This is a genomic window from Nocardia sp. NPDC051929, from assembly GCF_044548645.1.
Classification (GTDB): domain Bacteria; phylum Actinomycetota; class Actinomycetes; order Mycobacteriales; family Mycobacteriaceae; genus Nocardia; species Nocardia sichangensis.
This window is the reverse complement of record NZ_JBIUCG010000037.1, coordinates 1-51,107: the sequence shown is the minus strand read 5'-3', so window position 1 is coordinate 51,107 and position 51,107 is coordinate 1. Positions and strand designations below refer to the sequence as shown.

The 51,107-nt window shown below is 64.2% G+C and carries 42 protein-coding genes and 8 pseudogenes; 27 read left to right on the top strand and 23 right to left on the bottom strand.

Annotation, left to right across the window (positions count from 1 at the left end; genetic code table 11):
* From ACIHAX_RS35790 to ACIHAX_RS35780, 3 genes are all read left to right on the top strand, one after another.
* The coding region (locus tag ACIHAX_RS35790; protein ID WP_364439745.1) for a thioester reductase domain-containing protein at positions 1-1,457 on the top strand (1,457 nt) is incomplete at its 5' end.
* Positions 1,458-1,501: 44 nt separating this feature from the next.
* Positions 1,502-1,741: a hypothetical protein gene (locus ACIHAX_RS35785; protein ID WP_397282065.1), complete on the top strand. Its 240-nt coding sequence runs from the start codon at positions 1,502-1,504 to the stop codon at positions 1,739-1,741.
* Between the two features lie 9 nt (positions 1,742-1,750).
* The gene (locus tag ACIHAX_RS35780) at positions 1,751-1,939 is read left to right on the top strand and encodes an AMP-binding protein (protein ID WP_364439754.1); all 189 of its coding nucleotides are present in this window, start codon (positions 1,751-1,753) and stop codon (positions 1,937-1,939) included.
* Here the strand turns inward: ACIHAX_RS35780 and ACIHAX_RS35775 are convergent.
* From ACIHAX_RS35775 to ACIHAX_RS35760, 4 genes and pseudogenes are all read right to left on the bottom strand, one after another.
* Positions 1,937-2,041: pseudogene (locus ACIHAX_RS35775) on the bottom strand (hypothetical protein); the annotation flags it as partial. The gene ACIHAX_RS35780 and the pseudogene ACIHAX_RS35775 overlap by 3 nt on opposite strands.
* Positions 2,032-2,364: an IS3 family transposase gene (locus tag ACIHAX_RS35770; protein WP_364439751.1), complete on the bottom strand. Its 333-nt coding sequence runs from the start codon at positions 2,362-2,364 to the stop codon at positions 2,032-2,034. The pseudogene ACIHAX_RS35775 and the gene ACIHAX_RS35770, both read right to left, overlap by 10 nt.
* 68 nt (positions 2,365-2,432) lie before the next feature.
* The gene (locus ACIHAX_RS35765; protein WP_364439742.1) at positions 2,433-2,720 is read right to left on the bottom strand and encodes a transposase; all 288 of its coding nucleotides are present in this window, start codon (positions 2,718-2,720) and stop codon (positions 2,433-2,435) included.
* A gap of 383 nt (positions 2,721-3,103) precedes the next feature.
* Positions 3,104-4,243, bottom strand: a complete 1,140-nt coding sequence (locus ACIHAX_RS35760) for a DUF1152 domain-containing protein (RefSeq protein WP_397282050.1) — start codon at positions 4,241-4,243, stop codon at positions 3,104-3,106.
* Between the two features lie 1,571 nt (positions 4,244-5,814).
* On the opposite strand from ACIHAX_RS35760, the gene ACIHAX_RS35755 reads away from it, so the two are divergent.
* Positions 5,815-6,144, top strand: a complete 330-nt coding sequence (locus tag ACIHAX_RS35755; protein WP_364439736.1) for a hypothetical protein — start codon at positions 5,815-5,817, stop codon at positions 6,142-6,144.
* 167 nt (positions 6,145-6,311) lie between these two features.
* Here ACIHAX_RS35755 and ACIHAX_RS35750 read toward each other — a convergent pair whose 3' ends face one another.
* From ACIHAX_RS35750 to ACIHAX_RS35740, 3 genes are all read right to left on the bottom strand, one after another.
* Complete coding sequence (locus tag ACIHAX_RS35750; RefSeq protein WP_364439748.1) at positions 6,312-7,361, bottom strand: MlaD family protein; 1,050 nt, start codon at positions 7,359-7,361, stop codon at positions 6,312-6,314.
* 1,450 nt (positions 7,362-8,811) lie between these two features.
* Complete coding sequence (locus ACIHAX_RS35745; RefSeq protein WP_397282048.1) at positions 8,812-9,015, bottom strand: hypothetical protein; 204 nt, start codon at positions 9,013-9,015, stop codon at positions 8,812-8,814.
* A complete protein-coding gene (locus tag ACIHAX_RS35740; RefSeq protein ID WP_397080575.1) occupies positions 9,005-9,163 on the bottom strand; it encodes a hypothetical protein in 159 nt (52 codons plus the stop codon). The genes ACIHAX_RS35745 and ACIHAX_RS35740 overlap by 11 nt, the downstream gene beginning before the upstream one ends.
* Before the next feature lie 503 nt (positions 9,164-9,666).
* Here ACIHAX_RS35740 and ACIHAX_RS35735 point away from each other — a divergent pair.
* Entirely contained in the window at positions 9,667-10,311 is a 645-nt protein-coding gene (locus ACIHAX_RS35735; protein ID WP_397282046.1) for a TetR/AcrR family transcriptional regulator, read from the top strand.
* 92 nt (positions 10,312-10,403) lie between these two features.
* On the opposite strand, the pseudogene ACIHAX_RS35730 reads toward ACIHAX_RS35735, so the two are convergent.
* A pseudogene (locus ACIHAX_RS35730) lies at positions 10,404-10,526 on the bottom strand (IS110 family transposase); the annotation flags it as partial.
* A gap of 237 nt (positions 10,527-10,763) precedes the next feature.
* Between ACIHAX_RS35730 and ACIHAX_RS35725 the strand changes: the two are divergent.
* Positions 10,764-11,117 (top strand): transposase, encoded by a 354-nt coding sequence (locus ACIHAX_RS35725; protein ID WP_397282044.1) that lies wholly within the window; start codon positions 10,764-10,766, stop codon positions 11,115-11,117.
* A gap of 580 nt (positions 11,118-11,697) precedes the next feature.
* On the top strand, positions 11,698-13,521 hold the full coding sequence (gene ltrA, locus ACIHAX_RS35720) for a group II intron reverse transcriptase/maturase (RefSeq protein ID WP_397282042.1): 1,824 nt from the start codon (positions 11,698-11,700) through the stop codon (positions 13,519-13,521).
* A gap of 683 nt (positions 13,522-14,204) precedes the next feature.
* Here the strand turns inward: ltrA and ACIHAX_RS35715 are convergent.
* Both ACIHAX_RS35715 and ACIHAX_RS35710 read right to left on the bottom strand, forming a co-directional pair.
* Complete coding sequence (locus tag ACIHAX_RS35715) at positions 14,205-14,993, bottom strand: hypothetical protein (protein ID WP_397282040.1); 789 nt, start codon at positions 14,991-14,993, stop codon at positions 14,205-14,207.
* A gap of 417 nt (positions 14,994-15,410) precedes the next feature.
* A complete protein-coding gene (locus ACIHAX_RS35710; RefSeq protein WP_364438636.1) occupies positions 15,411-16,151 on the bottom strand; it encodes a hypothetical protein in 741 nt (246 codons plus the stop codon).
* A 336-nt stretch (positions 16,152-16,487) separates the two neighbouring features.
* Between ACIHAX_RS35710 and ACIHAX_RS35705 the strand changes: the two genes are divergently transcribed.
* The 3 genes from ACIHAX_RS35705 to ACIHAX_RS35695 all read left to right on the top strand — a co-directional run bounded on the left by ACIHAX_RS35705 (position 16,488) and on the right by ACIHAX_RS35695 (position 23,353).
* Positions 16,488-16,865, top strand: a complete 378-nt coding sequence (locus tag ACIHAX_RS35705; RefSeq protein WP_364438639.1) for a nuclear transport factor 2 family protein — start codon at positions 16,488-16,490, stop codon at positions 16,863-16,865.
* 356 nt (positions 16,866-17,221) lie between these two features.
* A complete protein-coding gene (locus ACIHAX_RS35700) occupies positions 17,222-18,364 on the top strand; it encodes a 3-oxoacyl-[acyl-carrier-protein] synthase III C-terminal domain-containing protein (RefSeq protein ID WP_364438642.1) in 1,143 nt (380 codons plus the stop codon).
* Positions 18,365-18,406: 42 nt separating this feature from the next.
* Entirely contained in the window at positions 18,407-23,353 is a 4,947-nt protein-coding gene (locus ACIHAX_RS35695) for a beta-ketoacyl synthase N-terminal-like domain-containing protein (RefSeq protein ID WP_397282038.1), read from the top strand.
* On the opposite strand, the pseudogene ACIHAX_RS35690 reads toward ACIHAX_RS35695, so the two are convergent.
* Positions 23,341-23,442, bottom strand: a pseudogene (locus tag ACIHAX_RS35690) (maturase); the annotation flags it as partial. The gene ACIHAX_RS35695 and the pseudogene ACIHAX_RS35690 overlap by 13 nt on opposite strands.
* A gap of 117 nt (positions 23,443-23,559) precedes the next feature.
* On the opposite strand from ACIHAX_RS35690, the gene ACIHAX_RS35685 reads away from it, so the two are divergent.
* Complete coding sequence (locus ACIHAX_RS35685; protein WP_397282061.1) at positions 23,560-24,750, top strand: IS701 family transposase; 1,191 nt, start codon at positions 23,560-23,562, stop codon at positions 24,748-24,750.
* Positions 24,751-24,892: 142 nt separating this feature from the next.
* Here ACIHAX_RS35685 and ACIHAX_RS35680 read toward each other — a convergent pair whose 3' ends face one another.
* Both ACIHAX_RS35680 and ACIHAX_RS35675 read right to left on the bottom strand, forming a co-directional pair.
* Entirely contained in the window at positions 24,893-25,486 is a 594-nt protein-coding gene (locus tag ACIHAX_RS35680; RefSeq protein WP_397282059.1) for an IS630 family transposase, read from the bottom strand.
* Complete coding sequence (locus tag ACIHAX_RS35675) at positions 25,444-26,043, bottom strand: helix-turn-helix domain-containing protein (RefSeq protein ID WP_397282057.1); 600 nt, start codon at positions 26,041-26,043, stop codon at positions 25,444-25,446. Before ACIHAX_RS35675 ends, ACIHAX_RS35680 begins: the two co-directional genes overlap by 43 nt.
* 90 nt (positions 26,044-26,133) lie before the next feature.
* Between ACIHAX_RS35675 and ACIHAX_RS35670 the strand changes: the two are divergent.
* Positions 26,134-26,871: pseudogene (locus ACIHAX_RS35670) on the top strand (IS701 family transposase); the annotation flags it as partial.
* A gap of 21 nt (positions 26,872-26,892) precedes the next feature.
* Positions 26,893-27,180: pseudogene (locus ACIHAX_RS35665) on the top strand (ATP-binding protein); the annotation flags it as partial.
* Positions 27,181-27,244: 64 nt separating this feature from the next.
* Here ACIHAX_RS35665 and ACIHAX_RS35660 read toward each other — a convergent pair.
* Entirely contained in the window at positions 27,245-28,438 is a 1,194-nt protein-coding gene (locus tag ACIHAX_RS35660; RefSeq protein ID WP_274753104.1) for an IS110 family transposase, read from the bottom strand.
* A gap of 361 nt (positions 28,439-28,799) precedes the next feature.
* Between ACIHAX_RS35660 and ACIHAX_RS35655 the strand changes: the two genes are divergently transcribed.
* From ACIHAX_RS35655 to ACIHAX_RS35645, 3 genes are all read left to right on the top strand, one after another.
* Positions 28,800-29,057 (top strand): transposase family protein, encoded by a 258-nt coding sequence (locus ACIHAX_RS35655; RefSeq protein WP_397282055.1) that lies wholly within the window; start codon positions 28,800-28,802, stop codon positions 29,055-29,057.
* A 40-nt stretch (positions 29,058-29,097) separates the two neighbouring features.
* Positions 29,098-29,352, top strand: coding sequence for a transposase (locus tag ACIHAX_RS35650; protein ID WP_397282035.1), 255 nt, complete (start codon positions 29,098-29,100; stop codon positions 29,350-29,352).
* 87 nt (positions 29,353-29,439) lie between these two features.
* Positions 29,440-29,883 carry a transposase gene (locus ACIHAX_RS35645; protein ID WP_397282033.1) on the top strand — a complete coding sequence of 148 codons (444 nt, stop codon included), beginning with the start codon at positions 29,440-29,442 and terminating at the stop codon, positions 29,881-29,883.
* Positions 29,884-30,296: 413 nt separating this feature from the next.
* Here ACIHAX_RS35645 and ACIHAX_RS35640 read toward each other — a convergent pair whose 3' ends face one another.
* Complete coding sequence (locus ACIHAX_RS35640; protein WP_364438663.1) at positions 30,297-32,252, bottom strand: MFS transporter; 1,956 nt, start codon at positions 32,250-32,252, stop codon at positions 30,297-30,299.
* 1,124 nt (positions 32,253-33,376) lie between these two features.
* On the opposite strand from ACIHAX_RS35640, the gene ACIHAX_RS35635 reads away from it, so the two are divergent.
* The 3 genes from ACIHAX_RS35635 (at position 33,377) to ACIHAX_RS35625 (ending at position 37,380) form a co-directional block, all read left to right on the top strand.
* A complete protein-coding gene (locus ACIHAX_RS35635; RefSeq protein WP_397282031.1) occupies positions 33,377-33,583 on the top strand; it encodes a transposase in 207 nt (68 codons plus the stop codon).
* Positions 33,584-34,324: 741 nt separating this feature from the next.
* The gene (locus ACIHAX_RS35630) at positions 34,325-35,872 is read left to right on the top strand and encodes a DUF4158 domain-containing protein (RefSeq protein ID WP_397282028.1); all 1,548 of its coding nucleotides are present in this window, start codon (positions 34,325-34,327) and stop codon (positions 35,870-35,872) included.
* A gap of 173 nt (positions 35,873-36,045) precedes the next feature.
* Positions 36,046-37,380 carry a transposase gene (locus ACIHAX_RS35625; protein ID WP_397282026.1) on the top strand — a complete coding sequence of 445 codons (1,335 nt, stop codon included), beginning with the start codon at positions 36,046-36,048 and terminating at the stop codon, positions 37,378-37,380.
* Between the two features lie 73 nt (positions 37,381-37,453).
* On the opposite strand, the gene ACIHAX_RS35620 is transcribed toward ACIHAX_RS35625, so the two are convergent.
* From ACIHAX_RS35620 to ACIHAX_RS35610, 3 genes are all read right to left on the bottom strand, one after another.
* On the bottom strand, positions 37,454-38,059 hold the full coding sequence (locus ACIHAX_RS35620; protein ID WP_397282024.1) for a recombinase family protein: 606 nt from the start codon (positions 38,057-38,059) through the stop codon (positions 37,454-37,456).
* A 441-nt stretch (positions 38,060-38,500) separates the two neighbouring features.
* Positions 38,501-39,418: a LysR family transcriptional regulator gene (locus ACIHAX_RS35615; protein WP_364438678.1), complete on the bottom strand. Its 918-nt coding sequence runs from the start codon at positions 39,416-39,418 to the stop codon at positions 38,501-38,503.
* Positions 39,415-40,110, bottom strand: coding sequence for a CTP synthase (locus ACIHAX_RS35610; RefSeq protein WP_364438681.1), 696 nt, complete (start codon positions 40,108-40,110; stop codon positions 39,415-39,417). The genes ACIHAX_RS35615 and ACIHAX_RS35610 overlap by 4 nt, the downstream gene beginning before the upstream one ends.
* 777 nt (positions 40,111-40,887) lie before the next feature.
* Here ACIHAX_RS35610 and ACIHAX_RS35605 point away from each other — a divergent pair.
* The 7 genes from ACIHAX_RS35605 (at position 40,888) to ACIHAX_RS35575 (ending at position 45,785) form a co-directional block, all read left to right on the top strand.
* A complete protein-coding gene (locus ACIHAX_RS35605) occupies positions 40,888-41,088 on the top strand; it encodes a hypothetical protein (protein WP_397282021.1) in 201 nt (66 codons plus the stop codon).
* Between the two features lie 504 nt (positions 41,089-41,592).
* Positions 41,593-41,784, top strand: a complete 192-nt coding sequence (locus ACIHAX_RS35600; protein ID WP_364438687.1) for an SDR family NAD(P)-dependent oxidoreductase — start codon at positions 41,593-41,595, stop codon at positions 41,782-41,784.
* Positions 41,757-41,909 (top strand): hypothetical protein, encoded by a 153-nt coding sequence (locus ACIHAX_RS35595; protein ID WP_364438713.1) that lies wholly within the window; start codon positions 41,757-41,759, stop codon positions 41,907-41,909. The genes ACIHAX_RS35600 and ACIHAX_RS35595 overlap by 28 nt, the downstream gene beginning before the upstream one ends.
* Positions 41,910-42,008: 99 nt before the next feature.
* Positions 42,009-44,354 (top strand): nitrate- and nitrite sensing domain-containing protein, encoded by a 2,346-nt coding sequence (locus tag ACIHAX_RS35590; RefSeq protein ID WP_364438690.1) that lies wholly within the window; start codon positions 42,009-42,011, stop codon positions 44,352-44,354.
* Positions 44,355-44,396: 42 nt separating this feature from the next.
* Positions 44,397-44,813, top strand: a complete 417-nt coding sequence (locus tag ACIHAX_RS35585) for a roadblock/LC7 domain-containing protein (RefSeq protein ID WP_364438693.1) — start codon at positions 44,397-44,399, stop codon at positions 44,811-44,813.
* A complete protein-coding gene (locus tag ACIHAX_RS35580; protein ID WP_364438695.1) occupies positions 44,810-45,181 on the top strand; it encodes a DUF742 domain-containing protein in 372 nt (123 codons plus the stop codon). Before ACIHAX_RS35585 ends, ACIHAX_RS35580 begins: the two co-directional genes overlap by 4 nt.
* Positions 45,162-45,785 (top strand): ATP/GTP-binding protein, encoded by a 624-nt coding sequence (locus tag ACIHAX_RS35575; protein ID WP_364438698.1) that lies wholly within the window; start codon positions 45,162-45,164, stop codon positions 45,783-45,785. Before ACIHAX_RS35580 ends, ACIHAX_RS35575 begins: the two co-directional genes overlap by 20 nt.
* Positions 45,786-46,017: 232 nt before the next feature.
* On the opposite strand, the pseudogene ACIHAX_RS35570 reads toward ACIHAX_RS35575, so the two are convergent.
* Positions 46,018-46,233, bottom strand: a pseudogene (locus ACIHAX_RS35570) (IS30 family transposase); the annotation flags it as partial.
* A gap of 538 nt (positions 46,234-46,771) precedes the next feature.
* Here ACIHAX_RS35570 and ACIHAX_RS35565 point away from each other — a divergent pair.
* Entirely contained in the window at positions 46,772-47,614 is an 843-nt protein-coding gene (locus tag ACIHAX_RS35565; RefSeq protein WP_364438707.1) for a transposase, read from the top strand.
* Between the two features lie 1,228 nt (positions 47,615-48,842).
* On the opposite strand, the gene ACIHAX_RS35560 is transcribed toward ACIHAX_RS35565, so the two are convergent.
* The 4 genes and pseudogenes from ACIHAX_RS35560 to ACIHAX_RS35545 form a co-directional block, all read right to left on the bottom strand.
* Positions 48,843-48,983 carry a hypothetical protein gene (locus ACIHAX_RS35560; protein ID WP_364438701.1) on the bottom strand — a complete coding sequence of 47 codons (141 nt, stop codon included), beginning with the start codon at positions 48,981-48,983 and terminating at the stop codon, positions 48,843-48,845.
* Between the two features lie 700 nt (positions 48,984-49,683).
* Positions 49,684-49,969 (bottom strand): annotated as a pseudogene (locus ACIHAX_RS35555) (transposase); the annotation flags it as partial.
* Positions 49,970-50,426: 457 nt separating this feature from the next.
* On the bottom strand, positions 50,427-50,720 hold the full coding sequence (locus ACIHAX_RS35550; RefSeq protein ID WP_397282053.1) for a putative quinol monooxygenase: 294 nt from the start codon (positions 50,718-50,720) through the stop codon (positions 50,427-50,429).
* Between the two features lie 171 nt (positions 50,721-50,891).
* A pseudogene (locus ACIHAX_RS35545) lies at positions 50,892-51,107 on the bottom strand (IS630 family transposase); the annotation flags it as partial.

Sequence of the window (51,107 nt, the reverse complement as noted above, 5' to 3'; positions counted from 1 at the left end):
TGCAGGAGATCGTGGCCGAGACCTTCGCCGAGGTGCTCGGCGTGGAGCGGGTCGGCCTGGACGACGACTTCTTCGAGCTGGGCGGTAACTCGCTGATGGCCTTCACACTGCAGCGCGCGCTAGCCGCCCGGCTCGGCATCGACTTGCCGATGACGGCCTTGTTCACCGCACCGACGGTGCGCGGCCTGGCCACCCGCATCGACCATCCGGACGAACCCGCGGCGCTGTTCACTTCCGACGACGGCGCCACGATCGACACCGATGTCGTTCTCGGACCAGAGATCAGTACCGAAGGTGTCGCACCCATGTTCACCGCAGCCCCTCGGGATGTCCTGCTCACTGGTGCGACCGGATTCGTCGGCGCACACCTGCTGCGAGAGTTGCTGGCCAGCAGACCGGTACGCGTCTGGTGCCTGGTGCGTGGCGATGATGACGAGCGGGCACACAAGCGGATCCGCGACGCCCTGCAGAAGTACCGGATCTGGAACGACTCCTACCAAACCCGAATCGTCGCTGTTGCAGGCGATCTGGCCGCGCCCCGCCTCGGGCTCGACCATGCCGATTATACGCGGCTGGCCCAACGGATCGATACGATTTACCACAATGGAGCTCGCGTGAACCACATCGAGCCCTATACAAGGCTGCGCGCGGCGAACGTCTCGGGTACCCGCGAGGTGCTCGGCCTTGCGACCACCGGCCGGATCAAGTCCGTGCATTTCGTCTCCACCGTCAATGCCGTGATACCGGCCGCCACCACACCGGATTTCATCGGCGGGGAGAATGCGGAATTGAGCCTCGGCGAGGTGTCCGAGAACGGATACGTGGCCAGCAAATGGGTTGCCGAGCAACTGGTTCGGCAGGCGGGCGCACGCGGAGTGCCAGTGAGCATCTACCGTCCCGGCATCGTGTGCGGCGACCCGCGGCTCGGTGTGAACAGCGTCGACGACTCGTTCTGGAATATGATCCGGGCGGCCGCCATCCTCGGGCACGCCCCCGAGACAGCCGACGCCGCGATGTCGCTGGTACCTGTGAATTACGTGGTGTCCGCCATCGTAGCGCTGGCCGACCGGCCCGCGATCGGTGCGGCGTACCACCTGGTGAATACGCGGCCGGTGCCAATTCGCGATGTCTTCGCAGCTCTCCGCAGACAGGGGATTCCGATTGCAATCACCTCAGACCAAGAGACCGCGACGATGCTGGCCGAACAAGCCGCGGCGCGTAATGCGGCGGGCGACGACTCCTTGGTGCGCGCCGCGTTGGTAAGCGGCAACTACGGAGCGGTTACGGCCCCGATCGACGACACCCATACTCGTGCCGAGCTCGCTAAACAGCACATCCACTGCCCACCTATCGATGCTGCCGTACTTGACGCCTACGTCAGATCCTTCATCGACTCGGGCTTCTTCCCGGTCCGGAGCGATGACGGTCCACCGGAGGACCTCGTCGAGTCCCGATGAGGCAATGTGCCGAAGCACCGGACGTTTCTTTCCGAGAGGAAAACATGAACAGTGTTTCGCAGCGCTGGGTGCCGTCCGGATTGGATGGTGATCCGCAGCGATTCAGCGCAGCCGGTACCACGCTGGTCAATCTGTTCGAGCAGGCGGTGGCCGCGCATCCGGACAGCTCCGCAGCCAAGTTCGATATCGAATCGCTGACCTGCGCCGAATTGGATCGGCGCGCGAACGTGCTGGCGCGCCGGCTGATCGCCGGCGGCGTCGTACGGAACCACCAGTCGCGGTGATCCTGCTCGCTGGACCTGGTAGTCGCGCTGCTCGTGGTGCTGAAGACCGGTGCGGGCTATGTGCCGGTGGATCTTACCTACTTGGCCGACCGCATCGCTTATGCGCTCGAGGATTCGCGTCCGACCGGCGTGATCGTCGGGCGGTCTGCGCCGCCAGCGGGCCATGTCCACCGCGTCGCAGACCAGTTCGGCGCGTAGATGGTCTGCGATCGACCAACTGGGGATGCGCCGGGAGAACGCATCGAGCACGGCCGCGCAGTACACCCAGCCCTCGCTGGTGCGGTGCGCAGTCACGTCCATGCACCACAGCCGGTCCGGGCCCTCGGCGGTGAAGCGGCGGTTGACCAGGTCCGGGTGCGGACTGGCCTGCGGATCTCGCGTGGTGCAGCCTCGGCGACGGCGGAAATTCCGTCCAGCCCAGCGCTGCGCATCAGCCGGGCCACACGTTTGCGACCCACTCGGATCCGCCGACCGAGCCGCAGTTCGGCATGCACCCGCGCAGCACCGTAGATACCACGCGACGCGATGTGGACGTCGGTGATCGTGGCGGTGAGTTCACGATCAGCGCGAGCACGCGCAGACTCCCCCCGCTGCTTCCACTCGTAATACCCGGAGGTCGACACCCGCAGCACACGGCACGCCACCGTGACCGGGATGCCGGTTTTGGCCAGTTGCGCGACCACCGGGAACACTATTTTAGGAGGACGTTCTCCCGGGCGAAGTAGGCCGCCGCCTTACGCAGCACCTCGTTCTCCAGTTCGAGTTGCCGAGTCTTGCGCCGCAACTCGGCGAGTTCCTTGCGTTCAGCGCTGGTCACGCCCTCCCGGGCGCCCTCATCGATATCGGCACGCCGCAGCCAGTTCCGCAGGCACGATTCCGAGATCCCTAAACCCTTCGCGACCTGACCGATCGGCCGGTCGCTGCTGCGTGCCAACTCGATCGCGCGCTGACGGAACTCCGGCGGGTGTGCTGGTGGCATCCAGACTCCTTCTGGAGGCGAGTATCTCGCCTCACCATTGATGTCCGGAAGACGGCAACCGTATGTATCGATAACAAAACGGTGGGTATGTGTCCGACGACAGCGTCTGCCGCGTCGGCACCAGCGCCTGGAGCCTTTGCTCGCAACCACTTCCACCTGCTGGCGGCCGAAGGATCGGTCCGCGAGCAGTCTTTGATGTCCGGTATCGCGGCGGCGACGCGGTTGGAGTCGGTTGCCGCCTGCGGGCGGCGGCGGGGTCGCCGGGCATCTGTTTTCGGAAGTAGTTCACGCCCTGCTTGCCGCAGCTGATCGACCACGCCTCACCCTCGTCATCCCAGGCGTACCGGCCACCGCCGCGAGACGATACCTCGGCACGGCGGCCTTCAATTCCTGGCTCCTGATGACAAGGCGGCATCATCGGGCAGAGCGGGGCCCTTCGCCGGCTGCACCATGTAGAGGGGCGGCAGGAAGTTGCCGGGTCGGCTGCGGGCGAGGTGTTCGCGCAGCGCCGCTGTCGCCGCCGGATGAGTCGCGGCGGTGAGTTCGATGACGCGCCGTACTGTGAGAGCATCAACGCCTCGCGCGTCAGCGTGGGCACAATAGCCGTCGATGATGGCGAGCGTTTTCGCATCAGGCATCCGCGGTGGGGAGCGGTGTACCAACCGATTGCGCTCGACATCGATGTCGCTGTATCCGCGGCGCTCACGCAGCAAGTGTTCGATCTCTTCGAGAGTCGATGTCCGCGTGAGGAGGGCTGCCAGCGACGACTCGGCAAGGGCAGCGGCGGCGGCGATTCTGTACACCCGCGTAGTGGCCTCGGTGACGTCTACGACAGCACCGCGTTGGGTTTCGACACAGCCACGCCAGCCGGAGGCAGCCACTGCCAGCAGCGCATTGGCCTCCGATGGATGCCACGACCAGATGTTGGCGATTTCTTCTGCATCCTCAGGTATCAGGTTGACGAATTCCTCGGCATCCAGGGCGATCAACCGAGCTTCGAGCTCCGCAGGGGACAGTTCGCCGTCAACGCCGATACCTGCCACGAGTACCTGAGTCGGCAGCCCGGTGGAAATCGCGGCGGCCAAGGCGACGGAATCGGCGAGTGGACTCCGTAGATTTGACTCAGTTCCTGTGGCGAGGATGTCACCACCGGTGTCGATCACCACGAGCTCATCGGCTCCGAAAAGTGCTGCCGCGCAGCGAATCTGGTGCGCGAGTCCCGTCACCCCAGCCTCGATGTCCATCAGGAGCAGCGGCCGCCCGATATGCTTGGCAAGACGCGGAAGTGTCGATTCGCCGTCGGCGCGTAGAACCGCCGTGGATGGTACCTCGGAGACTCCGTCCCGATCGATCAACCCGTCGAAGTCGGCCCGGTTTCTGGGACCGGGGGCGGGGTCGATCATCAGCCGGTCCCACGAGAAACTCATGATGGCGGCGACCCGCAGAGTTGTCATCTTGTCGGCGAGCAGCGCCGCCGTAACTGCGTCGCCGCCTCCGCCAGCTGCGATTGCTACTGTCGTCATCGTCGTGCGCCAATCAATCCGACTCCTATATTGGCCAGTGGTGTATAATGTTCGGCGCGAAGCGCCCGCAGATCGCAGAAATTTTGCGGGACCATATCATTCGTGGTGACCCGCCGCCCAGTGCAGACGTTCCTTCCGAGCATGCGCTGCCTCCCAATCGGCTTGGCCCGGCCCTCTGAGAGCCGAAGCGGTAAACGCCTTCGCCGAACTCGCGCCACGGACCGGATCGCCGAGTTGGCTGCGCTGTTGGATCTCCGGCCTCGGCCCAGTGGCCTTCTTCGACTACGCGGGTTTCGGCTTCCCCGATGACCAGGGCGGCGCATCCGCGCACCCGGGGGTCGGTGAGGATCGGTGTCGGCATCGCCTTGGCTTGGTGGCCGCCGAGCATGAGGAGTATATCGGATCCAGCCCTGCGGTGATGGTCGCGGACATCGAGTAGGTCGGCGCGAGTAAGTTGAACCCGACTCAGCGCGGCCGCGCAATTGTTCCTCCGACGTGGTGGGCGGCGTAGGTGGCGATGTAGCCCCCATGACGAGCACGGGCAGGGTGCAGCTCAGCGCGGCGTTCTCCGCGCCCATTCTGCGCGCGGCCGCCCGCGCTTACCTCACGCACGGACAGCAGTAGAACACGCCGTTGGCGGCCGATCTGGTCAACGCGCTGCAGGCCATCGACCGCGTCGGGGCATCCACAGCGCAGATTCGCGGTCGCCGACTACACCAATGACTCTCCCTATATACAACTACTCCCACATCGCCGATAAAGCCGCCGCGCGGCGGCTCAATCCCGACCGGCAGTGGCCGGGGAAACGCGCCTTCAAGGCCGCATGGGAGGACATGGTCGGAGACCGGGGGGCAGTGCATGGGCACTCCTCCACGCCGGGCTCGGCGAACGGTCCACAGAAACGGACCGGTAGCAACACCAGGACCGCGTTACGGCCGACTCAACCAGGACTGTCTCAATTCAGCGGCCAGTCGCTCGCCGACCGAAAGGATGAACTGTCGACTAATTCAATGGCAGCGCGCAGCAGCACCCTCGAGGCTTTCGCTGCGGTGAGAGGTCTCTGACCCGTCGACGGTTCATATCGCGTCGAGGTCGCCGATCGGGCAGGGTTGTCGATGAGGACGAGCCGGGGCACGGGCATAGCCGAGCCTCCACCGGTCCGGCGCCCAGCAGCCGCCGCAGCCCAGTGCCTATCGCTTCACCACGACTGAGCCTGCGGCGTGTCGACCGGTGTCGGAACCTCACGCTCGCAGGAACCCACCTCGACCCAGCACACTGCCACGCCGATGTGTATGTCGAGCGGCGGTGAAGGAGCTCCGTCCACGCGGAGGATGATCGGCCCTACCTACTACGTAGGTACTGTCCGGAAGAAATTCGTTGTTTGCTGATGTGGATTGTCCACCCGTACGACGACGATAAGGAGTATCGGCGGGCGCAGGTGCCGGCGTGGAGCGTTTTACCGTGCGGTTGATGTCTGTCAGCGACGAGGGCCACCCCTACTGTGCACAACGACATGGAGCCGATTCGGGCAACGACGCTCAGTGGGCCGCGGTCATCAACTGGATTCGTAGATGACTGCACTACTACCTCTTGCCTACGGGTACTTGCGCGATGGCCTGATCGAGGTTGCTGATGGCGAAGGTGATTTGGGTGAAAACACATTGCGGGCCGCTGACCGCTCGCTCGGCTACGAGTTGGGTACCGTGTTCCATGAACCGCCACCGGACACCGGATTGCTTCGACCAGCGTTCGTCGATCTGATCCAGGAATGCCGCCGCGCCGCAGCGCACGCGGTGATCACACTGTCCGGGCATCTGTCGAACATGTCGGTGTCCCGGATGGTCCTGCGGGCGGCCCTGCAAGTGCGCGCCGACGCGGTCGTCCACGAAATCGGGTATTGAGTCTCCGGGCCAGTCGCCTTGAGACTCAATCGCGGGGCGCCTGGACGCGGTTCGATATACAAGCCTACAAACAATTATCCGTAGCCTCACGGTTGCCACAGGCAAGGAACCGCGATCGGGTTGCACCGCGACGAGCCAACCCTGTGCTACGGAGACGAGATCTCATGCTATTTCGTCAGTCCGAGCAGCGCGGCGGTTAGGCCGTAGTCGGGGCCGAAGTCGTGCATGTTTCCGGTGCGGCAACCGTCGGCCTTCATCTGTACCCGCTCGCAGAACAGACTGACAATCTCACCGTTGAGGGCGGTAGGGATGATGACATGAACTCGCGCCCAGCTATTTTCGCGATCGATGAGGTTGTCGATGTTCCCGAACACCAGGGCTGCGAGGTCGGCGACTTCGGTGAGACCGGAGGCGTTGTCGCGAAGCTGGCGGGTGACGTTCGTGAGTCCGGTCAACGTCCCCGCGAGCTGGTCCTGGTACTGCCCGAGGGTGCTGGAGGTATTGGCGAGGAAGGTAGTGAGCTGGTCGAGTGTCGCCTGCAGACCGGGGGATTGCTCGGCGAACAGGCCGGACATCTGGGTCATGCGGTTGCTGAAATCATGGACTGCTTGGTCGTTCTCGGTGAGAATGGCGGTGAGTTCGTTGAGCCTGAGGATGATGTTCGAGATCGCGTCCTTGTTGTCGACCCCGACTTTCAGCGCGGCCGACAGCGCTTCGAGGGTGTCGCGGATCTTCGCGCCGTTGCCCTCGAGCATGGGGTAGAGCACCCGGCCCGACATCGGGCCGTGCCCCTGGGCGTCTTCCTGCGTTTTCAGCGCCGCCGCGAACTGATCGATGGTCTTGATCATGGTGTCGAGTTCGACGGGGGTCTTGGTCCGCGACTTCGGTAGGTGTGCGCCGTCTGAGAGGGTCTCGCCCTGTGTGTAGGCTGGGGTGAGTTCGATGTGACGATCGGTGACGATGGACGGCGAGATAAGCGCCGCCACCGCGTCTTTCGGAATCTTCACGCGAGACTCGATCGACAGGTGGACCTCGATGAGCGTGTCTTTCGGTGTAACCTTCTCGACCTTGCCGACCTCGAGTCCGAGGACGGTGACGGGGTTGCCTTCGTAGATACCGGCGATGTTGTCGAAATCAGCGGTGATCCGCGTGGTATCCCTCAACGCGTCGTTCGCCGCGTTCGGCAACAGCGAGCAGCCGCCCACCGTAAGTGCCATCGTGCTGATCGCGAGTGCCTTGACCCGCCTGAACTTGTTCGCCGAACTGAACTTCAGCACGGAGATGCCTCACTGTCTTGCCTGACACTTCATCCCTCCGGGAGGAAGATACTGGATGGAAGGGGTCAATTACGGAGCTCTTGCGTGATCCCGCTGGGGCAATCAGCGATGCGGATCCAGGACTGTGGCGCGGTGCCAAGAATCCCGCCAGCGGTGACAGTGGGTGATCGACCGTCGGGCGACGATTTCTTGCGCCTTCATTCTATTGAGCGCGCTGACTAGCGGATCTCTGTAAACCCCCGCCCATCGGGGCGCCGATCATGCCGCCGTGGACAGTTGGTGCGACGTCAACTTCAGTGGCCTCGGCTTGGACTCCGAGGAAAGAGATTTTAGCACCAGCTTGTCGCTGGCTCTGATCGTCCCGCCCATGGTGATCGGCGTTCTCGAATGTCCGGTCGATGGATCATCGGCACGTTCATGACGCTGACGCGTCTACACTGCGAGAAAAGTCCTTTCGGCCTCTCGCTGGACACATCGCTCCAATCGCAACCAATGTCCGGTACGGCGAGCACCATATCGCCGACCGTCGCGCCATCGGCGTTTAGTATGCGAGTGCCTGCGGAAGTCGACCGCCTCGCCATGCCAGTCCGCGGCGCGGAGTTCCGCCCAATCCGAAGTTTCTGCTCACCCACCCTTTCCTTTCATCCAGCCTGTCATCAAAGCGTCCCGCGAAACCGCCCACCCGAGCACTTGCATGCGGCGGTTTCAGTGAGTACAGATCTGTGCAAGTCGGCGTGACTTGAATCTGATTCGCATCACCGAAGCGCCGACAGACGGGGTCAGTCCGGTTCCGAGTATTGGCGGCATGTATGACCGGGCATCTCGCCTCTCTATACCTACCGAATTCATTCAATATCATGCGCAGGTAGGACAGTGCTGCGCATCCGTCCACCTGGCACAGATACGTACGTGGAGCAAACTTGAGGTAGCGCAGGTCAGGATCTACCGCCGCACCAAATCATCTATGCGCGTCGAAGTCGGTCAATCGATGGCGTCGCTTCGGTGAGGTCGGACTTGAGGACCGGTCCTCGGTACCCCACCGGCAGCCGGGCGCGACCGAGGTAGCGGTCGTCGCCCGGATCGAGCGGTCGCGCCGGGACAACAAGAGGTCGGTACGGCGGATCGCGTTCGAACTCCAAGCCGCCGGGGTCGACATCGCGGTGCGAACGGTGACCAGGCAGTCAGCGCGGGCTCCGAGCAGGCCGAGACCGTCGCCCGCGCCAAGGTGTGCGCGCCTCGCACGGGCTATGTCTTCCTACATTCCGCAGTCGATGGCTTATCCCTGGCTGGCGTATACCGAAGCTTGGGCGTTTCGTGTTTCGGGCGTGAGCGTCCTTCGCGGTCACGGCATCGACCACCTTTACAGTATCGTCACCGACAACCGAGCCTGCTACAAGGCCTGTGACTTCGCGAAAGTTCTCCACGGGACCGCCACCAGCGGATACATCCCTACACACCCCGCCGACGTGAACGGCAAGAGCGAGGCCTGGGAGACCGTCGCGGCCCAGTCCGACGGTCGGGAACGGCGGACCCCGCCGATCGCCTTGGCCAGCAGCTCGTCGGTCAACTGCTCGACCCCGCCGTCACGGTCCACCGCGCAGGATTGGCCCATCTCCACATACCGGGCGCACGGTCTTGCGGTCGGTGCCCGACAACCGGGCCACCTCCCGCAGCCCACGACCCTGCAGCCACAGCCGCAGCATCTCCCTGATCTCGATCACCGAAACCTCCCGGTAGCTCATCCGCTAATGCAGCGGCCGAGCGACCGAGAACCCCCAGCTGCCACGCCGGGGTGGTCCCATAACTGGCAAAACCTGCCGGTCAAGTGGTCCCATCACTAGCTAACAGGACGGTCCCATGCTGCTGGCTAAACCAGCTCCGATGTGGTCCCTTCCTCCTGGCAGCCGACAGCTGGGGCAGCCGCGCGACGCGATGTCGCACGTTGCGAGTGGTCGCGTTTGATTGGAGGTCGTTTGGCGAGGACGCGATTCGGTCCAGTGTCTCTGGGACCGTCCCCATCCTGGCGTGCGTCGTGAGTGACTGCGGGGTGCGAAGCCTGGGGTGATAGCAGAAGCGTCCCTGTCCACCCAGGGGCGACGGGCGAGGGGAAGGTCGCACGGCTGAACGGAAGGAATCTTCGTATGCCTCGTTATCAGCAGCTCTGGCGGTGGCGATCTCAATGTCTGCAAAAGTTGACTATTGTCGATGAACTTCGACAGTAGTTAGTTTATGTTATCATCTTTGAGTGCCATCGGTCCAACAGAACGAGTACAAGATTCGGCGTCGATATGAGCGCGTTCCTCGTCGTGGCGAGGAAAGACGAACCGCGTTATTGAAAGCGCTTGAACAACTCCTGGAAAAAGAAGCTCTCGCGCAGATTGGCATTGCAGACATCGCGAAAGCCGCTGGCGTGACTCGGTCGGCCTTCTACTTCTACTTCCCCACAAAGGCCGCAGCTGTCGCCGCGCTTCTTGAGGGGATTTATGAGGAGTTGCTGGAAGGTTCGGGTACGTGGCATATGGTTGATGGGTCCGCCCGCCATGCCCTCCGGGCGGGGTTCGAAGCAGTCATTTCGTATTGCGAGCAAAATATCAATCTCATGGCGGCAACCTGGGATGCTGTCGGCAGCGATCGGGAAGTTCGCGAACTCTGGGAGGGATGGATGGAGGAGTTGGTCAAGCGGGTTGGAGCCAAGATCTCCGACGAACGAACTGCCGGCCGCGCTCCTGCTGGTACAGATGCCAACGTGATAGCTGAGGCCCTCGTCTTCATGAACGAACGCATTTTGGAGCGCGAGGTTCGAGCACGCGCGGGCGGCGGTGAGCCAACTCCGGGGCTTAGTGACGCGATATTCGAAATATGGGATCGGACAATCTATGGCATTGAATGAGCGCGGCACAAACGGCCTTTAGTCTCAATGCCAGTGATTCAAAGATGGGTGAGCTGGTCTTTGTCCTGACTTGGGTGTCCCTATGGTTTTCGTCAAGCGATGATGGACTCGGGGATTCGGTCGAGCTGTTTGGTTTTGAGCGTGGCGTAGAGGACGTCGCAGCGGCGGCGGGGCGGGCAGATGACGGCCGCGTTGTGTTTCTTTCCTTCGTCGCGGTGGGGTCGGCCCGGAGCACCCTGCCGATGTCCATCGGTGGGTTTCTAAAAAACCTCATCTGTCACGCTCGGCGCAAGGCAACTCGGCCGGACATCAAATCCGGTGCTGCTGATCGTCCCTGCGATCCTGAGGACGTCGTTGACCAGGCACAGCTGCGCCAACCTTGCTCGTTGAGGTTCCCCCGCTTCCTTGGAGGGCTCTGAGCATGGTCCGATAGGACCGGCAAGGAGCCCCGCGTGGCAGCACCGAAGAAATACCCGGACGAGTTGAAGGCTCGAGCGGTCCGCTTGTATCTGGAATCGGACCCGAAGCCGACGATCCGCAAGCTCGCCCAGCAGTTGGGGGTCCATCACGAGGCCTTGCGGAACTGGATCCGACAAGCCGACACCGGTCAGCGACCGGAGCCGGAGGCGTCCGATTTGGCCGAGGAGAACAAGCGGCTGCGTAAGCAGGTCGCCGAGTTGGAGCGGGTCAACGACATTCTGCGGTCTGCGAGTGCGTATTTCGCCTCGGAGCTGTGCGCCACGAGGCGCTGGGATAGTCGAGAGGTGGTGAGAGACCGTCTCCCTCGGGTCGTCGCAGCGACCTGAGCGAAGCCTGGGGGCAGCCTGGTCTGGAGGAACACCGGTATCGGGTGGCAAGCGGCCCCGACGAGGGCGGGTCGTGCCGGAACTGCCAGACGGTGCGGGCCTGTTGGGCGAGGTCAGAAGGTGCAGCGTGAGCGAACCAGTGGTCGAAGCTCCGTAACAGCGAAGCCGGCTCCAACCTGGTGGATGTGGGCCGGTATGCAGCGATCGAAATTCTCTAGTTCCAAGGGTTTCGGCTCCGAAGCCGCATATCTCGAGCGGTGAGGTGGCCATGGTGAAGGTCTGCGGCGTAACCGTGGCGATGCTGCCGGAGTAGAGCTGGGTGCCTCCCTGACCGATCGATTACCTGGTGAACGTGGGAACCACCATGCGGGACCGTGAATTTCGGGTCGGGCAGCCAGCCCGGACGGGATCGGGAGATCTGTTCCGATCGAGGACCTGTGTCGGTGGGGCGGAGGCCCCGTAGTAGTCGCGGGAGTGACGACCCGCCAATGGGGGTCGCGAGAGGCGGCCGCAGGGCGAAGGGGGTCAGCGAGACAAGCGGTTTCATGGACTGGAAGGTCAGGAGGAACTTGTGTCGCCGGTGAATACCGACGATCCGGACGCGGTGCTGTTCGAGGCGCGCCGACGGGTACTGAAGATCCAGACGAAACTGCACCGTTGGGCCCGCGACGATCCTCGTCGCCGGTTCGATGATCTGTTCAACCTCGTGTGTGATCCTGCGTTCTTGTTGGTGGCGTGGGATCGGGTGAGCGGGAACAAGGGTGCCCGAACTGCCGGGGTGGACGGGCGAACAGCCTGGTCCGTCAGGGTGTTCGACCGGGTCGGGGACTTCCTCGACCAGCTGCGCTCGCGGGTGAAGGACCGCAGCTTCCGCCCGATGCCGGTGCGCGAGCGGATGATCCCGAAAGCCGGTGGCAGGTTGCGCCGGTTGGGGATCCCGACCGGGGCCGACCGGGTGGTCCAGGCATCACTGAAGCTGGTGCTGGAACCGATTTTCGAGGCAGATTTCCTGCCGTGTTCGTATGGTTTCCGGCCCAACCGTCGGGCCTGGGACGCTGTTGCCGAGGTGCTTTATCTGACGACCCGGCCCCGGAATTACCACTGGGTCGTCGAAGGCGACATCAAGGCGTGCTTCGACGAGATCGACCACCCTGCTCTGATGAGGCGGGTGTGTCGACGCATCGGAGATAAACACGTCCTGGCGTTGGTGAAAGCGTTTCTGAAGGCGGGCATCCTCGCCGAGGATGGCCAGCTCGAAGACACCAGCGGTGGTGTCCCGCAAGGCGGTATCCTCTCGCCGCTGCTGGCGAATATCGCGCTGTCGGTGCTGGACGAACATATCGCCAACGCGCCCGGCGGCCCGGCCTCCAGCAAGGTCGATCGGGCCAGGCGCCGTCGTCATGGGCTGCCGAATTTTCGGCTGGTCCGCTATGCCGACGACTGGTGTTTGATGGTGTCGGGCACTCGCGCCGACGCCGAAGCCCTGCGTGAGGAGATCGCTGGGGTCTTGGCGACGATGGGTTTGCGCCTGTCACCGGAGAAGACCCTGATCACCCATATCGACGAGGGATTGGATTTCCTCGGGTGGCGCATCCAGCGTCACCGGAAACGAGGCACCCGCCAGTTTCACGTCTATACGTATCCGTCGGAAAAGGCCGTGCTGGCCGTGAAGCGGAAACTGAAGACGATCCGGCGGGCGGTCGAACCGCGGGTGCATGCGATGCTGGCCCGGCGCGGCATCTCCGTCGGCCGCAAACGGGTGGAGCGGGTGATGAGTGGCGCCGGGTTGCAGGGCGCGTTCCTACGGAAACGGTGGCGCATCGCCTCGACACGAACCGATCCACGGGCGGCGCCGGCACCGGATCTGGTCGAGCGGGTCTTCACCGCGGACCGGCCGAACCGGTTGTGGGTGGCCGACGCGATCAGGATCCCGTGCGGTCAGGGTGCGTTCTGGCTGGCAGCGGTGCGGGATGCGTTCTCCAACCGGATCGTGGGCTGGAAAACCTCGGACCGCTGCGACACCGAGCTTGTGCTCGGAGCGCTGGAGTTCGCGGTTTGGAGTCGTGACATCCGCGACGGTGAGCTGATACACCACAGCGATAGGGGCTCGACCTACACGGCGATTCGGTTCGCTAATCGGCTGGCCGACAACGGGATCGCGCAATCGATGGGCTCGGTCGGAGATTCTTACGATAACGCGTTGATGGAGAATTTCTTCTCCACGTTGAAGACCGAGTTGGTTTATCGCCGGGCCTGGCGGACCCGGGACGAGGCCGAGAACGCCCTGTTCGCCTATATCGATGGCTGGTACAACGGCCAGCGCATTCAGAAGAAGCTGGGCTGGCGATCACCCGCCGAGTTCGAAGCCAGCTACCATCACCCGGTTCCGGCTGGAACCCGATAGTCCGTCCTCCAACAATGCGGGGGAACCTCACGTCATGGCGCACCGATAGTCATGCCAGGCCGATCGTTGGACGTTCTCTCGCCGACATCGCCGCCACCATTCACAAGTACTGTCCTGCACAGCGGTCATGACTGATGGCATCGGGTTCCGGCCGGGCCCGGGGGCGGGGCGAGTTCGGCCACAGCAGGCGATGGTCCCGCCCAGGTTGTGGAGGTGGAAGCTACTTTCCAGGCATCCCATGCCGACCGGCAGCCGAATGCTCAGATACGCTCTTACTGGTCGGAACCGTAGTCGCCAGCACGACGGTGCAGTCGGTGACGAAATCGATGAACTCCTCACGGGTAAATTCCAAGGTCACCACGAAGGCTGCATTAGCTGTGCTGCCCCCTCAGCGACGAGTGTGCCGATCGCGTGGACGAAGATGTCGTCATCGGCGTTTCCACGGCGGAACGCGCCCGCCCGCAATGCCGTCTTCACACCGAGCGCTCGGAGGGTGGGCGGTTCCCCCCGATGTGTGGGCGACAGAACCATCGTGCGCCCGGCAACCGCAGCGGCGGCCAACCGGCGTCGGTAGCGGGAATGCACACGTCCAGACACCGTTCCGCATCCAGAGCACCGGGCCATCGGCGTGGCAACCACAGCCTCCACGACCATCCTATCGCCGTCGCTCCAGACATCGCCGATCACCACGAGGCCGGGTGGTTGTCGGCATCGACGCTGGTCATCCATTGTTCGAGTTCCCGGCCGCGACGCTCGGTCATGATCGTGGCGAACGCGCGGACATGGGCGGCGAGCGATTCAAGTGCGGGACTGGTCTTCAGGATCGCGTCGAGCTGACGCTGATCGCTGGGGTCGATGTTGGCTGGGTGGGTTATGATCCAGGCGGTGACCTTGCGGACTGTCGGCGGTTTCGGTGGCGGTGGCGGGATGTGCGCCGTGGTCCGGAAGCGCTGCAGGCAAGCACGGACCATGCTGGCTCGACCTCGGTAGCCTCGTGATCGGATCTCTTCGAACAGCCTGGCGGCGTTGGTGCAGCCCTGGTTCCAGCGTTGATGCAGGTAGGGCTTGAACTCGTCGAGCAGGCTGGTTCGGTATCCGGTGCGGTTGTTGACCAGTAGCTCCTCTGGCGACTCGGCGCGGGCGATCCGTCGAACCGTGCCGCGGGCCGGCCCGAGTCGGATGCCGATGCCGCGGATGGTCTGGCCTTTGGCCAGCAATCCGTGGATGTCGGCGTAGCGCTTCGCGCCGTTGGTGGAGGTCCATTTCGAGACGCGGCGGATCTGGATGAAGAAGGCGTTGGCCGAGGGCGCCCGGCCGAGCGGTTCGGCAACAGCGCCCCAGGCCCGGCGGTTGAGCCGGAAACCAGACGAACACGGCAAGAAATCCGCCTCGAGAATCGGCTCCAGCACCAGCTTCAACGATGCCTGGATCACTCGGTCGGCCACGGTCGGGACGGGTAACGCTTCGACCATTATGGGAACCATCTTCCGCTAGGAAGAAGTGGTCCCCCAACTCGTGACGATTCAACAAGATACATGGTCATTGAGGAACACAGCACTAGCGTTACAGTTATATTTGTGCGTGCTGGAAGCAGGGCCTCCGCCAGGAAACATTGCTTCGCAATGACTTCGGTGCAGTCTTGCGAAATGGCGATCAGCTGAGGGAGGCTGCGGGGAATTGCGCCAAGTGCGCCCCGGCTGTCGCTTCGGATCGATGTCCGGCCTATCCGGGCGGCCTGTTGCTTCATCATCGCCGTCTGCCGCTCCACCCGAGCAGCTGACTGTCATATGGAGGGCGCGGACCATCGGACACCGCAACATCATCCACCAGCTAGCGAAAACTTGAGCCTCCGCACAGCCGCGCCCCCGACCGGTTACCTGCGATCTCAATCATGTCGGGATCCTTTGTGGATCCACATGTTCGATGGGCGGGTGGTAGCCGCCGCGGATAAGCTCCAGCCGGCGCGGCCAGGGGCTGAATGGGACCGAGTCAGAGGCGAAGTAGAAAGTCGAACAGCCGCCGCCCTCGTGGTTCGGGTTGTAGCCGCCCCCGTCCGGGCGCATTGCGCCGGGGCCGGTGAGGAACCGCCACAGCATCGCGAACGCCTCGTCGTCACCGTCGACCCGGAAGGCGAAATGGGCCTCCCGATTGTGCTTACGCTCGTCGGCTCGCATCATGCGCCCGATGGCCGATGGGGTGCTGTCGTGGCTGGGGAAGAATATCTCGGTTCGCATCGGCCGTTGCGCGCCCGATGCCGGTCGGGTGAAATGGTGGATGTGGATTCGTAGGTCGGCTGGTCTAATTCCGTATCGATCGCATACCCGGCGTTGCACGATTGTGCTGGCCATGGTGTCTTCCAATTCGAAACCGTTCCGTATCAGGGTTTTCGGCATCTCGCTGATATCGGTTGGAAAGAGGAGGATTCCGACGTGGTCAAAGCTACAGTGTCGCAACAGGAATCGGGATGCCTCCGCCGCGGCGGAGTTGTCGACGCCTAGCACCGCCGATAGCAATTCGGGAGTCGACTGCGACTCGACGTAGTCGATGATCCGGGCCAATCTGCTGGCATCCAGCCAATACAGACCGGTACCCGAACCCGAAGTGGTCGCGTGGGAAGGTTGAGTGATCATGGGGCACCTAGTCCGTCTCGCCGCCGGGATCGCCGCCGATCAGTGATATTTGACTGCTCGATCGGTGTCCGCGAATCATATGCTCTCCGCGAGTACCTTGCAAATTGCAGTGGTGCATGGGCGGGTCTCTGGAGCCTGACGGGGGCTCAATGCCACGACTGTAATCCGTCGAATAGTCTCGCTCTCGCACCGCACGCTCTCGCACCCCACCGACTCCCACTGCCGAATCCGCGACGGAGCCGAATGCCTGGCAGAGTCCCTGTCGGAGCGGTACATTTATCAGCGCCATATCTGCCATATCCGCCGTAGTCGAGTTCCTCATGGAAGGCCCGGAGCATGAATCATCCTAATGTCGATGTATTGCAGGAGATCTACACCGATGCGACTTCGCTACGGCACCGCGCGGCCGACGACATTGTCCTGCACCCTGCCGACCGTAGCCTTGATCCGGTAGTGGGCATGGAGGCGGTGATCGATCATGTGGAGACCTTCAACCGCCTGACCGGCTACACCCGCGTCATGGATGTGCAGGACATCGTCGCCAACGATCACTTCGGAGCTGTTCTCGGCGTATTGCGCGCCACGATCAATACCCACGATATCGCCATGCCCTTCTGTGGGCTGTGGCGCTTCCATGGCGGCAGAATCATCGAGCACTGGGAAAATCCCTACGATGCCGGTGCGATAGGTCGCGCACTCGCCGCAAGCAGATGAGTCTGCACTCCATGCGGACAAAGCCGACCGCCTTCCCGGTGTCGGGAAGGGGCTTGCGCTCAACTTGCAGACGACTGTATCTTCAGTCATCATCACGGTGAGTCTGGCTCATTGTCGGGCCAGACCTTGTGGCCGAATGAAGGTTCGGTGCCAGGTGCAGTAGCACCGCTGATTTGACACTATTCAGGACGACGATGGATTAATTCCAAGTGCGTGGTCGCCTAGGCCATCGACTATCGAAAAACGGATGTCGTTTATTGTTGCCCCACAACGATTCCGAATTATCGGTGCGTATACGCGACTGTCGAAAACCACACTCTCCAAGAAGTTTCTAATAACAGAATAGGTATCGCAGCATGTCCCACACCGCGCCCGAGCCCCGCCTGCTCGGAATTGCCACAGAGCTTCCCCGTTGGGAGCATTCTACCGAGGAACTGCTGGAGGCGGGCCAGGGACACTTGTCGGACCGACTTGAGGAGATGGCGCGCAGCCTCGGGATCGATAAGCGTCACTCGATCCTGGCCAATTATCCCGACGTGCTCTTCGGCGACGCCGAGCCCGAACTCGGCATCGCTGTAGCCGATCTCGCCGTCAGGGCCGCCCGCAAGTGCATCGCCAAGGCCGATATCCCGGTGGAGAAGATCGGGTTGGTGCTCGGGTTGACGAGCACGCCGGGCAGGCTCATGCCGAGTCTGGTGTGCGACATGTTCGTACGTATGCCCGAACTGTCGAGGACCACACAGAATCTCAGCATCGAATACATGGGCTGTTCGGCGCTGTCCAAGGCCGTCGACCCGGCCCGGTGGTATCTGGCGTGCAACCCGGACAAGCTGGTCCTGGTCTGCTTCGCCGAGGCGGTCACTCCGCTGACCCCGCCGATTACCGGCTTCCATCGGCACTTCGAAGAACTCGCTGTCGACGAGCGCCAGGAATGTGTCGATGCGCTGCACGGCTTCCTCTTCGCCGATGCGGCCGTCGCGATGGTACTCGGGGCCGAGGGGAACGGACCCTCGTTCGGGCCGGTGGCGAGTCTGACCAACGAACAACCAGCAGATGCCGAACTCGGCACCGTTCCCGACGGTGGTTCGGACAACCCGATACAGCGGGGAGCGCGTCGGATGTACACGCTAAGCAATCTGGTGACGCCGCGCGGGGGCTTCTACGCCAAGGAGACTGTGCGCATGACGCTCAAGGATCAATCCTGCCACCTGACCACTCCTGCGGACGCCTCGACACTGTTGATGCACACCGGCAGTGTCCGAATCCTCAACACACTGTGCCGGGAGTTCGGGGTCGACCCGCGGAGCGACAAGGTCGCCTCGTCCTATCGGGTACTGCGCGACCACGGCAACACCCTCGGGTGCTCGGTCCCGCTGATGCTGGCCGAGCCGGTCCGGCGCGCACCGGGACAGGGGCTGATCATGGCGTTCGGGTTAAGTTTCGGCGCAGGCGCATTCACGATGAACGTCCCCGAAGGCGGATGGTCCCCGACTTCATAGTCGATCGACCCCCATAGCTGACGACCATCGGGAGGACACCTCATGCATCCGACACTTCCTGCCCTGTTCACTGCCGCCGCAGACGCCTGCACCGCGGAGCCCGCGATATTCGCCGATGGCGATCACCGGTCTTGGGAGCAGTGGCGCGCCGAGTCCGCCGCGCTTGCTCGCGCACTGCAGGAACTCGGAATCGGCAAGGGCGATCTCGTGGCGGTGCATCTGCCCAACTGTTGGGAGTTCCTGACCGTTCACATCGCCGTCGCCGCAATCGGTGCGGTGATGCTCCCATTGCACACCGGCCTCGGGCCGCACGAACTGCGCTCGATGCTGGCCCGCACCCGCGCGGGCACGGTGGTTCTCTCGGCCGAACGCGGCCACGATTCCGTGCGGAAGATTCTCCCACACACGCCAGCTCTGAAGCGGATACTTGTGGTCGGTAACCTCGCCCAGACGGGGGGTATCGATGATGCGGCCGACGGGGTGTGGTCGGTGGCCGACCTGGTACGGCGTTGGGCCGGAACGGCTCCATCGCCGGAGCGGGTGGACCCGGACGACCCGTTCGTCCTCGTCCCGTCGTCGGGCACGACCTCGCTGCGCCCGAAGATCTGTGTGCACACCCACCGCAGCCTGATGTCGAATGCGATCGCTGTCGCCGCGGACGCCCGGGCCAACGGCGACGACGCGATCGTGAGCGCAAGTCCCTTCACGCATCTGTTCGGCCTGCTGTCGGTACACCTCAGCGTGGTGACCCGTGGCCGTCAGGCGTTGCTCGCAGGCTGGGACGTCGCAGAATTCCTTCGACTGGCACGGTCGTCGGAGGCGACGGTGCTGTTCGCGGTGCCTGCTCAAATCCGCGATGTGGTGTCGCGGCCCGACCTCGACGGTATTCGGCTGCGGGAGATACGAGCCAGCGGCGCTGCCGTTCCCGCCACGCTGGTGGCGAACGTCGAAGCGAAGATGGGTGCCAGGGTGATCGTGCAATGGGGCATGTCCGAAGTGGGTGCGGGCCTCTTCACACGGCCGGAGGATCCTCCAGAGCGGGCCATGGGCACTGTCGGGCGACCGATTTCCGGTGCCGAGGTGCAGGTGGTCGCAGACGACGGTCGCCCCTGCCGTCCCGGCGAACCCGGCCAGCTACAATTCCGCAGCCCCTTCCGTTTCACGGAGTATTTCGAGGATCCGCAGCTCGCCCGCGACACGTTCACGGCGGACGGCTGGCTGCGGACCGGCGACCGGGCTAGTGTCGACAACGGCGGCATGGTCACCTTCCACGGCCGCGACGCGGAGGTGATCAATGTCGGCGGCGTGAAATTCAGCGCCGTGGAGGTCGAGACGCTGCTGGACGACATACCGGGCCTGGACCGAGTCGCCGTCGTCGGGCGCCCCGACGATCGACTCGGCGAGTATCCGTGCCTGGTCGTCACCCTTCGGCCCGGCAGTGTGGTCACCTTGCGGGACGCAACCGAACATCTTGCCGCAAAAGGTGTGGCGGATCACAAGGTCCCGCTTGAGTTGGTCGTGCTCGACGAGATGCCGTGCACACCATCCGGGAAGATCGCCCGCAGCAGGCTCGTCGCGATGCTTGGTGGGGTTCCGCTGCGCGACGGGGGATATTCCAGCCGCGGTTCGCGCGCGGAATCGGCATGGGTCCAAGAGCTTCGACTGTTGCCGCAGGCACGGCGCCTACAGCGTTCGCTGGATTTGGTGCGCGAAACCGTTCGCGGCCTGCTCGACGCGGCCGAGCCGATCGAGCCGGACCAAGTATTCACCGACTATGGCCTGACATCGGCAACGGCAGTGCGACTGCGTGCCGCCTTGGTCGAGGCCACCGGCCTCGACCTGCCGACGACCATCGCCTACGATCTGCCTACCCCGAATTCGGTCGCCCGCGACATCGACGAGCGCGTCGTCGCGGGCGACACCGCAGATGAGCCGGAGCCGACCGCGCCGGTCCGGCTGCGACACACTGATGACGACCCGGTGGTCGTCGTCGGTATGGGATGCCGGTTGCCTGGGGACATCGGGTCCCCCGACGAGTTCTGGGAGCTGCTCGTGGCTGGCCGTGACACGATCGGCGACTTCCCCTCCGACCGAGGTTGGGCGGTCGACCCCAAGGCTGGTTACGCGCGGCGCGGCGGCTTCCTCGACGCCGCTTCGTTCGATCCGGCCTTCTTCGGCATCTCGCCGCGGGAAGCGGTCGCCATGGACCCCCAACAGCGGCTGCTGCTGGAAACCACCTGGGAAGCATTGGAACACGCCAGGATAGACCCGATGTCGTTGCGCGACAGCGAAACCGGTGTGTTCGTCGGTGTCATGGCCTCCGATTACGTCCCGCGCACCTACCAGGCCGTCTCCGCCGGCGACGCCTCCGCCATGACCGGCAACGCCGCAGGCGTCGCGTCCGGGCGGATCTCCTACGTGCTCGGGCTGCACGGTCCTGCCATCACCGTTGACACGGCGTGCTCGTCGTCGCTGGTGGCCCTCCACCTCGCCGTTCGGACGCTGCGGTACGGGGAGTGCTCACTGGCGATCGTTGGCGGTGCGACGGTCCTGTCCACACCGGTGACCTTCGCCGAATTCGCCCGGCAGAACGGACTCGCGGCCGACGGCCGGTGCAAGCCCTTCGCGGCCGCTGCCGACGGGACCGGCTGGGGCGAAGGCGTGGGGGTTCTGGTGCTCGAGCGGCTGTCCGACGCGCGCCGGGCAGGCCGTCGCATCGTTGGAGTGATCCGCGGGACGGCCATCAACTCCGACGGCACGTCCAACGGACTGACCGCGCCCAACGGCCTGGCCCAACAACGGCTCATCCAACGGGCGCTGGCCGACGCCGGGCTGACGCCGTCCGACGTCGATGCCGTCGAGGCCCATGGTACCGGGACTAGACTCGGCGATCCGATCGAGGCGAATGCACTTCTGGCCACCTACGGACGCGACCGCGCCGTGCCGCTCCTGCTCGGCTCGGTCAAGTCCAACATCGGCCACACCCAGGCCGCCGCAGGCGTTCTCGGGACCATCAAGACGCTGCTGGCCATAGAGCATGGATTGGTCCCCCGGACTCTGCACGTGGACGAGCCCTCCCCGTATGTGGACTGGACCTCGGACACTGTTCGCCTTGCCACCGACGCCACACCGTGGCCGCAACACCCACGGCCTCGGCGCGCGGGAGTCTCCGCATTCGGGATCAGTGGCACCAATGCCCACGTCATCCTCGAACAGGCCCCGCCGCACGACGAAGCTGCCGAAGCCACCCCCCCAAGGAGCGCGGCGCTTGTCTTCGGCAAGCGCTCAGCGGTCGCGCGTCCCGCAGCCTGCTCGCCGCTCGTGACACCGCTGGCCTTCTCGGCCAAGACGACCACGGCTCTAGCGCAGCAAGCGGGGCGACTCGTCTCGATACTCGACGGTGGCACCGCCCCCGCCGACGTCGGTTATTCACTGGCCGGCACTCGCGCACAGCTGGAGCACCGGGCGGTCGTGTTCAGAGCCGACCACCGTGCGGACCTGGCGGCGCTGGCGGCGGGAACGTCGGGCTATGCGGTGACCGGCCGCGCCGACCTGCGGGGGAGGACCGTGTTCGTGTTTCCCGGACACGGTGCGCAGTGGGCCGGTATGGCGTCGGCGCTGCTCGATTCGTCGCCGGTCTTCGCGGCCTCGATGGCCGAGTGCGAGTCGGCCTTGGGCGAATTCGTCGATTGGTCGGTGTCGGCTGCCGCAGCCGACGAATCGGCCCTGCGCCGACCGGAAGTGGTCCAGCCGGTGCTGTTCGCGGTGACGGTGTCGCTGGCCCGGCTGTGGCAGGAATACGGCGTCGTCCCCGACGCGGTGGTCGGACATTCCTTCGGCGAGATCGCCGCCGCGCACGTCGCGGGCGTGCTTTCGCTGCGCGATGCCGCCCGCGTCATCGTCTGTCGCGCCGCGCTGTGCGCCGATCTCGACGGCCGGATGCTGTCGGTAGAGTCACCCGCTGCGGAAGTGTCGCAACGGATCCGCGGAATCGACGACGTGAGCATCGCAGGCTACAACAGTCCGCGGACCACCGTTTTGTCCGGAGACGCCGACTCCATCACAGCGTTGATGACGCAATACCGCGATGCGCGAGTGCCCGCTCATCTTGTCCGGATCGGATTTGCCTCGCATTCGGCACATGTGGAACCCATCCGCGAACGACTATTGGTAGACCTGTCCGGACTCACCCCCAAGCCCGCGCAGATCAACTGGTACTCCACGGTCACCGGAAAGCCGATGGACGGCCCCGAAGCCGACGCCAGCTATTGGTACGACAACCTGCGGCAGCCCGTGCAGTTCGCCGCGACCGTCGAAGCTCTCGCCGCGGCGGGCTCCAGCTACTTCGTCGAAGCCGGACCCCATCCAGCGCTCACCGCCGCCATCGCAGCGACGGTCTCGGATGCGGCGCTGGCCATCGGGACGATCCGCCGCAGCCAGGGCGGTTTCGACCAGTTCACGGGCTCGTTGGCCCGCGGATATGTCCGCGGGCTGCCCGTCGACTGGACGAAGTTCTTCGACGGTGCCGGAGCACGACAGATCGACCTGCCGACTTATCCGTTCGAGCACCGTCGATACTGGCATGACCGGGCCGTACAGCTCGCGGTCGCCGGGCAACTCGACGAGTCGCGACCACAGTGGGCCGATATCGCGTCCGCCGACGAGACCGCACTCGTCGCGGCGTCCACCGCGTTCCGCGAGCATTTCGCGCGGCTCGGCACCGCGGAGCAGGCGCAACTTGTCGAGGACCTGGTTGTGACCCGAGCTGCCGGTCTGCTCGGATACCACGACCCCAACGCCGTGGCGGCCGATCACAGCTTCCTGGATATCGGCTTGGACTCCCTCACCGCAATCGCACTGCACGACAACCTGAGCAAGGTGACCGGCGTCGAGTTGCCGCCCCTCACCGAGCTCGAAACCGATACTCCCGCCGTACTTGCGCAGCGGTTGCTCCACGAACTGCTCGCACCGCCGGACACCCAGCGGTAGCCGCGGGTGCCGTAGTAGTGGATATCGGCGATCGCGTCCCGGGCATGCCGCTTCGGGCGGAACCCGTAGGAGACCGGTTCGAGTAGGGTCGAGACGGAGCACGGTGCCGGTCCTCCGATCCGCTCCGTTTCTAAAAGCCCGGAGCCCGCTTAGTACTCCAGCTGCACTTCGTGATGTGTTGTGGGGTAGCCTGTTTCGGCGTGTCGGTGGATGAGGATCTGGCTGCGTGGGTGGCTGGGTTGGATGAGTTGTTCGGGCGGGTCGCGGGCCGGTTTTTGCGGGCGGAGCCGCGGTTGCGGGCTCGGTTGTATGTGCGGGGGTTGCTGGCTCCGCTGGCGGGGAAGAACGGGTGGACGCTGGCGGAAGCTGCTGGTGAGCGCACGCCGGATGGGATGCAGCGGCTGCTGCATGCGGCGGCGTGGGATGCGGATGGGGTGCGTGATGACGTGCGCGGTTACGCCATCGAGCACCTTGGGGACCCGGACGGGGTGCTGGTTGTGGACGAGACCGGTTTCTTGAAGAAGGGAACCAAATCTGCTGGGGTGCAACGGCAATACTCCGGGACAGCGGCTCGGATCGAGAATTGTCAGCTGGGCGTGTTCTGCGCTTATACCGGCAGCAGGGGGCGCACGCTGATCGATCGGGAGTTGTATCTGCCCAAGTCGTGGACCGAGGATCGGCAGCGGTGCCGGGAGGCGAGCGTGCCCGATGACGTCGTATTCGCGACCAAGGCGACGCTGGCGAAGAACATGCTGGCCAGAGCTCTGGATGCGGGAGTGCCGGCCCGGTGGGTTACCGCTGACGAGGCCTACGGCGGCGATGGCAAGTTCCGGGCCTGGCTCGACGAACGCCGGATCGGGTATGTCGTGGCTGTCCCGCGTAGTCAGACCATCCCGGTCACCGCGGGCTGCACACGCGCCGATCACCTGGTCGAGCAAGCGCCCTCGCAAGCGTGGAAACGCCGTAGCTGCGGTGCCGGAGCGAAAGGACCACGGATGTTCGACTGGGCGGTGGCCTCTCTGCCGGTCTACGAGTGGACCACCGCCGCGGGCTGGAGCCGTTGGCTGCTGGCCCGTCGAGCCCTGACCCCGAACAACAAGGGCGAACTGGAGACCGCCTACTACCTGTGCTGTGCACCCACGGGCACCACCGACGAGGAACTGATCCGCGTCGCCGGATCACGGTGGGCCGTAGAGGACTGCTTCCAGACCGCGAAAACCGAGGTCGGGCTCGACCACTACCAGGTCCGCCACTACGACGCCTGGTACCGGCACATCACCCTGGCCATGCTCGCCCACACCTACCTCGCCGTCACAGCCGCTATCGCCCCAAAAGCATTGGCAGCGGCCTCATCCCGCTCACCCTCGGAAAAATCCGACGTCTTCTGGCACACCTGATCACCCACCGCCCAGCCCTCGCCGCCATACAGCGATGGTCGACCTGGCGCCGACGCCATCAATACCGGGCGAAGAATGCCCACTACCAGCGACGACACCGATTACATCACGAAGTGCAGCTGGAGTACTAATGCTGCGTTCCTCAAAGGTGGTAGATAAAACGGCGGCGTAGGGTCCTTGGTTTCGGGGCTGGTCGGCCCCAGACCCATGGTCGTGCGCGGGCGTTGAGGGCGGCGGTGGCTTGGCGGGTGGCCTGGTCGATCTCGGTGTGGTCGGCGAAGGTCTGACCTGCGAGGGCTTCGCGGCGGAAGATCCGCCACCACGGCTCTTGCAGGTTGAGCCAGCACGCCCCGACGGGGATGAACGCGTGGTTGATCCGTGGATGGTCGGCGAGCCATTCGCGAGTGGATTTGCTGTTGTGACTGGACAGGTTGTCGGTGATCACGTAGATATCGCCGACCGGGTTGGCCTGCTCGATCAGCTCGAGGAATCGCTGATAGTTGACGCTGTTGCGTGAGCCGGCGGTGAGCGTGACCGCCTGGCCGTCGCGGACGCGGATCGATCCGTAGACCCAGACCCTGTCGGGGCCTCGCGAATATTCCAACAGCGCCTTGATCCGGCGCCCGCCGACCGACCACCCGGGTGGGGGTACGAAGGTGCGGGGCGAGACCGGGCCCAACTCGTCGGCGCAGACTACCGTGGCGCCTTCTGGTGGCTGCGTGTAGAGACCGACGATGTGGGTCCTTTTGGGACGAAGTACGGATCCTTGCTAGTCGTCCATGACCGCGGCCGACGCCAGCGAACCCCCTCTGCCACAAGGATTCTGCGCACTTGACTACGGCCGACGACTATCCCCTCGTCGCGTAGTGCCGCAGTGAGCGAATCAAGGGTCCAGCTCGACGGCGCTCCGTCCCGCTCGGCTTCCAGAGCACCGTCGGGGTGGCGGGTCAAACGCCCCGGCGGCGTCGTCGCGACCAAGGCCACGATGCGGCTGCGCTCTGTTTCGGTCAACCGAGGTCTACGTCCTGCTCCTCGACGATCACCGAGCCCATCGAGGCCGTGAGTGTTGAACCGGTGCAGCCTTTCTCGCACCGTCTGCGGATGACAGCCGAGCTCGCCCGCGATCTGCGCGGTGGACTTCCCATCCCAACTCGCCGTGATCATCCGCGCCCGCCGAATCCAATCCCCAGGCGCATGACGAGCACCCGCGACCTTGCGAATCTTTCGCTCCTCCAGCGCATCCCGTGCCGGACGCGCAACCAATACCTTCGGCAGGACCCACCTCAACCACACCCGAACCACCAAGATCAGCAACAAGATACATGATCTTTGAGGAACGCAGCACTAATACTGCAACGGCAGTCGGTTCGGTAGCTTGCTGGTGTGGTGGTGGATGTTGTTGCAGCGGAGTTGGATTCGTTGCGCGAGAGGATCGGTGGGCGGTTCACGCGGTCGGAGCCGCGGGGCCGGGCCCGGGAGTACGTGACCGGGCTGGTCGCGGGGCTCGAGCGTAAGAACGGGTGGACGCTGGCCGAGCGGGCCGGTGAGGTGAGCCCGGACGGGATGCAGCGGTTGCTGCGGTGGGCGGATTGGGACATCGACGGAGTCCGCGACGACGTGCGCTCGTATGTGGCCGAGCGGCTCGGGGACCGGGATGCGGTGCTGATCGCCGATGACACCGGGTTCCTGAAGAAGGGCCTGCGCTCGGCCGGGGTGCAACGCCAGTACTCCGGCACGGCCGGACGCACCGAGAACTGCCAGATCGGAGTATTCCTCGCATATGCCTCCAGCCACGGCCACGCCCTGGTGGACCGGGAGTTGTATCTACCGGAGTCGTGGACCGACGACCGCGACCGCTGCCGGGCCGCCGGTATCCCCGAGGAGGTCGGGTTCGCGACCAAGCCACGGCTGGCGATGGCCATGCTGGAACGGGCACTGGCCGCGAAGATGCCGTTTCGCTGGTTCACCGCGGACGAAGCCTACGGACAGGTCAAATACCTGCGGGTTTGGCTCGAACAACACGACATCGCCCACGTCCTGGCCACGCGCCGCAACGACACCCTGATCACTACCGGTTTCGGCCAGGCCCGCGCTGAGGAGCTCGTCGCCGCGCTCCCGGCCCCTATGTCGACGTCGGCATAGATCGACGCACTCGGCTACCTGCCGTTGCCGGCCGAGGCGGCGTCAGCGTTGTTTCAGGCCGTGTCGCAACGCTATTTGAAGACCTCGATCGTGATCACCACCAACCGCGGCGTCGGATCCGAAGGCGAGATCCTCGGCGACAACACCGCCGCGGCCGCGGTGCTGGGCCGGTTGCTACACCGGTCGATGGTGATCAACCTCGACGGGGACTCCTACCGCCTGCGCGACCACCAGGCGACCGCGGACCACTTCCGCCGGGCCACGACGGGCAACCGGCAGCCCCTATAATCAGCACCGCTCACGGGTGGGACATTTCGATCAGCCCGGTTGGGGGGTGTCCCTATCGTGTTCGTCAAGCTGCTGAGGTTGCGGGGGTCCGGTAGGGCTGTTTGTTGCGGAGCATGGCGAACAGGACGTCGCAGCGTCGTCGCGCCAGGCAGATGAGGGCGGCGTTGTGTTTCTTGCCCTCGGCTCTCTTTTTGTCGTAGTAGGCGCGGCTGGCCGGGTCGTGCAGGGCGGCGAATGCGGACAGGAACAGCGCTCGTTTGAGTTTGTGGTTGCCGGAGCGGGCGGGGTGTTCACCGCGGATGGAGCTGCCGGAGCGGTGGGTGATCGGGGCGATGCCGGCGTAGGAGGCGAGGTGGCCGGCCGAGGCGAACGCCGTGGCGTCACCGACTTCGAGCAGGATGCGGGTGCCGGTCCTGACTCCGATGCCGGGCATCGAAGTCAGGACCTCGGCAAGAGGGTGGTCGGCGAACATCTCCTCGATGTCCTCGGCAATCTGCTTGCGTTGCAGCAGAACTACTTTCAACGAATCTGCCAGTTTCGGGAGCACTGTTTCAGCGGCTTTGGTGCCGGGAACGGTGACGGTTTGCGCGGGCAACGCGGCCAGGATTTCATCGACGAGCCGCGCGCCCATGCGTGGGGCGTGTTTGGTGGCGATGGCGGTGAGTTTGCGCCGACCAGCGGCCCGGATTCCTTCCGGACCGCCGCACCGCGACAGAATCTCCAGCACCGCTGGATGGGCGATGCGGGGTCCGAGGACGCGTTCGAGAGCGGGGTGGATGCCGGTAAGCAGGCCGCGGATGCGGTTGCTGGTGCGGGTCGCTTCACCGGCGAGGTCGTCGTCGAAGCCAGCCAGAACACCGAGTTCGGTGAGGGTCTCGTCACCGATATCGACGCGGCGCAGCGTGTGCGGCATGGTGCGGGCGGCGTCGGCGATGATGTGGGCGTCGCGGGCATCGGTCTTGGCCTGACCTGGGTAAAGGTCGGCGATGCGGCGCATTGCCAGCCCGGGCAGATAGGCGACATCGTGGCCGCAGGCGCGGGCGACGGTCACCGGCAGGGCGCCGATCGTGTTGGGTTGATCGACCACGATCAACAACCGGCCGTGAGCGGCGAGCTTGTCGAACACCGCCCGCAACCGCGACTCGTCATTGGGCAATGCCTTGTCGAACAACCGTTTCCCGTTCGGGTCGAGCCCGACCGCGTGGTGTTCGCCTTTTCCCACGTCAACGCCGCAGAACACGGCATAGGGGTGTGTCACCTTGCTCGGTCCTCATCGCATCGAAACGCTCGGTCGGACGGCCGCCGATCTGGCGTCAACGCCCGGCACCCACGTTACGAAGAGACCTACCCTCGGCCCTGTCCCCATCAGCGGTCCGTCGACGCCACCAGAGCCCGGCGACACCACCCCCCCGGATCATGAGAAAGACAGGGGCAAGAAGTCATACCGAGCTTGGCGACCGTGGGCCCGATCTCGGTACCCACGAAAAAGGTAACGGGGATTCGGGGCTCTGTCCCACTTTCGATGATGGGCGGGTGTCGATTGTGTTGGGGTGCTGGGGATTCCGGTAGAACTGCCGGGTGTGGTCGCTGATGATGCAGCAGAGGTGTTGTGGCAGTGGATGTTCCCGGATCGGTCAGGTGTGCGTGTGGTGGGTGTGAGCCGGGTTGGGGCGATTATTCGGTTCGATGCGGTGACCAGGGAGGTCCCGCAATCGTGTCCGGGGTGTGGGGTGGTCTCGTCGCGGGTTCATAGCCGGTATTCCCGTGAGATCGCCGATGTCGCGGTCGCGGGCCGGGAAGTGTGCTCAGGCTGGCGGTGCGGCGGCTGTTCTGCGGCAACGATGAGTGTGAGCGGCGGATCTTTGCCGAGCAGGTGAACGGGTTGACTGTGCGTTATGGGCGTCGCAGCCTGGCCCTATGGCCACCCGCCGTCCGGTGGGCCTGTTGCCCGAAGCCAGCTCCGATGCGTTGGCTGCCTGGCTGCGCGAGCATCTGGGGATCGAAGTGATCTGCCGTGATCGCGCCGGCTACTTCGCCGACGGCGCTCGCCGCGGAGCCCCTGATGCAGTGCAAGTCGCGGACAGGTGGCATCTTATGGCGAACCTGACCAGTGCTGTGGAGCGTGTGCTCGCGCGCAAGCGTTCCTGCCTGAATGAGCGTGACCCGGATTAGATTCCGGCACCACCGATCCCGCGGCCGGCCCCACCGGATGGCCCGTTAGCGCAGCGGATCACCCGGCAACACCCACGAATCCAACAGATGCTGGGTCAGGGTTGGACGATTAGCGCGATCGCGCGGGAGTTGCATCTGGACCGCAAGACCGTCCGACGCTACGCGCGCACTGAGGTCGAGGGTCTGCTGAGTTCCGGTGTGCGCCGCGCGAGTCTCACGATCATCGATCGCTGCGACGAGATCGCCACCACCGCTGGCCTGGCCCCCGAATTCGCGATGCTGCTACGGCAACTGCGAGGAGCGGAGCTCGCGGCTTGGACCCAGCGCGCACAGGCCAGCGGAATCCGGGAGATCAGTTCCTTCGCGGCCACACTGCACCGTGACTGGGATGCCGTGGTCGCCGGACTGACCCTTCCTTACAGCAATGGCCCCACCGAAGGAAAAGTCAACCGCCTCAAGCTGAGCAAACGAGCCATGTACGGCCGAGCACGCTTCGACCTACTCCAGCTCCGCGTCTTGGCCACCTCGTAGCAACCGGACCAATCATCGAAAGTGGGACAGAGCCAACTTCGGCGAGCGCAGTCACCGCGCATACTACGACCGCAGGATTGCCGGCGGATCGTCCCCACGCGCGGCCATGCGCCAACACCATCTGGCGCATCATGATCGCCGACGACACCAGACGCCGCCGAAGCCCAGCCGAGCCGTGTTCTGCAACTTGACAAATAGAGAGGCAGCGTCATAATCCCCGTGAGGCGCTGCCCAATCCAGCTTCCAGCCAGATGGCGCGTGCCACGCTGACCGATGCGAACAGTGAGGTTGCTACGCCCGCCGGTTTCGACGGCAAGGACAAGGTCGACGTGAACAACCACGAATGGGTGGTCGACCTCACCAAGTGACCGGTTCGTGCCTGGCGATGCCGTCGCAACGCCAGGCACGACGCACTACCCGACCGGCTCCGGTTCCGGTTTCTCCTTGATCGCGGCGAGTTCGCGCTCGACGCGCTCGTCATGCGCCTTCGCCTCCGCAGCGGCTTTCTTCGGGCTCCAATGTCCGGACATCAGGAACACGAACGGCAGGAATACGACCTGCGCGATCAGGCAGATCCACCACCAGCGCTTCCACTGTCCCGGCGAATCCTTGGCCGCCTGCAGCACCTCGGTGGCGTGGGCGGCCAGATAGGCCTGGTCATCGGCGGGGATGGTGCCGACCGACTGCAGCTGTGCCGTCGCCTGCGTGAGCTCGGGGCCCACCTTGGCGGCGACCGCGAGGTCGGCGGCCGGGAGCTGCTGGGTCGCTTGCAGGCGTGCGATGGCCTGGTCCACCGGGATGCCGAACTTCTCCGCGACCTGGCCGACCGCCGCAAGCCCCGCTGCGGCATCGGACGGATTGGTGGACAGCGTCGCCAACGTGGCCGGGTCGATGGCCTGAAGTGTCGCCAGCTCCTGCGGATAGCGGGTATTGAGGCCGACGGTCGTCTGGATCTCGGCAGGCGACGCACCGGTCAACTTGTTGAGCGCCGCGACCTGTGCGGCCTGATCATCGGGGTTCTGCTGCAGCGCCGCGAGAGTATCGGTGCCGACCGTCTGAATGGTCGCGAGCTGTGGACCGTACTTGTGCTGGATTTCGGCGAGTCGAGGACCGTAGTTGACCAGTGTGCCAGCGGTATTGATTACGATCAGCAAGCCGAACAACACAATGGTCACGACACCGCGCAGCGTGCCGCCCCAGACCGCGAGACCAACCGCGGTCGCGGCCGGATTCCGGTTCTCCACGGTCTCGGTGAAGCTGGCCATCCAGGTGGCGTAGGCGATGCCCACACCGACCGCGATGACGCTCAACCACAACGCGAACGTGTAGTATCCGGTGTCGGGCTTCTCGGTATAGCCGAGGAATACGAACAATCCGACAATGCTGATGAGTGCGCCGACGATCATGAACAGCTTGCGCACCTTGACGTAGTCCGAAACGATGCCTGCCAGCACGAGCGCGATCGCATTGGCGATCCAATACCAATTTCCGAGGGCATTCGCCTTGGCCGAACTGAACCCGAAAATGGTTGCCATATAAACGGGTAGGAAAGACACGATGGTGTAGAAGTAGGCGAGAAACATGCTGATCGCCAGCGCCGATCCGACGATATTGACACGCAGCATCTGCCGCCATTGCCCGTGTTCGAGCGTGCTGACGTCCAATCCGTGCGCCCGCGCTTCGATCAGCGCGCGATCGCGCATCGACACCATGATCTGATCCCGCAGCGCCGGACTCAGTTCACGCAAGCCGATCACCGCGAATACCGCGATGACCATGCTGATCACCCCGCACAGCCGATAGTGGTACTGCCAATCGGGATGGGCGCCGAGGGTGTGAGTGGAGATTTCGGTGGTGATCAACGCGCCGAGCACCGGTCCGAGGGTCCAGAAGCCCATGGCCGAGGCCCGGCCCAACTGCGGGGAGAAGTCGCGAATCAATGCCGGTGTGGCCACCAGCACCGCGCCCTCGGCAATGCTCACCACGCAGTAGACGACGAGGTAGGCCTCCTTGCTCGTGGTCGCGGGTACGGCGAACAAGGTGAGCAGCGAGCAGATCACCACGCCATAGGCGACGATATTGGCTCGTCCCCAGCGGTCGAGCAGGCCGGCGAGCACCGAGGCGGCCGCGCCGAATGCGGCGCCCGCGATAAATATCCCGACGAAGTACCGGAAGGATAGGTGGAAGTAGGCAATCAGCTCATTGCCCACCGCTCCGGCGACGAATAGCTGGTAGTACAGGGCCACCGAGGTGATGACCACCAGGGCCAGATACCAGGAGCGGGCGGGGGTATCGGGATAGTGCGGTAGCTTGCGCTGCCACAGCCCCGTGAGCAGGGTCGGCGAAGCTGCGGTCTGGGTCGAGCTCATGGTCGAGATGCCTTTCTGGCCCCGGCATCTCGTAAAGGAACCTGAACCCTCCGCGGGTCAGGACGAGTTGCCGGCTGGAAACAAGGGAGTGAGCCGGGTGGAAACCCGGTAGCGAAATGGATCACTTAGCGCACATTATTCGGATCAAAAGACCGATTGAATTGCGCAACTGAAATGGGCGGTATCGGTGACCGGGACTGGTGGTTGACCCGTGTGGGCGGGGGTCGGGGTTGCGAATTCGACAGTCGCGGAGGAGTGTTCGATTCCGCCGCTCGGCGGGCGGTCTGTGGGTAGCGGCGGAAATGATTGCCGCGTGGCCGGATGCTTGCTGGAAATGATTCCGGAGCGATCGATTTCGGTGATGCCCGGTCTGGCGTAGCCGCAGGCCCCCTGCCGGCCTGACCACCGCCAACACACCATGCTCTACGCCCCGCAGTGACGGACAACAGTGGCCGGGTGTCGTTCGGCAGTTGCGGACGTATCGCATGTGCATCTTCAAGCGAGGATGCGAAGTTCAATAGCAGCCTCGCGTTGGAAGTGGAATCTGTCACAGGCACGCGGCTGACTCTAAGTCCGCAGTAGACGCATGTCAACAAATTTCATCGAACGTCAGCTATCTGGAGCGCGGCCTTCCAGCATCGCGTAGATGACCCCTTGAGCAGCACGTTCAAGGCTCGGGTCGCCGTCGGCGATCGTTCCTCGCTACCTGCTCGTTGGCCGAACGGGTGCGCTGTCGCTCACTCTAGTTTGTCAAGATGGCCCGTATTGACAATCTAACTTATCGAGACTTATCGTGCCGACAGATCATCGAAGGGGCGTGCCGTGAAGAGGGCGGATAGGAGCGTCGGTCTAGCACGACAGTTGTAGTTGTTATCTGCAGATTTGCTGTGTGCTGGATGGTGTTGTGCCGCAGGATAGTGCGGTGTGGCGGTCGAGTCTGGATGATGTGTTCGCCCGCGTTGCGGGGGCGGTCGGGCGGGCGGAGCCGCGAGGGTGCGCGAAGGCGTATGTGACGGGGTTGCTGGCGCCGGTGGAGCGGAAGAACTCCTGGCAGCTGGCCGAGGCGGCGGGGTGGTTCCCGACGGGTGCCGGCATCTGCTGAACCGGGGCGCGTTGGAGTGTCGATGAGGTGCGTGATCGGGTCCGCGCCTATATGGCGCGAGGCGCTGGCTTCGCCGGATGGGTTGCTGGTGGTCGATGAGACGGGTTTCGTGAAGGAGGGACTGCGCTCGGTCGGGGTGCAGCGACAGTATTCGGGCACTGCGGCCGGATCGAGAACTGTCGACTGGGTGTGTTCCTTGCCTATGCTGGTCGCTGGGGCCGGGCGTTGATCGACCGTGAGTTGTATCTGCTGGAGTCGTGGACCGCAGAGCGTGACTGTTGTGTTGACGCCGGTGTGCCCGAAAGTCGCTGGAGTCAGGGCTTTTTACCAAGCCATGGTTAGCCGAGGTGATGATCGGTCGGGCGCTGGCCGCGGGTGTGATGGCCGGGTGGGTGACCGCCGATTCCGCCTACGGGCGTGACGGCAGATTCAGGGCGTTCCTGCAGGCGAATCGGATGCCCTATGTGGTAGAAGTCCCGGTCAGGCACACCATCACCGACGTCGATGGTCGCCGCAGAGTCGATATCCTGATCAGCCGCGCCCCCCGCCGAAGCATGGCATCGTGTCTCGGTCGGTCCTGGAGTCCGAGGGGAACGCGAATACGACTTCGCCTGGGCCGCCCTTCCGGTCCTCGACGACATCCCGGCCGGTTTCGTGCGCATCCTGCTGGCCCGGCGATCCCGCGGATATCGCCTACTACGTGTGTTTCCACCCCGACGCCATCGATCGCGGCCAGATCGTTGCCGTGGCCGGTGGGAGGTGGGCGATCGAGGAATGCTTCCAAGCCGCCAAAGGGCAATGCGGCAGTGCCCACCTGGTCGCCGAGGTCGACCAGCCGCGCAACTGCCACCGCAGACTGTCCAAATCCAATCGGACTGGCCTGCGACCAACGATCTTGTGGAAACTGGCGATAAGGGGCGGTGACCCGTTCGGCGGTGATCTTGGGGCTTTCTGCGTAGGTTGACCGTCGGTGTCCGAGAATGAGGATGAGAAGGGTTTTCTGACCGCGGGGCAGGTCGCGGGGTACGGCTGCTTCGACGGGGAGCCCTCAACGGAGGACCTGCAGCGGTTCTTCTATCTGGACGACCAGGACCGCGTGTTGATCGGGAAGCGGCGTGGTGAGGCCAGTCGGCTGGGATTCGCGCTTCAACTGACTACTGTGCGTTTCCTGGGCACGTTCCTCGACGATCCCCTCGATGTCCCCGCGGGGGTGGTTGACGAACTCGCCGGCCAGCTCGGGATCGCCGACCCGTCGGTGGTGAAATCCTATGTGGAGCGCGTCAATACCAAGTGGGAGCATCGGCGGGAGATCTGCCGGGCGCAGGGCTGGCGTGACTTCGCTAGTGTCGGTGAGGAGTTGACCCGGTGGATCGATGACCGGGCCTGGAATACCGGTGCCGGGCCGAAGACCATTTTCGATGGCGTGGTCGCCTGGCTTCGGGCCCGGCAGGTGCTGCTGCCCGCGGTGGGTGAACTCGAGAGGCTGGTCGCCCGGGTGGTGCGGGCCACGCATGTGCGGTTGTGGACCACGCTGGCCGAGTTGGTGACTGCCCGGCAGGCGGGGTTGCTGCTGGATTTGATCGAGGTGCCCGACGGGCGGCGGGTCTCGGCGTTGGAGGTGTTGCGGCGCGGCCCGACCGATCCCACCGCCAAGGCCCTGGTCGCGGCCTGTCGGCGCATCGCGCAGGTGGCCGGGATGGGTGTGGGCGCAGTGGATTTGGCCGCGGTTCCGCAGCGGCGGGTAGTGGATTTGGCGCGGCGCGGCATGACCTCGAACGCGACCGATCTGCGGCACACCCGCCCGCACTCGAAACGGCTGGCGACACTGCTGTCCACGGCGGTGTATCTGGAGGGCAAAGCCACCGACGACGCCCTGGAGCTGTTCGATGTGATCATGACCAGCGTGTTGCTGGCGCGCGCCGAACGCCGATCGGCCGTCGACAAACTCGAGCGGTACCCGCGGATCAGCAAGGACGCCGCACGCCTGGCGGCCGCGGTCGCGGTGCTCCTGGAAGCCGAGGACTGGGGCGATGAGGTCACGATCGCGGTGTTGTGGGACCACATCGGCAACGTCGTGTCCCGTGCACAGCTGCGGGCATCGGTGGCCAACATCAACGAGATCATGCCGCCGGATGCCGACCCGGACGGCGAGTGGCGGACGGCGTTGATGACCCGCTATCCGTTCGTGCGGAAATTCTTGCGGGTGTTCGTGGAGACGATCGAGTTCGGGGCCAGCGCCGACGCCGAGCCCGTGCTGGCCGCATTGCGGGCTCTGCCCGACCTGCTGGACAAGCCCGCGACCAAGCGGGTACCCGCCGGCTACCTGGATGCTCGCAGTGTCGACCTCGAGGTGGTGAGCCCGGGCTGGCGGAATCTGGTGCTACGCCGCGATCGCCCGCCCGGCACCGTCGAGAAGGTTGCGTACGTGTTCTGTGTGCTGGAGGCGTCCCATCAGCGGCTGCGCCGCCGCGATATCTTCGCCGCCGCGTCGTCGCGGTGGGCCGACCCGCGCGCTTAACTGCTCTCGGGTGCGGCATGGGAGGCCGGCCGCGAGTCGCTGATGAATTCGCTGCAACTACCCGCCGACCCCGGCGAACTGCTCGACGAAGCCGCCGCGAGCTGGACGAGATCTGGCGGCACACGGCCGCGCGGGCGGCGGCCGGTGCGGTCACCGTCGATGCGCAGGCCCGGGTGCACGCAGGCGCGCTCGAAGCGATCCCGGAGCCGCCGAGCCTGATCGATCTGCGACGACGGACTCAGGCGATGATGCCGAGGGTCGACATCGGCGAGCTGATCCTGGAGGTGATGAGCTGGTGCCCGCAGTTCGCTACCGCCTATACCCACATCGGTGGTGGGGCGCGGATCAGTGACAACCTCGACCTCACCCTGGCCGCGGTACTGACCGCGCAGGCCCTCAACGTCGGCTGGGGACCGGTCGTCACACCGGGAGTCGATGCGTTGACCAGGTCCCGGATCGGGCACGTCTACCAGAACTATGTGCGCGCCGAGACCCATGCCGGGGCCAACGCCGCGCTCATCGACGCTCAAGCCGGGATCGGCACCGCGCAGTTGTGGGGCGGCGGGCTGGTCGCCGCGGTGGACGGCACCCGGTTCGTGGTGCCCGTCCGCAGCATCGACGCCCGCGCGAACCCGAAATACTTCGGCCGCCGCAAGGGCAGCACCCTGCTCAACATGATCAACGACCAGGGTGTCGGGCTGGCCGGGATGGTCCTGTCCGGAACACCCCGGGACTCGCTGTACGCGGTGGATCTGATGTATCGCCGCGACGGCGGACTCCGCCCGCAAGTGCTGATTTCCGACACCGGATCGTACAGCGACATGGTCTTCGGCCTGCTCAAACTCCTGGGCGTCGCCTACCGCCCCGAGCTGGCCGACCTGCCCGACCAGAAACTGTGGCGCATCGACCCGGCCGCGGACTACGGGCCCCTGGACCGGGCCGCCCGCGGCAGGATCGACCTGGCCAAGATCACCCGCCACTGGCCCGACATCGTGCGCGTGGCCGCCTCGGTGCACAGCGGCCAGGTCAGCGCCTCCGATGTCATGCGGATGCTGCAGCACGGCGGCAACCCCACCCAGCTCGGCGACGCCCTGGCCCACTTCGGGCGAATCTTCAAAACCGTGCACGTGCTCACCTACGTCGACCGCGAACCGTATCGGCGCGACATCAAATGGATGCGCAACCTGCAAGAAGAACGCCACGGCCTGGGCAAACACGTCTTCCACGGCCGCAAAGGCGAGCTGCGCGAGGCCTACCACGCCGGGATGGAAGACCAACTCGGCGCGCTGGGCCTTATCGTCAACGCCATCACCCTGTGGAACACGCGCTATCTCGACGATGCGTTGAATCAGCTACGCGCACAAGGCTATCCGGTGCTCGACACGGACATAGCCCGCCTGCACCCGTACTGGCACAAACACATCAACGTCCACGGGCACTACAGTTTCCAGCCACCGGAACCCGCCCGCCGGGCACTACGCGATCCCGACCTCCCCGACGACGAATAGGACGCCGAGGCCCGCCGTGTTCCCGCCGGCGCCGCGTTGCGCCTGGTCATGGAGCGCAATGCCGATGACCGCGTCATGTGGTGGGCGCATCAGCGAGGTGGGGTTCGAGGGCGCGGTAGAGGGTGGAGCGGCCGATCTGGAGGTGTTTGGCGATGGCGGTGACCGACTCGCCGCGTTTGCGGCGGTCGATCGCGACGGCCAGGGTGTCGGCATCCACCGCCGCGGGGCGTCCGCCCTTGCGGCCCTGGGCCGCGGCGGCGGCCAGGCCGTCGAGGGTGCGCTCGCGGATCAGCTCGCGTTCCAGCTCCGCGGCCATGGCCGCGACCATGAACAGCATCTTCTCCGCCATCGTCTGGCCGTTGGGTTTGTGCACCCCGGCGCAGATGCCGGTGAGGATATGCAGGTCGATCTCGCGGGCATGCAGCTCGTCTTCGAGCAGCACGAGCAGTTCCTTCATCGACCGCGCGACCCGGTCCGGTTTGTAGATTACCAGGGTGTCGCCGGGCTTGAGCGTCGCCAGGGTTTTGCGCAGCTGCGGGCGGTCGCCCCGGGTGCTGGCGGTCTCCACGACGACCTCGCGGCAGTCGGCACCGGCGAGTGTGTCGAGTTGCAGCTGGTGATCCTGCGATCGCCCGGACACTCTGGCGTAGCCGATCCGGACGATGTTGGTGTACGCCATCGGAGGATGGTCCCGCATACTGTCCCGGAACTCAAGATCCGCCACCCGGTTCCGGGACGGGTTCCGAGACAGGCCGTCATGGGCGTTCGCCACACTCTTTGCTGCCGTCCCGGATTCGACCGATATTGGGACGACTACCCCTGTCGCCTCGAAATCTCAGGCAGTTTTCATCGATCTGAGGCGTCCGGCGCGCAGTCTCATGTAGTTGAAGCATCTCTGCCGTGGTCCCGCTGGCCCTGGCGGTGAGGCCACGGCGATCAGGCTTCGAGTGTGGCCGTGGGGAATACGCGACTCAGCCGATCGGGCCTTTCCCTGGGCCGGCACTGTCGGAACAACCGCCGCAACCGTGAGATTGCGGCACCGACCACGACTCCTACACCCGCGCAACGAAATACCCCGACGCCAGGCGTGGGGCCAGCAGAGAGGTCGCATAGGGGGTAGTCAGGTGGGGCGAGGCGTCAGCGTGAAGGCCAGTTCGGCGAAGGCGGTGGCCGTGGGGAGTGGGTCGGCGGGCCAGGCCAGGAGGATGGTGCGCTCGGCAGCCGGGTCCAGCGGGATCGCGTGCACGCCCGCACGATGGGCGGGCAGCGACAGTTCGGGGACGATGCTCACCCCGAGCCCCTCGGCAACCATGGCGAGAATGCTGTTGGTGTCACGCACCCGATAGTGGCACTTCAGGCTCGCCCCCGCCGCCCGCGCGAGTGCCGTGATGAGCGGCTCGCACCCGCCTGTGGACATGATGAAGGGGTGCCGGGCCAGATCGATTATCGGCACCGAGTGGCAAAGACTCAGCTCGTGACCGCCTGGCAGGACGGCTAGCATACGATCGGCGGCAAGCGGCCGCGCCCCCAACCCGGCAGGGACCCAGACCCCGATACTCCGCCCTGTCGAGGACCCGGTGGTGCCCGCGACCCCGGATGACACAGTGGCGATGTCCGCCGCCCCGGTTACGAGCCACTCCAGCACCTCGTCGTCCGAGCCCTCCATCACCGTGAGCCGCACCGCCGAATGCACATCCGCGAACCGCCGCAGAATCGGCGGTAGCAGCCGGGCGTTGGCGCTGGGGATGACGCCGACGCGCAAGCTGCCGCGCTCGCGCCCCCGGGCCGCGGCCACCTCCTGCTCCAGCGCCTCCACCTGAGTGAGGATGAGCATGGCACGACGGCACACGGCACGCCCAGCCGCTGTCAGACTCACCCCGTGGTTGCCCCGGACCAGCAGCGCGATCCCGAACTCGCCCTCCAGCGCGCGCAGAGCGTGGCTGACGGCAGACTGCGTGGTGGCCAGTTCCTCGGCGGCCCGGGTCATGTTGCCGGTCCGTGCGACCGCCTGCAGAATCCTGAGCTGGGTGAACGTCATAGCGCCGCACGCAGCAGGCCGACGACCAGCGGGTGCGGGGCCTCGGGACGCGAGCGGGCCTGCGGCACGAACAGGGTGGCCACATAGAACGGGTGGCCAGGGATCTCCAGCACCCGGGCCTCGCCGTCACCGTCCACGGCGGTGACCAAGAAGCCGCCCTCGTGCAGGGCCCCTTGCCGGCGAGGGTCGAGCCCGAAGTTGCAGTAGTACTCCTCCTCGACCTCGGCCCGCCCGTACAACGCGGCCACTCGGGAACCGGGAACCAGGGTCACGGGCATGGTCTTGCCGGCCAGCGAGCAGGTCAGTTCCGACACGAACAGGGTCGAGGCGTACGGGTCGTACTCGGCGTGCTGGGCATCCTCGTAGCCGAGCACGTGGCGGGCGTACTCGATGACCATGTGCTGGCAGCCACCACACGTCCCCAGAGTAGGCACGCTGTGCTCACGGCCGTGACGGAGCGCGGCAAGAGCGCCCGCCAGGCTGCGGTACGGGCTGCCCGGCGCGCACCACAGCACGTCGGCAGCCTCTACCTCGGCCAGATTCGATTCAAGCGGTTCGGTGGCAAGCCAGCGGACATCCACCCCGATGCCCAGGTGCGCGGCAGCGTGCCGCAGCGCGTCGTCGGTGGCCAGGTGCGGGGAAAACGCCGGGTCGCGGTCGCCGATGACGGCAACGAGCAGAGATCGGTCCATGGCCATCACTATCCGACGGTCCGTCCGTGAGCACCAATACAGGACCAAGCATCCGCCATGAGCAACCACTCATGTCAGTAGCTTTCAGAGTTTCGCGGCGGCCCAGCACCATCAGATCGTCATTGCCCCTTTCCGGCCTCACCCCAGTAGAGGCTAAACGCCAGTTTTCACAAGATCGTTGGTCACGGGCCGGACTTCATCGGGCACGTTGCTAACCCTTCGGTCCGGCTCGGCCGTCTCGGCGAAGCCAAAACCGTTACTCGAAACCGGCTACGAACACCGATCGCGGCACCGATAAGGTCGACCGCTCCACGGCACCGTCATCGGCGACATAGAAACCGCACGGTCCAAAGCGATTTCCCCCGCGGGCACCGGCGAATACACCAGCCCACACTGATGCGATCGGCCTGCGGCGTCGACATCGGGTATCGCGGCCCCCGCGACGGATGTAGTCCCGGACGAGGTCGATCGCAGCTGCCTTGAGGATGCGACCCGCATCGTCTGCGGCCAAGCCCGCGACCACGAACTGGAACATGGCGCCATCGACGTCGACCCGGTCGCCGTCACCGAAGACGTGCACTATCTTCTCGCTGGTCACGACACCCGCCTCCGCAGCGGACACCAACGATTCGGCGGCCTCCGACGCCTCACCTGATCGGTCATCCCCCAGGCTGCCGATAACGCCCGCCACGGTGTCGACCGTCCACACCGCGGGCATCGCCGCCGCGCACTCCGACGTCGGAGCGGACTCGCCTCGATACCACCGCCCTGCCGAGAATGAACAAAGACGAATTCGAGGGGTTCCTCACTGCCGAGATTCCGTTCTTCGAACAGAACTACCTGGTGTTGCAGGGACTGTCCACCGACAGCGGTGTGGTGGCCCGCCACCTCGTCGGCGGGGCTGGCACCGCGCAACCGGCGCGTGAGCACGGTTTGGTGGTGCCTGCCGATGTCATTTTCGCCGCCGACTCAGCGTAGCGCGGCGGTAGACCGCTTTGTCGAGACTGCAAGTCTTGACAAAGGAGCTTGTCGAGAATTACCCTCTCGCTAACATCACAACGAGGAAAGGTCGCGCCAAACCGAGTAGTTCAGAAGGTTCCAGCGGATCGGCATACGGGCGTTGTCGGCTAATCGGACGATAAGCAGTTGAACGACAGCGCCGTCAGCGAGTAAGTCGTCCATCCGGGCCTATCGGCCGGCGACGGGACCGCCTGACGATACAGCGCATCGCAGCGCCGCACGCGCAATATTCGCCATCACAGCATGCACTGGTCGGAGACCAGTTTTAAAAGACTGCGGGCAGAGTTTCTCGGCACCACTGAAGAAAAATCGGCGGCCTTCTCGGTGTGCTATTAGTGCCACCAATGCCACCAATGCTATCCACCGACGCATATGTCGGATTTGATACCGAAGTCACAGCGGCACTTGACCGAGTCAGGTGCTCGCGTCACCACAAATCTGTGATCGAAAAGAAGAGGTTTGATGACAAAGAATGTGCTGATCGCCGGATGCAGCAGCGGCTTCGGGCGACTTACCGCTGTGGCTCTGGCTCGGCGGGGCCAGCGAGTCTTCGCCACGATGCGTAATCATGCCGACGCCGACGAACTCATCTCCCTCGCCGCTTTGCAACGTCGAGAATCGATACGGTGGTCGTGCCGAACGTGCGGCATCTGACCGGCTGTCTCGACGCGGTACGCCGCGACCACGATGTGTGGACATTGGCTCCACCCAGCTCCTGGCCACGCAACGACATCTGCGGCACGGCAAGCGATTTCATCGCCAACTCGGGACGGTTCTGATGAAGATCCCGCGCCGTGTCAGGCATATCCACATCGAATCCGGGCCGCTCCATCAATATCTTGGCGAATGATGTGAGCTCTTTCAGTTAGGTCGTCCGCATGTTCCACTTCACCCCCGGCATCCGCGCTCGCATCTTGTCGATTGCTTTGATCCCCAGCGTCGTGCTGCTGGCTGTTGGCGCGGCTGGTGCGGCGATTTTGGTGACCCAGGGAGTTCGGGACAAGAATTTCGCAGACGAGAATGTGCGATCCGCTCCAGCCATCATCGACCTGACCTCGCTCATCCAGAATGAGTTCCGACTGACCTTGCTACGCGTCAGTGGCAAACCGATAGCTCCGAATGACCTGGTAGACGCGCGGGCTCGGGTTGATGAGCAAATAAAGGTCAACATCGGACAGCTGGCGGATATGAGCAGCATGCGTCCGGGGACTGTGGACGGTTCTTCGTCAGAAGTGGCCGACGCATACCAACACATCGTCCAGCTCCGTGGGCGTGTCGATACCGGCATGTCCTCGATCGATGAGGTGTACGGCCTGTACATGCAGGTAGCCCGTTACGGCTCGACGATCATGGACGGCATCGCCAAGGCCGCTCGGGACGTCAGCAACGCCGCCTCGGCGATAACCTCCACGAGATTATTTTCCGCCGTCCTGACGGCGGGCATGGCGCACTCGATGGCTGCGGCGGCAGCCGACGCCGAAGGTCTGGCTCCGGCGTATTGGCGGGAGTCCGTTCGTCAAATGGATATTTACCACAACGAACTTGCCAACTTGGCCCCGCAGCTGGCCCCCTCCGCGAAGCGGATGCTGGACGATCTCACTGGTAGCCAGCTCTGGCAGCAATCCACCGCAATCGAAGAGGCGATCATCTCGGATGGGGCGAGGGCACGGGATGACCAGCGCCGGACCGCAAGCACTGCCGCACTTCAAGGGACGGCGAGCACTGCGGCACTTCAGGTAGACCTGGATGCCTGGCACGTGGCATTTACCGGAGTCGAGGCCAAGCTTCTGGAGGTGTGGCGCACCAATTTCGCCGCTACGCATCAAGTTGCCAGCGATATCGCGGACCGAACTGTCCGGAACTCGATCGCGGGTGGTGTGGCGGCTGTGGCGATCGCCTTCGGTATCTTGCTCGTTTCGGTCGGAATGTCGAACCGGTTGACCCGGCGACTGAAGCGGCTACGCGGTGAGACCCTCGCGATGGCCGACAAGCAGTTGCCTGACATCATGACCCGAATCGGCAACGGAGAGTCGGTTGACGTCGAGTCAGAGGTGGTCCGGCTCGACTTCGGACGCGATGAGATCGGCCAAGTGGCGGATGCGTTCAATCGTTCCCAGCTGGCGGCGGTGTCGGCGGCGGTCACCGAGGCCAAGACCCGAGAGGCCGTTAATGCGGTGTTCTTGAACATCGCTCATCGCAGCCAGCTCATGATGCATCGGCAGTTGGAGATCCTGGATACAGCTGAGTCGCGCCAGGAGGACCCGGAACTGTTGAGCGTGCTGTTCCAGCTCGATCATCTGGCGACTCGTGAACGTCGCAACGCCGAGAACCTCATCATTCTCGGCGGTGAGCGGCCGGGTCGTCGATGGCGCAACCCGGTGCCGCTCATAGAGATCGTCCGAAGCGCGATTGCCGAAACACAAGACTATCAACGGGTTCGATCAAGTCGGGTGCCGGACGTGCGAGTCATCGGCACCGTCGTCGCCGACGTCATCCATCTGCTCGCCGAGTTGATTGATAACGCAACCTCCTTCTCGCCCTCGGGTTCTCGGGTGGAAGCTTCGGGAACCATCGTCGGCAAGGGGGCGGTCGTCGAGGTCGTCGACCAAGGTCTCGGGATGCCCGGTGCGGAATTGGACCGTGCGAACGAGATGCTGCGGAACCCCCCAGACTTCGGTGTGCTCCACCTATCCAGTGATTCGAGGCTCGGGCTGCTGGTCGTCGCCGCGTTGGCAGGTCGTTCCAACATTAAAGTGCGGTTGGCGGAATCGGACTATGGCGGCGTTCGTGCGGTCGTACTCATTCCGCAGCACCTGCTCGATACCGAGCTGGTGCAGCCGGGGAGTGGTGACGAAGGCGCCGGCCTGTCGGATAGTGCAGAGCAGTTCGGAAGTCAGCTGAATGGCTGGACGCCGCAGGTCTCGTCGTCCAGATCTGTCGAGCTTTTGGAGAGTTCCGCGGACCTCGCTCGGCGGACCGGCGACGTTCCCGAGACTCCTGGCTGGCCCGGAGACAGCGAGTTCGGACCGGTGGCCGCAGAAGGGCGGCCGCCGCTCCCGCGCCGACGGCGACAGGAACATCTCGCGCCGGAACTTGCGCAGCCGACTTCCTCGGCCTCGTCAGGTAGATCTACACCAATCGGCAGTCGTTCACCGGAACAGGCGCGGGACCTATTCACCGCGATCGAAGCGGGTACACGACAGGGACGTCATGCCCAAAGCTGAGCTTGATTCGCACATCGCCGACGATTACAAAGGAAAGTCACAGTGACCACTCCCACCGACCTCGATTGGCTGCTCGATGATTTGGTGCAGCGCCTACCCGGCGTACGCCAAGCGGTTGTGCTGTCGACCGATGGGCTGCTGATCGGCAACTCCACCCATATGTCCAGAGAGGACGCGGAACACTTCTGCGCCATGTCGTCCGCGCTATATGGTCTTGCGCGAAGTTCGGGCAGCCGATTCGGTGGTGGGGAGGTCCGACAGGCGGTCATCGAATTGGCGGAGGCGGTCATATTCGTAACAGCCGGTGGGCCCAACGCGTGTCTGGCGCTGATGGCGGACATTGCGGCGGATATGGGAATGGTTGCCTACGACATGAATCACACGATCAAGCGCATCGGAAGATACCTCTCAGCGACACTTCGGCCCAGTCATATCGGCAGGGTCGATACAAGACCATGACGAAGCGGCGTGAGCATTGGTTCGAGGATGCCTCTGGTCCACTGGTGCGGCCCTACGCCATCAGCCAGGGCCGGACGGGTGGCCACCACAGCCTCGATATGATCACGCTGATCGTTACAGCCGGGTTCGGCGGCGTCGACGGGTTGGAGCCGGAAAGCCGTCGGATACTGGGGATGTGTCGGCGTCCCACGTCAATTGCCGAGGTCGCCGCCCAACTCGAGCTTCCACTGACGGTGACGAAGATCCTGATCAACGACCTCATAGTCGCCGGCTACCTCATCTACCGGTCACCGGATTCGTCGCGCAGCTCCGGTTCGACCGATATCGATCTACTCCGGACGGTGCTCAATGGCATTCGAAAACTCTGATACCGCCAAATCCATGAATATGATCGCGCAATCGGTGAAGATTCTGATCGCGGGAGGATTCGGTGTGGGAAAGTCCACGTTGGTGGGGGCAATCAGCGAAGTCGCGCCGCTGCGCACTGAAGAGTCGCTCAGTAATCTGAGCGTATCAGTGGACGATCTGACCGGCGTGGATGCCAAAACAACCACCACGGTCGCGCTGGATTTCGGTCGCATCACGATTGATAGCGAATTGATCCTTTATCTCTTCGGCACGCCCGGCCAGGAAAGATTTTGGTTTCTCTGGGACGAGTTATCGCGTGGCGCACTCGGAACAGTGGTCCTCGCGGATCCGCGGCGCCTGGAGTCCTCGTTTTCCGCTGTCGACTATTTCGAGAGGCGGGGAATACCATTTGTAGTCGGCGTCAATTGTTTCGACGGAGGTCCGGTCTACAGCTCTGAAGAGATTCGAAGCGCACTTGATCTCACTCTCGAAGTACCCATTATTTTGTGCGACGCTCGTCATCGTAAATCGGTAAAAGATGTGTTGCTTACCTTGGTGGAGTACCTCATCCAGCAATTCGGAAGTGCGAGGAGTCCGTCGGTCGCAGCGTCCGATCAAGGCTAGTCCGCGATAATCCGTTACCGAGCGATATGCTCGAAAATGCGCTTTTTCATGGAGGATGCGAAGGTGTGCGCAATAGTCAAAACCCGATGCTAGCGGTCAAGGATGCCCAACTAAAACGCTAAATCGCTTGATATACCTGCCGGTGTACGACGTTGACTGCGCTGCCGTAAGGCGGCGCGTTCCTCGTCGATGCGGCCAAACAGGAGGACAGCGAGGTAGTTGGGGGAGCCGAGGTCTTGCGGGGTCTGGCGTTCAGTGCCGCGGTGACTGCTGCGATTTCGCTTGCGCTCCGCTGGGACAGATTTGTTCCATTCGGAAAGTATTGGCGTAGAGAACTATTCGTGTCTTTCGTCCCTCGCTGCCAGGGTTAATGCGGGCCGGCGAAGTAGACGGCGATACCGGTGTCGACAGTGAAATTGGCATGTTGCGCGAGTTCCTTGCCGCGGTCCTAGGTGAGCGAGCGACGCAGCTATGCGGGCAACGTGGCCATCTGCTCGAACAGTGCCTTGCGCATGGCCTCGCTGCTGCGGCGTCCTCTCGGACGGTGGCCAAAGGCCCACGCCTGGACAGGGTCGCGCGCGGGCGGGAGGCCGAGCTTCCCGCATTGGCTTCACCATCGAGGGGGAGGGGTGCTCGGCACGTGTTCGACTGCTTCGATGCGCCGTTCAGAAGATGGCACTGTCTGCGAACGCTGCGGGTGCGCCGGATCACCCGGCCATGGCGTGGGTTCGGCCTGAGGTTCCGGCTTGTGTAGGCGTGACCGGTTGGCGGGCTGGATGATCACCAGCCGTAGTCTGCCGGAGGTGTCGAGTCGGGGCTGGCTCGTGAGGTTCCTGCGCCCGTTCGGGCTGGCTCACCAGGGGTTTGCGCCCCGGCCCGACACGACCGCGGGTCTAACTCAACAGAGGTGTGGGACACACAGGCCGAAAGCCGGAATGTCGCCCGCGGCTCCCTATATCCCGACGAGGAGTGAGGAGACGTGGTTGATGGTGGTGATCGGGGTCGACCCGCACAAGGCCACCCATACGGCGGCGGCGCTGAATGCCGCAACCAACCAGACGATCGAAACGATCCGCATCGACGCGACATTGCCCGAGTATGGGCGGCTTCTGGCGTGGGCAAAACGAGTTTCTGAGCGGTGCTGGGCCGTGGAGAACGCGTGGGGTCTGGGCCGGCACCTGGCCCAATGGCTGATCGCCCACGGCGAGAAGGTCACCGACGTGCCGTCCACGGCCACTGCGCGGGTGCGAGAATTGTCGCGGGGCGGGCGGCGCAAGAACGACAATATCGACGCGGCTGCGGCTGCCAGTGTGGCGGCGTTGCATGGCGATGCGGTGCCCGTCGAGGTTGAGGGAGCGAGCACCGTGCTGCGAATGCTTGATGAGCGGCGCACGAATCTGACCAGGCAGCGCACCCGGACGGTCAACCAGCTGCACCCGGTGATGCGGGAGTTGCTGCCCCGTGGCGTGTCCACCGATCTGACCGCAAACCAGGCCACTGATGTGTTGCGGCGTGTCCGCCCGTCCTCACCGGTGAAACGCGCCCGCAAAGAACTCGCCCGCGAACTCGTCGCCGACGTGCGAGCCCTCGACGCCCGGCTCAAGGCCAACCGGCAGCGTATGCAGGACACCGTCGCCGATTCCGGCAGCAGCCTTCTCGACTTGGTCGGCGTCGGACCGGTGGTCGCGGCTCGGCTGCTGGGCCGCACCGGCCGCGCGTCACGGTTCCGCAGCGCAGGAGCCTTCGCAGTCCACACCGGCACCGCGCCAATAGAAATCGCCAGCGCCGGCAAGCCTCGGCATCGACTGTCCCGCCACGGCGATCGCTAGCTCAACAACGCCCTGCACACCATCGCTTGACGCAAGTGCGCATGCCGGGCACCAGAGGACGGAACTACTACGACGGCAAGATCGCCGAGGGGCAAAGGGCACAAAGCATGAGGACTTGACTCAAGGGACTCGAACGCGTACTTCACCCGCGACGGTTCGCCAGTCGATCGACTGCCAATCAAGCAGGTCGTCCTCCGGTCCGTTCACCATGACGCCCCTCGACCACCGCAGCTGTCTCGATCATGTTGTCCAACTTGCGCTTCGGTTCCGGCGTCGTTGTCGTAGTCTCTTCACAGGCTCACCCGCCCACGTCAGGACCTTTCAGGTCCGGGCAGATGCCGGCATCCGTCCGGTAAACCGAAACCATCGGCGGAGGAGTCGATCACGAATGTCTCGTTCTCTCGTCTCCTTTCGGCCGCCGACATTGGCTTCGTGGGCTATCCAGCGCCCGCTGGCCTGCCTCACGGTCAGCTTGCTGACGACGCCTATGCCGCCGGACTCCAATGGGGTTGTCACGTTCCACACGAGTGAGTTACGAACGTGTCGGGTGCCCTGTACCCACTACGACGGCGATGTTCTCCCGACCGGCTTCGAGTCTTCCGGTCGGCGTCTGCGCTTTCCAGCGACCAGTCCTTACCCCTGCTGTGGCAACCCATCTTCGGGGTTTCCGATGACGAGGCATCATCACGGGTGTACGGTTGTTCACCCTGTCGGCCTTCCCCGTGACTTGTAACTGCCGGATGGAACGGGAGCCCTCCAGCCTTCCGACCTGAGCTTCACACCCCACCGTTACCGGCGACGCGCGTCAGGCCTGGGGACAGATCCTCGAACACTGATTTGTAGCTACACCTTCGGCATCCGCCGACCTCCTCCGATGAAGCTCAGTCAACTCGTGCGACTTCGTGTCGCACCCCGATACCCCGACCTCGGACTACTACGAGAGCTCCGCCACGACCGGCCACCAGCAGTTGACAGTGAGCCTGCCCGCCGCCGGGCAGGATGCCGGAAGTGAAGGGCGATGCCCGGTCGCTTCCCACGTCACTGCCCACCGGTCGGTGGGGTCACGATCGAGCTTTTACCCCGGCAGCATCACCACGAGTACGCCGCAGACTTCCTCATGGTCTTCCGGGCCGCACGGAATGAACAACCGCGGAAGCGGACAGGCCGCCGAAGAAAGCCCACCCAGCACTGCATCGACCCGCGTCCACCAGGTTCAGGGTCGTTCTTGTCAACGCTCTTTGAACATTTCGACGAGCGTCGACACTGTCGCCTGGCCTGTCGCGAACTCTTCTGCGGCTGCCTTCTCCGCACGGTAGTGCAGCACAAGCCCCGCAGGAGTGAACTGCACGGCAAGGTGTCGTTCGGACATGACGGTCACATTCGCCTCGGGATGATACAAGAAGCCCGAGGCCTCAACGGCCGCGACGTGCTGTCGGATTGCGGTTCGGCACAATGATTGTGCAGAGGTTGAGCGTCCAGTTGCTTGACGCGTGTGATGCGCAGTGGGTGACGAATCCTTCTCTGCTGCTGGTTCGAATACTCACCGAGGTCCTGGACTGGTCGACCTCTATCGTCATAACCGATGCCCGCCCAGATCATGGAGCGCGGGGGGTGCCCGCCGCCGCTCATGCTTTCGACCGTTCTTCGGCATTGGTCGAGCAACGGACACTGCATGCAGATCTGCGTGGACCGATGCCACACAGAGGGCGACCCCCTATCCAGATCCCAGTCGTTCGGGTTGGCCGAGCATGGCGGAGATATCCGTGAGGCCTGCGGCGGAGGCGAGCTCGGGGCTCTGGCATTCACTCTCATCGGCCACCAGTCGGACTGCAGTGACATTTCGGTTCGTCCTTTCTTGCAGAGCAGTCAGCCGGGCGAGCGCGCTTGAGTCGATACATGAAGCTGGGTTTTGTCATCGAACCAGAATTGCTGTCAGCGGGGCGAGATCACATCGGTAGAATGGCAAGTGTCGCTGGGCTATGCATACGTAGGACCTAGTTGTATGAGGCAGCGGCGGTGGTGCCGCCTTCGGCGGGCTGTGTTCGACGTATTCGCGGGTGGTGGGGTCGTGGATCATGCGGGTAACGGGGGATCGTGGCCATGTGGAGGGCACGGTTGCACCGCCGGTCTCCACCGCAGTTGAGGCGATGACGGACGATGTTGCCCGACGAGGCGGGGATCAGGTTGGCCCCCAACCAGACAGGCGAACGCAGCTACGGAACGAATGCTGCCGTGGTGAGACCAGGCGATCAGGCAGGCGGCCGTGGCAACTGGTCCAATTTCGGTCTGCTCGAGCAGGCCGGCGGCTGGGGTGGCGCGCACGAGGGCGGCTATTGCCTTCTGGTTGGCAGTGAGTTCGTCGTCGAGCGCCACATCTGGTCACCGACGGCCGCAGTCAGGCTTGGCGGTACAGCTCACGCCGGGCCAGGTAGACGACTCGCCGATGCTCGCGCCGCTGTTGGAGGCGGTCGCGGTACCCCGCCTAGCGGAAGGCCCACCACGGCGCAACCCGCAGGTGCTGCTCGCCGACGAGCTAAATAGAGAGGCATGCCCGCTTTCTTGAAGGGCTCCGAGAATGGTCCGATTGGGCCCGGATGGAGTCTTGCGGGGCAGCGCCAACGACCTGCGATGGTCTTAGAGGGCATCTGAGAACTGAGTTCGGGCAGTGAGCCATATGGCATAACTGCGTTGGGGTCTGCGGGCAGGCTCAGTGGTTTATCACGACGACGTGTTGTGGGTGAGCGTGGCTGCGGACTTTCGAAGGCACTTCGCTGACACGCGCTTACGCTCCGGAAACAGGTATTGATCCGGTTCAGCCGGGAATCCCTGTCCGCGTGTCGAGCCGTTGCTGGCGGATACCGGCGGTATCGACCAGCGGCATCGCCCGTGAGATCCGTTCTTTGACCTCATCAAGCTGCAACGAAGCTGCATGATCCGATTCGGATTCCCAAATCTCGGTTGCCCATACCCCGTCCGGGTCGGTCTCGTCGAGGGCAATGACGTAGAGCCGGCATCCTGGCATAGGATCAGCGTGCTCACCTTCGGTGAGGATCTTCAGCAACTCATCTCGTTTGCCCGGCTTGGCCCCGAGTCGACTATGAAGCATAAACATGCAACCAGACATTAGTACGAGCTCGAACATCCACGCCAGAACCAGCTGGTCGCCCTGTCCCGTATCGGCAGAGCGAATGTTCGGCTGCGTCTGTCGGCTCAGGTGCGCTGGTCGGTGGTGCGGGCAAGTCGGCGGGTGAGAGTGTGTATCGAGGCTAGTGCCTCGTCAAGCAACCTTCGGTAGGTAATCAGGTTGCCGGATCTTGGAGTTGACGGCGAAGTCGCGTTTGGGTCGGGCGTGCTGGTTGTACCAGCGGATGTAGGCGCCGATCGCGGCGTCCTGTTCATCGTGGCTGCGGTGATCGGTCCCGTTCAACGCGAAGTAGCGTAGAGCCGCGAATTCGGCTTCGATCCAGTTCAACCACGATGAATAGGTCGGCAG

What these genes read in the sequence shown, in the direction of transcription:
- ACIHAX_RS35785 (WP_397282065.1), top strand. Translation starts at nt 1,502, where the DNA reads ATGAACAGTGTTTCGCAGCGCTGGGTGCCGTCCGGATTGGATGGTGAT.
- ACIHAX_RS35765 (WP_364439742.1), bottom strand. Translation starts at nt 2,720, where the DNA reads ATGCCACCAGCACACCCGCCGGAGTTCCGTCAGCGCGCGATCGAGTTG.
- ACIHAX_RS35760 (WP_397282050.1), bottom strand. Translation starts at nt 4,243, where the DNA reads ATGACGACAGTAGCAATCGCAGCTGGCGGAGGCGGCGACGCAGTTACG.
- ACIHAX_RS35755 (WP_364439736.1), top strand. Translation starts at nt 5,815, where the DNA reads ATGACTGCACTACTACCTCTTGCCTACGGGTACTTGCGCGATGGCCTG.
- ACIHAX_RS35750 (WP_364439748.1), bottom strand. Translation starts at nt 7,361, where the DNA reads ATGGCACTTACGGTGGGCGGCTGCTCGCTGTTGCCGAACGCGGCGAAC.
- ACIHAX_RS35740 (WP_397080575.1), bottom strand. Translation starts at nt 9,163, where the DNA reads ATGAGCTACCGGGAGGTTTCGGTGATCGAGATCAGGGAGATGCTGCGG.
- ACIHAX_RS35715 (WP_397282040.1), bottom strand. Translation starts at nt 14,993, where the DNA reads ATGGTCGAAGCGTTACCCGTCCCGACCGTGGCCGACCGAGTGATCCAG.
- ACIHAX_RS35710 (WP_364438636.1), bottom strand. Translation starts at nt 16,151, where the DNA reads ATGATCACTCAACCTTCCCACGCGACCACTTCGGGTTCGGGTACCGGT.
- ACIHAX_RS35705 (WP_364438639.1), top strand. Translation starts at nt 16,488, where the DNA reads ATGAATCATCCTAATGTCGATGTATTGCAGGAGATCTACACCGATGCG.
- ACIHAX_RS35700 (WP_364438642.1), top strand. Translation starts at nt 17,222, where the DNA reads ATGTCCCACACCGCGCCCGAGCCCCGCCTGCTCGGAATTGCCACAGAG.
- ACIHAX_RS35695 (WP_397282038.1), top strand. Translation starts at nt 18,407, where the DNA reads ATGCATCCGACACTTCCTGCCCTGTTCACTGCCGCCGCAGACGCCTGC.
- ACIHAX_RS35655 (WP_397282055.1), top strand. Translation starts at nt 28,800, where the DNA reads ATGTTCCCGGATCGGTCAGGTGTGCGTGTGGTGGGTGTGAGCCGGGTT.
- ACIHAX_RS35650 (WP_397282035.1), top strand. Translation starts at nt 29,098, where the DNA reads ATGGCCACCCGCCGTCCGGTGGGCCTGTTGCCCGAAGCCAGCTCCGAT.
- ACIHAX_RS35645 (WP_397282033.1), top strand. Translation starts at nt 29,440, where the DNA reads ATGCTGGGTCAGGGTTGGACGATTAGCGCGATCGCGCGGGAGTTGCAT.
- ACIHAX_RS35640 (WP_364438663.1), bottom strand. Translation starts at nt 32,252, where the DNA reads ATGAGCTCGACCCAGACCGCAGCTTCGCCGACCCTGCTCACGGGGCTG.
- ACIHAX_RS35635 (WP_397282031.1), top strand. Translation starts at nt 33,377, where the DNA reads ATGAGGTGCGTGATCGGGTCCGCGCCTATATGGCGCGAGGCGCTGGCT.
- ACIHAX_RS35620 (WP_397282024.1), bottom strand. Translation starts at nt 38,059, where the DNA reads ATGGCGTACACCAACATCGTCCGGATCGGCTACGCCAGAGTGTCCGGG.
- ACIHAX_RS35615 (WP_364438678.1), bottom strand. Translation starts at nt 39,418, where the DNA reads ATGACGTTCACCCAGCTCAGGATTCTGCAGGCGGTCGCACGGACCGGC.
- ACIHAX_RS35610 (WP_364438681.1), bottom strand. Translation starts at nt 40,110, where the DNA reads ATGGACCGATCTCTGCTCGTTGCCGTCATCGGCGACCGCGACCCGGCG.
- ACIHAX_RS35605 (WP_397282021.1), top strand. Translation starts at nt 40,888, where the DNA reads ATGAACAAAGACGAATTCGAGGGGTTCCTCACTGCCGAGATTCCGTTC.
- ACIHAX_RS35600 (WP_364438687.1), top strand. Translation starts at nt 41,593, where the DNA reads ATGACAAAGAATGTGCTGATCGCCGGATGCAGCAGCGGCTTCGGGCGA.
- ACIHAX_RS35590 (WP_364438690.1), top strand. Translation starts at nt 42,009, where the DNA reads ATGTTCCACTTCACCCCCGGCATCCGCGCTCGCATCTTGTCGATTGCT.
- ACIHAX_RS35580 (WP_364438695.1), top strand. Translation starts at nt 44,810, where the DNA reads ATGACGAAGCGGCGTGAGCATTGGTTCGAGGATGCCTCTGGTCCACTG.
- ACIHAX_RS35575 (WP_364438698.1), top strand. Translation starts at nt 45,162, where the DNA reads ATGGCATTCGAAAACTCTGATACCGCCAAATCCATGAATATGATCGCG.
- ACIHAX_RS35565 (WP_364438707.1), top strand. Translation starts at nt 46,772, where the DNA reads ATGGTGGTGATCGGGGTCGACCCGCACAAGGCCACCCATACGGCGGCG.
- ACIHAX_RS35560 (WP_364438701.1), bottom strand. Translation starts at nt 48,983, where the DNA reads ATGTCCGAACGACACCTTGCCGTGCAGTTCACTCCTGCGGGGCTTGTG.
- ACIHAX_RS35550 (WP_397282053.1), bottom strand. Translation starts at nt 50,720, where the DNA reads ATGCTTCATAGTCGACTCGGGGCCAAGCCGGGCAAACGAGATGAGTTG.